Below are 57671 nucleotides of genomic sequence, written 5' to 3'. Positions count from 1 at the left end.
GAGGGCCCGGACTGGACGTGGGTCATGTCCAGGACGCGGATGCCTTCGAGGGCCTTGGTGGACGGAGCAGTCATCGGGGGCACCTCACTTGTACATGGTCTGGTTCATGGTTCCGGGGGCGTACGCGTCGGGGTCGACCCAGACGTTGATCAGGGACGGCTTGCCGGACTCGCGGGCGCGCCGCAGGGCCGGGCCGATGTCGGCGGGGTCGCGGACCTCCTCGCCGTAACCGCCCAGCATCTGGGCGAACTTGTCGTAGTGGACGTCGCCGAGGGTGTTGCCGATCCGCTCGCGGTCCTTGCCGTACTTGGCGGCCTGGCCGTAGCGGATCTGGTTCATGGAGGAGTTGTTGCCGACGATGCCGACGAAGGGGAGGTCGTAGCGGACGAGAGTCTCGAAGTCCCAGCCGGTGAGGGAGAACGCGCCGTCACCGAAGAGGGCCACCACTTCCTTGTCGGGCCGCGCCTGCTTGGCCGCGAGCACGAAGGGGACGCCGACGCCGAGCGTGCCCAGGGGGCCCGGGTCCATCCAGTGCCCGGGCGACTTGGGCTGCACGACCTGCCCGGAGAAGGTGACGATGTCGCCGCCGTCGCCGATGTAGACCGAGTCCTCGGTGAGGAAGTCGTTGATCTCGCTGACCAGCCGGTACGGGTGAATGGGCGAGGCGTCCGACTTCAGGCTGGGCAGCCGCTTCTCCAGTGCGGTCTGTTCCGCCGCCCGCAGTTCGTCCAGCCACTCCTTGCGCTTCGACGCCCCTCCGTTGCTGTATCCATTGAAAGCGTGCCCGGAGGCCGCCTCGGTCACCGACCTCAGCACCAGGCCCGCGTCGCCCACGATGCCGAGGTCGATGTCGCGGTTCTTGCCGACCGTGCGGTAGTCGAGGTCGATCTGCACGACGGTCGCGTCCGGCGACAGCCGTTTGCCGTAGCCCATGCGGAAGTCGAAGGGCGTACCGACGATCACGATGACGTCGGCGCCCGAGAAGGCGTACCGCCGCGACAGCTGGAAGTGGTGCGGGTCGCCGGGCGGGAGGGTGCCGCGGCCGGCGCCGTTCATGTACGCCGGGATGTTCAGCGTGCGCACCAGCTCGATGGCCGCCTCGGTGCCCCGGGTCGTCCACACCTGGCTGCCGAGCAGGATGGCCGGCTTCTCGGCGTGCACCAGCAGGTCGGCGAGCTTCTCGATCGACTCCGGGTCGCCGGCCGAGCGGGTCGACGCGCGGTAGGCACCGGCCTGGGGCACGCGTGCCTTGGCGGCCGGCACCTTGGCGTCCAGCACGTCGCGCGGGATCTCCAGGAAGGAGGGGCCCGGCGCGCCGTGGAAGCACTCGCGGAACGCCATGGAGACCATGTCGGCCGCGCGCGCCGTGTCCGGCACGGTCGCCGCGAACTTGGTGATGGGGCTCATCATGTCGACGTGCGGCAGGTCCTGGAGTGACCCCATCTTGTGCTGGGTGAGGGCCCCTTGGCCGCCGATCAGCAGCATGGGGGACTCCGCGCGGAAGGCGTTGGCGACACCGGTGACGGCGTCGGTCGTCCCCGGGCCGGCGGTGACCACGGCGCAGCCGGGCTTGCCGGTGATGCGCGCGTAACCGTCGGCGGCGTGGGCGGCGACCTGTTCGTGGCGTACGTCGACGACTTCGATGCCCTCGTCGACGCAGCCGTCGTATATGTCGATGATGTGGCCGCCGCACAGGGTGTAGATGCGCTCGACCCCCTCGGCCTTCAGTGCCTTGGCTACGAGATGACCACCGGAGATCACGTCCTGGGTGTCGTCGGGCATGGCGAAGTCCTGTCCCTTCGTAGGGGGTTGGAACGACTCACGGTACATTGCATACAGTCGACGAATACTGTATGAAGCTTGTTATCCCGCATCCGGTGGGTGGTGTCCAGGGGGCGTGCGGCATTTTCCGGGTCCGGGGGTCGCTCCCCGGAAGACACGGCAGTCAGGAGCCGAAGTGGACCTGTACGAACACCAGGCAAGGGAACTCTTCGAAGAACACGGCATCTTGGTGCCGCGGGCCGAGGTGACCGACTCACCCAAGGAGGCCCGTGAGATCGCACGCCGGCTCGGTGGCCGGGTCGTGGTGAAGGCCCAGGTGAAGACCGGTGGTCGCGGTAAGGCAGGCGGGGTGAAGCTCGCCGCCGACCCGGCCGCCGCCGAGCTCACCGCCCGTCAGATCCTCGGCATGGACATCAGGGGCCACCGGGTCGGCAAGGTGATGCTGGCCCAGCCCGTGGACATCGAGACCGAGTTCTACGTGTCCTACGTGCTCGACCGTGCGGCGGGCCGCTTCCTGGCGATCGCCTCGGCCGAAGGCGGCATGGAGATCGAGGAGGTCGCCGCCACCCGTCCCGACGCCGTGGCCCGCGTCCCCGTCGACCCGGCCGAGGGCGTCACCTCCGCGAAGGCGGGCGAGATCGCCGAGGCGGCCGGACTGCCGCCGCAGACCGTCGACGTCCTCGTACGGCTCTGGGAAGTCCTGGTCCGCGAGGACGCCCTCCTCGTCGAAGTGAACCCGCTCGTCCGCACCGCACAGGGGCAGGTCCTCGCCCTCGACGGCAAGATCACCCTCGACGACAACGCCCGCTTCCGGCAGGCACGCTGGGGCGCGGACGACACCGGGCACGACGACCCGCTGGAGGCGGCGGCCGCCGCCAAGGGCCTCAACTACGTCAAGCTCGACGGCGAGGTCGGCATCATCGGCAACGGCGCCGGCCTCGTCATGTCGACACTGGACGTGGTCGCGGGCTGCGGCGCGCGCCCCGCCAACTTCCTCGACATCGGCGGCGGAGCGAGCGCGCGGATCATGGCGGACGGACTGTCGGTCATCCTCTCCGACCCGGCCGTGAAGTCCGTCTTCGTCAACGTCTTCGGCGGGATCACCGCGTGCGACGCGGTCGCCGACGGCATCGTCCAGGCCCTGGACACCGTCCGCCTCACCAAACCGCTCGTCGTGCGCCTCGACGGCAACAACGCGCCCCGGGGCCGCGCCATCCTCGACGAGCACGCGCATCCGCTCGTCCAGCAGGTCACCACCATGGACGGCGCCGCCCGCCGTGCCGCCGAACTCGCCACCACAGCCTGAGGGGACGTCATGGCCATCTACCTCACCAAGGAGAGCAAGGTCCTCGTCCAGGGCATGACCGGAAGCGAGGGCATGAAGCACACCCGGCGCATGCTGGCCGCCGGCACGAACGTCGTCGGCGGCGTCAACCCGCGCAAGGCGGGCCGTACCGTCGACTTCGACGACCGGGCCGTACCCGTCTTCGGCACGGTCGCCGACGGGATGCGTGCGACCGGGGCGGACGTCACCGTCGTCTTCGTACCGCCGACCTTCGCCAAGGCAGCCGTCGTCGAAGCCGCCGACGCCGGCATCGGCCTCGCGGTCGTCATCACCGAGGGCATCCCCGTCCACGACTCCGTCGCCTTCACCATGTACGCCAGGGAGAAGGGCACCCGGGTCGTCGGACCCAACTGCCCGGGCCTCATCACCCCAGGCCAGTCCAACGCGGGCATCATCCCGGCCGACATCACCAAACCGGGCCGCATCGGCCTGGTCTCCAAATCGGGCACGCTGACGTACCAGCTCATGTACGAGCTCCGTGACATCGGCTTCTCGACGTGCGTCGGCATCGGCGGCGACCCGGTCGTCGGCACTACGCACATCGACTGCCTCGCCGCCTTCCAGGACGACCCCGACACCGAACTCATCGTCCTCATCGGCGAGATCGGCGGCGACGCGGAGGAACGGGCGGCGGCCTACGTCCGCGAGCACGTCACCAAGCCGGTCGTCGGCTACATCGCGGGGTTCACCGCACCCGAGGGCAAGACCATGGGGCACGCGGGCGCCATCGTCTCCGGCTCCTCCGGCACGGCACAGGCGAAGAAGGAGGCGCTGGAGTCGGCCGGGGTCAGCGTGGGCAGCACCCCGACCGAGACCGCGAAGCTCGTGCTCGCGCGCCTCGAAGGGCGCCCCGGAGAACAACGGCAGTGAGCCAGGTCCCGCCCCCGACCGTGCACCGAGAGCGGAGCAGCCCCATGCCACCCACCCTCATCCTCAAATCCGGCACGACCTGGACCGACGCGTGGCAGCGCTGCCTCACCGCCGCGCCCGAGGCCTTCCGCGACGACCGGATCCTCAACCTCTGGAACGCCGCCTGGCAGGCGGACGGCCGGGTCCTGCCCGCCGTCAGCCCCGTAGACGGCAGCCCCATCGCCGGCCCGCCGCGGCTGGACGAAGCCACCGCCCGCCGGGCCGTGCGCGCCGCCCTCGACCAGCACCGCGCCTGGCGTCACCTCCCCCTGCCGGAGCGCCGGGCCCGCGTCGCGGCCACCCTCGACGCTCTCGCCGAGCACCGCCGGCTGCTCGCCCTCCTGCTGGTCTGGGAGATCGGCAAACCCTGGCGGCTCGCTTTGGCGGACGTCGACCGGGCCATCGACGGGGTCCGCTGGTACGTCGACGGCATCGAGGAGATGGTCGCCGGCCGGGCCCCGCTGGACGGCCCGGTGTCCAACATCGCCAGCTGGAACTACCCGATGAGCGTGCTCGTTCACGCAGTGCTGGTACAGGCACTGGCAGGCAACGCGGTCATCGCCAAGACCCCGACCGACGGCGGTGTCGCCTGCCTGACCATGGCCTGCGCCCTCGCCGCGCGTGAGGGGATCCCCGTGACCCTCGTCAGCGGCAGCGGAGGCGAGCTGTCCCAGGCGCTGGTGCGGGCGCCCGAGATCGGCTGCGTCTCCTTCGTCGGCGGCCGCGACACCGGCGCCGCGGTGGCCACGGCCGTCGCCGACCTCGGCAAACGACACATACTCGAACAGGAGGGACTCAACACCTGGGGCATCTGGAACTACTCGGACTGGGACGCGCTCACCGCGGTCGTCCCCAAGCTCTTCGACTACGGCAAGCAGCGCTGCACGGCGTATCCGCGCTTCGTCGTCCAGCGGCATCTGTTCGACGCGTTCCTGGCGGCGTACCTCCCAGCGGTCCGCAAGCTCAGGGTCGGCCACCCGCTCGCCGTCGAGCAGCCGGACGACCCGTACCCGGAGCTGGACTTCGGGCCGGTCATCAACGCGGCCAAGGCGAAGGAACTCCAGGACCAGGTCGCCGAGGCGATCGAGCGCGGCGCCGTACCGCTGCACCGCGGCAGCCCGTCCGACGCCCGTTTCCTGCCCGGCCAGGACACCTCGGCCTACGTCCAGCCGGTCACGCTCCTCAACCCGCCCCCGTCCTCTCCGCTGCACCACGCGGAGCCGTTCGGCCCGGTCGACACGATCGTCCTGGTCGACACGGAGGCGGAGCTGCTGGCCGCGATGAACGCCTCGAACGGCGCGCTGGTGGCCACGCTGTCCACGGACGACCGGGCCACCTACGACCGGCTCGCCCCGCAGATCCGCGCGTTCAAGACCGGCCACGGCCGGCCCCGTTCCCGCGGCGACCGCGAGGAGCTGTTCGGCGGGCTCGGCGCGTCCTGGCACGGCGCGTTCGTCGGCGGCGAGCTGCTGGTGCGCGCGGTGACACGGGGACCGGCGGGGGAGCGGCTGCCGGGGAACTTCCCGGAGTACCAGTTGCTGCCGTGAAGGCAGGCCACAGCGCGAGTATCGGAGACCGTATCGGCGACGGACGTCGCCGATACGCCGCTCAGCCGATGCCCTGCCGGTCCGGGTGCAGGGCGAACGCGCGGTCCGCGGGGGCCGGTTCGGAACGGTCGACCGCCTGGTGGAGCAGATCGCGATGGCGGAGCAGCGGCTCCCGCCGTTCCGGCGGCACGAGCAGGAGCAGGTCGTCCAGTCCGGCCAGCATGCGCCGGCAGACCTGCGGGCTCCCGATGGCACACATCCGCACCTCGGTGAACCCCAGATCCACCAGCTCGGTCCACCCCGGCACCGGCTGCACCAGCCGCACCGCACCGCCCCGGTCCCGGTGCAGGGCGGCGTCCAGCGGTCGCCGGCTCAGTGCGGCCAGGAACTGGACGATGCGGTCCAGCGCCTGGACGGCCGTCGTCGGATCGTTGATCGCGGACGACAGGGCGCGCAGCGCGATGTCGGACAACTGCCGCAGCCCGAAGCCGAGATCCTGGTGGTAGGTCCGCTCCACCCCCACCGAGACCGCATAACGCAGCGCCCTGCGTGGCGGGACCGGCCCGCCGTGGACCGCCAGCACGGGCATCCCGGGCACCACGAAGTCCCCGATCCGCGGGATCAGCCGCAGCACGACCCCGTGTTTGCGGGCCACCCGCACCAGCCGCGCGATGTGCACGTCGCGCAGTACGCCCGCCCGGCCCTCGTGCGGCACCCACGCGGTCGCGGAACCGAGGCGGGCGGCGTCGTCCTGCCCGCCCGTCGGCACGGGCATCGAGGCCGCCACCCGGAACGACTCGGTAGCGATCCGCGCGATCACATGGCTGATCCGCATCAGTCGCAGGGTGGTGTTCACGTACAGCACGAAGAGCAACAGACTCAGCGCGACCATGCAGAGCGTGAGGACCGACTGCACCAGGGGCACCGTGGTGACGGCACGCGGGTCGTCGACGCTGTCGAAGGAGGCCAGAACCAGCAGGGTCAGCACGAAGGTCGCCAGGAAGACCGCGAAGGTCGCCTTGGTGATCCGGCTTCGGACGAAGAGCCGCACCACGCGCGGGGTGAACTGCCCGCTCGCCATCTGCACGGCCACCAGCGAGATGCTGAAGACCACACCGATGAACGTCATCATCGCCGAGCCGACCGCGCTCACCACCGCCTTCGCGTCCTCCGCGAACCGCAGCAGCTCGTCGAGCGTGTCGTAGTCGCCCTCGTCCCGGAGCGCATCGACGATGGCCGTGTCCAGCGCCTGGGCCCCCGCCCAGACCACGAAGACGCTCACCATCGCCGCCATGGGGGCGAACCAGAACGTGTCCCGCAGATACTCCCTGAGCGGCGACAGCGGACGGGCGCGACGCCTCGCCATGGAGCCCTGCGTAACCATCCAGTCACTCATGGTGTGACCCTAGGGGTATCGGGCCGCGAGGTCCCGGACCCCCGCCCTGGGGAAGGAAACGCAGGTGAAAGGCACTGCGAAACCTTGGTATGGTTGTCCATGTCGCCGCCGGGCAGAGCCCCGGCAAGGCGGCAGACACCTGGTCCGGGTGGCGGAATGGCAGACGCGCTAGCTTGAGGTGCTAGTGCCCTTTATCGGGCGTGGGGGTTCAAGTCCCCCCTCGGACACTTGCTCCAGTAGCACGCGAGGTGCCGGCCAGTTCTGGTCGGCACCTTTTCTGTGTGCCACGTCCCTCCGATCGTGGTTCCACGTCCCCCGATCGTGCAGGGCGCTGCGTGGTGCGGCCCCTCAGACTCGGTAGCCCCGCAGTTTGCGGTACAGCGTCGCCCGGCCGATGCCCAGCGCCGTCGCCGCGCGCGCTTTGTTGCCGCCGTGGCGGCGCAGTGCCTCGAGTATCGCGGCGCGCTCGGCGTGCTCCATCGGGCTGAGGGGCCGCGCGGCCGGGCCTTCCCGCACGGCGTCCGGCAGTTCCGCCCGGCGGACCGGGCCCGACATCCGACGGTGCTCCGCGAGGGCCCGGACGACATGGGCCAGCTCGGTGACATTGCCGGGCCACGGGTACCGTTCGAGCGCGCGCAGGGCGTCCAGTGTCCAGGTCAGCGGTGGCTGCCCGGGGGCCGGTCGCGGCGCCAGGGCCGACAGCAGCTCCCGAATGTCCTCGGTACGTTCCCGCAGTGGGGGGAGGGGCACCGAGCGGGCGGACAGTTTGTCCAGCAGGCGCTGGAGGCAGGGGCCGACCGGCGCGCCGGGAGTGTAGGTGACCAGCAGCCGGGTGTCCCGGTGCGTTTCGAGCAGGGAGTTGAGGGCGGCCACGCCGGGCTGCGCCAGGCGCTCGGCGTGCCGGAGCAGGAGCGGGCGATCGGCCGGCCAGGTGGGCAGGGTCCTTTCGAGCCCGGGGTCCTGCGCCGCGTCGGCGATCTCGACGGCCTCCCGTGCCGCCGTGCCGAGCAGTTCCAGAGCCAGCGCGGACTTGCCGGTTCCGCGTTCACCGGCCAGCAGCAACGGCTCTGGCGAGCGGGCCAGTTCGACGGCACGCCCGACGGCACGGCGCCAGGAGACCGACGAGCCGGTCAGCGCAGAGGGCGGGCGCGGCACGGCCGGGACCGACGGCACGGGTCCGGCGAGCGGCTCCAGGACGGCGACGATCCCGATGACCGCACCGTCCAGCCGCACCGGATCGATCCGCGCGACCACCCCGGCGCCCTCCGGCAGCCCGGGCACCATGGACGGCTCGGGCACGCTCGTGCCCTCGGGCTGCCCCACCTCACCCACTTCACCCACGGCATCCGCGTGCCGCGCGCTCACCGCCGTACGCTCCAGCGCGCCGAGCACCTCGGACGTCAGCAACTGCTGCGCGGAGTCGCTGATCAGGCGATTACGACCGTCCAGCGCAACTACGGCCCGGTCGGCCGCGGCCCGGTCTGTGCCAGCGTCGTCAGCCACGGCCCGGGCCGATCCCCCCGCCGCCCGCTCATACGCGTCCAGCAGCACCCGCTCGGCCCGCCCCGCCCGCGCACGCAGCTCCGCCTCGATCGCCGCGGCGACGGCCTCGGCGAGCGCAGCCTGGGGATGCGGCGAACGCGCGGCGCCCAGCTGAGACGCGGAAGACCCGGGAGACCCGGGAGACATAAGAGACGTGGGGGACGCGACGGTCAGCGTGCCGGCGACCCGGCCGCCCTCCGGGGCGAGCACCGGGACGCTCACGGCGGACACGTCCTGCCACCGGTCGAGGAAGTGCTCGGGACCGTGCACCTCGGCCCGGCGCCGGGTGCGCAGGGCGAGGGCCGCGCTGTTGTTGCCGACCTCCTGCTCCGACAGGACGGGACACGGATCGAGCCCGGGCACGCTCCCCGCCGTCCACAGCACGCGCAGCCGCTCGTCGGTCAGGACGAGGAGCGACCGGTCCGCGTCCAGGGCCGGGACGATCCGGTCGAGCACCGGCCGGGCCGCACCGAGCAGCGCCGACTCCACCGGCCGCGGGGGAGCGACGGCCGGCTCCTTCAAGTCGTGCGGCACACCGAAGAACCGCGCCCGCCGCCACGCCGCGACGACCTCCTCCGGGACGCCGCCGGGCAGCGGACACCCTGACAGGAACCGCTCGCGGGCGAGACGCAGCGAGGGCAGGGCGGTGGTTGCGGAGGAGGAGTTGGTCGTGGTCACGGCACGCACCACCGTAACGGGTTCGGTTGAACGAGCAACAACGGGCCACAACGGACCACAACGGGCGGCAACTGCCGGTAACTGCCGCCCCCCGGCCGGCGCCCCGCCGACTGGCGCCCCCCGACCGGCGCCCCCCCGACCGGCGCCCCCTCACGAACCCGCCGGGTGTCTCGTAATGAGACACCCGCGACCGGTCGGACCGCTCCATGATCATGGACGCTCGATGTCCACCCCGTGTCCCCTCTCCCCCCGGTAGGAGCCCCGTGTCCACCGTCGTCGAGACCGACGTCCTGATCGTGGGCAGCGGCCCCGCCGGTGCCTCGGCCGCGCTCGCCCTGAGCACCTACGGCGTGCCCAACATCGTGGTGACCCGCTACGCGAGCCTCGCCGACACACCCCGCGCGCACATCACCAACCAGCGCACCATGGAGGTGCTGCGCGACCTCGGCGTGGAACAGGAGGTCGTCGCACAGGCCACCCCGCAGCACCTGATGGGCAACACGACGTTCTGCACCAGCCTGGCGGGCGAGGAACTGGGCCGGGTGCGCTCCTGGGGCAACGACCCGCTCGTGCAGGCGGCACACGAACTCGCCAGCCCCACCCGCATGTGCGACATGCCGCAGCACCTCATGGAGCCGGTCCTCGTGAACGCGGCCGTCGCCCGCGGCACCCGGTTGCGCTTCGAGACCGAGTACCTCTCCCACACCCAGGACGCCGACGGCGTCACGGCCACAGTCCGCGACCGGCTGCGCGGGGACACGTACGAGATCCGCGCCAAGTACCTGATCGGCGCCGACGGCGGACGGTCGAAGGTCGCCGCGGACGCCGGGCTGCCGATGGGCGGCCAGATGGGCGTGGCCGGCAGCATCAACATCGTCTTCGAGGCGGACCTGGCCAAGTACACCGCGCACCGCCCCTCCACGCTCTACTGGGTCCTCGCGCCCGGCGCCACGGTCGGCGGCATCGGCGCGGGCCTGGTGCGCTGCGTCCGCCCCTGGACCGAGTGGCTGATCGTGTGGGGCTACGACGTCACCGCGGGCGCCCCCGACCTGACCACCGAGTACGCCGAATCCGTCGTGCGCAAGCTCGTCGGCGACGACGACATCCCCGTGACCGTCAAGTCGTCCTCCGCGTGGACCGTCAACGAGATGTACGCGGAGCGCTACGCGAACGGCCGTGTCTTCTGCGCAGGCGACGCCGTGCACCGGCATCCCCCGTCCAACGGCCTCGGCTCCAACACCTCCGTCCAGGACGCCTACAACCTGGCCTGGAAGCTCAAACTCGTCCTCGACGGCACCGCGCACCCCAGACTGCTCGACAGCTACACCGCCGAACGCGCGCCCATCGGCCGGCAGGTCGTCACCCGCGCCAACCAGTCCATCCGCGAGACCGCCCCGGTCTTCGAGGCCCTCGACGGGCTCTCCCCGCAGACCCCCGAGCAGCTGTGGGCCAACATCGCCGCCCGCAAGGACACCACCGAGGCCGCCGCGAAGCAGCGCGCCCGGCTGCGCGAGGCGATCGCCTTCAAGGCGTACGAGTTCAACGCGCACGGAGTCGACCTCAACCAGCGCTACACCTCCGGCGCGATCGTCCCGGACGGCACGCCCGACCCCGGCTTCGACCGCGACCCCGAGCTGCACCACCAGCCGTCCTCCCGCCCCGGCGCCCGGCTCCCGCACGCCTGGATCACCTCGGGCTCCCGCACGCTCTCCACTCTCGACACGGTCGGCCGGGGCCGCTTCACCCTGCTCACCGGCATCGGGGGAGAGGACTGGGTGCGGGCCGCCTCGGCTCAGGCCCTCCCGGTCGCCACCGTGGTGATCGGCCCCGGGCAGGAGTACGAGGACCCGTACGGCGACTGGGCGCACCTGAGCGAGATCTCCGACGCGGGTGCCCTGCTCGTGCGCCCCGACGGTTTCGTCGCCTTCCGGCACGCGTCCGCCGCACCGGACGCCGGCGAACTGCTCGCCGACGCGTTGCGGACCGTCCTCGGACACGCCTGAGCGAGCAATCATGGAAGCAAGGGCAGCAGCGGACTTCCACCACGAGGAGCCGGGATGACCACCGACGCGACCGGAACCGGCGTCACCGAGCAGGCCCTCGCCAGCCTCCAGGGGGCCGCCGAGCCGCGCCTGCGCGAGCTGCTCACCGGCCTCGTCCGCCATCTGCACGACTTCGCGCGCGAGACCCGGCTGACCCAGGAGGAGTGGGAGCGGGCGATCGCCTTTCTCACGGCGACCGGGCAGGCCTGCACCGGCACCCGGCAGGAGTTCATCCTGCTGTCGGACGTGCTCGGGCTGTCCATGCTCGTGGAGACCGTCAACGGTCACCGCGCGCCCGGCGCCACCGAGTCGACCGTGCTCGGGCCCTTCCACATGACCGAGTCGCCGGTCCGCGCGCTCGGCGACGACATCGACCTGGTGGGCGGCGGCGAGCCGTGCGTGGTCAGCGGCCGGGTGCTGTCCGAGGACGGCACACCCCTTCCGGGCGCCGTCGTCGACGTCTGGCAGGCCGACGACAAGGGCTACTACGACGTCCAGCAGCCCGGGGTGCAGCCCGCGGGCAACGGACGCGGACTGTTCACCGCCGACTCCGAGGGCCGCTTCTGGTTCCGCACCTGCGTCCCGGCGCCGTACCCGATTCCCACCGACGGCCCGGTCGGCGGGCTGCTGCGCGCGACCGGGCGGCATCCCTACCGCCCCGCGCACATCCACTTCATCGCCACGGCCGAGGGGCACACGCCCGTCACCACGCACATCTTCGTGGCCGGCGGCGACTACCTCGACTCCGACGCGGTGTTCGCCGTGAAGGAAAGCCTGGTCCAGGACTTCGCGGAGACCGACGACCCGTCCCTGGCGCGGGAGTTCGGCGTGGCGAACCCGTTTCGGCACGCCCGCTTCGACCTCGTCCTGGAGCGTGCCGCATGACGTTCCAGAACGAGTTCTCGTACGAGACCCGGCCCGTGCGCGTCGTGTTCCGGCCCGGCGCGGCCGTCACCGCGACCCCGGGCGAGGCCGCGCATCTGGGCCTGCGGCGGCTGCTCGTGGTGTGCGGCAGCCGGGGCGAAGCCGTCGCCCGGGCGGTCGCGGACGCGCTCGGCGACACCTGTGTGGGAGTGCACGCCGAGGCCCGGATGCACGTACCCGTCGAGGACGCCGACCGGGCCGTGGCGGCCGCACGGGCGGCCGGGGCGGACGGCTGCGTCGCGGTCGGCGGCGGCTCCGCGATCGGGCTCGGCAAGGCGATCGCCCTGCGCACCGGACTGCCGCTGATCGCCGTGCCGTCGACCTACTCGGGTTCCGAGATGACCCCCGTGTGGGGCCTGACCGAGCACGGCACCAAGCGCACCGGCCGCGACCCGGTCGTCCAGCCCCGCGGCGTCGTCTACGACCCCACGCTCACCCTCACCCTGCCCGTGCCGCTGACCGTGACCAGCGGCGTCAACGCGCTCGCGCACGCCGTCGAGGCGCTGTACGCCCCGGACGCCTCGCCGCTGGTCTCGGTCATGGCAGAGGAGGGCGTGCGCGCCATGGCCGAGGCACTGCCGCGACTGGCCGCCGACCCGGAGGACCTCGACGCGCGCAGCCGGGCGCTGTACGCGGCATGGCTGTGCGGCACCTGCCTCGGCTCGACCACGATGGGGCTGCACCACAAGGTGTGCCACGTGCTGGGAGGCACCTTCCGGCTGCCGCACGCCGAGACCCACACCGTCGTCCTGCCGTACGTCCTCGCCCACAACGCCCCCGCCGCCCCGCACGCGCTGGCCGTACTGCGACGGGCCCTCGGCGCCGACGACCCGCCCCGCGCCCTGTGGGAGCTGGCCGGGGGCCTCGGCGCACCGCGGTCCCTCGCCGAACTCGGCCTAGCGGAAAGCGACGTGACACCGGCGGCGGACCGGGTCGCGGGCGAGCCGTACGCCAACCCGCGCCCGGTGACGGCGGAGGAGGTCCGGGCCGTGCTGCGAGCGGCCTACGAGGGCAGCCCACCGGAGTCGGCCGAGACAACCGCCCTCTGACGGACGCGCACTTGACGCGGACTTGCGGACAGTAGCTGACCGCAAGGCTTTCTACGGTCGTGCCATGACACAGACGCAGAAGATCCTTGTCACCGGCGCCACCGGAACCGTCGGCCGCCAGGTCGTCGCCGAACTGCTCGCCCGGGGCCACGAGGTCCGCGCCCTCACCCGGGACGCCGCGAAGGCCGCTTTCCCGGCCGGTGTGGAGGTGGTCGAGGGCGACCTGACGCAACCCGACGGCCTGGCCCCGGCGCTGGAGGGGATCACCGGGCTCCACCTGATCACCTTCGGCGGCGCCGCCCTCTCCCCGCTGGAGACCGGCCCGCGCATCCTGGAGCTGGCCCGCTCGGCCGGCGTCCGCCGGATCACCGTGCTGCACGGCGGCGGAGCCACCCCGCTGGAGGACGCGGTGCGCACCGACGACGGGGTGGAGTGGACCGTACTGATGCCGGTCGAGTTCATGGCCAACGCCCTGGAGTGGGCGGACGGGATCGTGGCCTCGGGTGAGGTGCGGGAGCCGTTCGTCTCCCGGCTGAGTGCCATGGTCCACGAGGGCGACATCGGCGCCGTCGCCGCGGTCGCGCTCATGGAGGAGGGGCACGCGGGCCAGGAGTACGTCATCACCGGCCCCGAGCTGCTCACCGTCGGCGACAAGGTGGCGACGATCGCCGCCGCCGCCGGCCGGGAGATCGCGCTGGTCGAGCTGACCGAGGAACAGGCCGTCGAGCAGTGGCGGGCGGCGGGCCTCCCGGAGAACGTCGTCGGCTTCCTGCTCGAGGCGTACGGCAACACTCCCGAGGTGGGCCGCACGGTCGCGAGCACCGTCGAGAAGGTCACCGGCCGCCCGGCCCGGACCTTCGCCCAGTGGGCGGGGGAACACGCGGACGCGTTCAAGGCGTAGACGCCGGGCGGCCGGCTCCGGCCGTCGCAGGCTGTCTCCAGCTGTTTCCGGCCATCTCCGGGTGTCTCGTAATGAGACACCCGTCCCGGAGACCGGTCCCGCAGAATCGGCAAGGGGGTGTGACCGCAGCATGGTGCGGCCGTCGGCGTGCGCTGAAACCGCCGCTCGTACGGCCGCGCCACCCCGAAGAAAGGTGAACCACATGGCCCTCGCACTGCTCCGGCGCCGGTGGCTCAAGAACACCTCCGCCGCAGCGGCGGGCCTCGCCCTCCCCCTCCCCGCAGGCGCGGGCGCCGTGGCCCGCGAGGTCGTCGACCCGATGGGTACGCCCCTGGCGGCCGCGGACGTCACCGTCACCGCGCTGGACACCCACCGGGTGGCGGCCCGCGGCACGACCGACCCGTACGGCTACTTCCTCGCGGCGCTGCCGCCCGGCCGGTACAGCCTGCTGATCTCGGCGCAGGGCCTGCGTCCGCACCGCGAGACGATCGAGACGGGCCCGGGCGCCCCGACGGCCACCGAGCGCGTCTGGCTGCAGCCCGCCGAGGCGCTCCAGCTGCCGACGCCCGGCACCTGGCTCTTCGACCCGCCGCACACCGCGATCCGGTTCATCGCCAAGCACGTAGGCATGGCCCATGTCCACGGCCGTTTCGAACGCTTCGAGGGCGGCATCCGGATCGCCCAGGACATGACCGACTCCCAGGTGCACGTCCGCATCGACGCCTCCAGCATCACCACCGGCAACACCACCCGCGACAACCACCTGCGGTCCGCCGACTTCCTGGACGTCGAACGCTTCCCGCACATCGACTTCACGAGCGCCCGCTTCGCCTACCGGGGCGGCAGCAAGTGGACGCTGCAGGGTTCCCTCACGATGCACGGCGTCAGCCGCTCGGTGGCCTTGGACACGACATACCTCGGCACCGTGAACGGCGGCTACGGCCAGGAGTTGCGCTGCGCGGCCCTGGCCACGGCGGAGCTGCACCGCGAGGACTTCACGCTCAACTGGCGTTCCATGCTGGCCCGGGGCATCGCGGTGGTCGGTCCGACGGTGCAACTGGAGCTGGACGTCCAGGCGATGTACCGGACCCACGACACCCCGACCCCGCCGGAATAATCCCTGGCCCGCTTCTCTCACCCCTCCCTACACTCACCGAGTACCCGGCGCCCGCCCACGACGTGAGCGGCGGCGCACCGACGTGACGAACGAAGGGAGACGGCCATGCGTGACCGCACCGCTGCCACCGTCCCCCTGCCGCGCTACGAGGTGATCCTCGTGTCCTCGTCGCTCCGGTGCCCGCTGCGCGGCGGCACCGGATGACCGGGACGAACGTCTGAGAAGGCCCGCGCACAGCTTGCCGACGCGAAGTCGGCAGGCTGTCCACGCTTGTCGCCACGCCCGCCTCGCCCGGTAATCGCGCTGCCCCTTTCCTGAACGCTTCGAAAGGCCCTGGGCCGTGCGCATCAACCACAACCCGCTCGCCGTCGTCCGCAACCTCGGCATCCTCGCCCACGTCGACGCCGGCAAAACCACCGTCACCGAACGGATCCTCTTCGCCACCGGAACCACGCACAAGCGCGGCGAGGTCCACGACGGCACGACCGTCACCGACTTCGACCCGCAGGAGCGGGACCGGGGCATCACCATCTTCGCCGCGGCGGTGAGCTGCGCCTGGGACGGTCACCGGATCAACCTGATCGACACCCCGGGGCACGTCGACTTCGCCGACGAGGTGGAGCGTGCGCTGCGCGTCCTCGACGGTGCGGTGGCCGTGTTCGACGCGGTGGCCGGGGTGGAGCCGCAGAGCGAGTCGGTGTGGCGGCAGGCCGACCGGCACGGCGTACCGAGGATCGCGTTCGTCAACAAGATGGACCGCGCAGGTGCCGACCTGGACGCGGCCGTCGCGTCGATCAGGGATCGGCTGCACCCGGCCCCGCTGGTCGTGCAGTTGCCGATCGGCTCGGAGGACACCTTCACCGGCGTCGTCGACCTCGTAGGCATGCGCGCCCTGGTGTGGACCGACGGCGGCGCCGTCGAGGACGCGCCGGTGCCGGACGACCTCCGGGACGAGGCCCGCGCACGCCGCCGAGCGCTGGAGGAGGCCGTGGCGGAACTCCATCCGGGCGCCCTGGAGGAGTTCTGCGACACGGGCACGCTCGGCGAGCGGACCCTCTCCTCGGCGCTGCGGGACCTGACCCGGGACGGTGACGGCGTGGTCGTGCTGTGCGGCTCCGCGTACCGCAACCGCGGTGTCGAGCCGCTGCTCGAGGCGGTCGTGGCCTATCTGCCGTCGCCGCTGGACGTGCCGCCGGTCAGGGGCACGTACAACGGCGACGACCAGGAGCGGCCCGCGGATCCGGCGGCCCCGCCGGCGGCCCTCGCCTTCAAGGTGCATGCCACCCCGACAGGACGGCTGACCTACCTGCGGATCTACTCCGGGACGATCGAGAAGGGAGACACCCTGTGGGACGCGAGCGCGCGCCGCACCGAGCGGATCGGCCGCATCCTGCGCGTCCAGGCCGACCGGCACGCACCGCTGGAGCGGGCGGTCGCCGGGGACATCGTCGCCGTCGTCGGGCTCAAGTCGGCCCGCGCCGGCTCGACCCTGTGCGCGCCGGACGCCCCGCTCGTCCTGGAACCGCCGGGCGTGCCCGAGCCGGTGGTCTCGGCCGCGGTCGAGTCCCGCAGGGCAGGCGACACCGACCGTCTGGCGTCCGGGCTGGCCCGGCTGACCGAGGAAGACCCCTCTCTGGTCGTGCGGACCGACCCGGAGACCGGGCAGACCGTACTGTCGGGCATGGGTGAACTGCACCTGGAGGTGGCCGTGGAGAAGCTCCGGCGCGAGCTCGGACTGGAGGTCAACGTCGGCCGCCCCCGGGTCAGTTACCGCGAGACGGTCGCCCGGGGCGTGTCCGGTCTCGTCTACCGGCACGTCAAACAGGACGGCGGAGCGGGGCAGTTCGCCCATGTCGTCCTCGACGTGGAGCCGTGCGAGGAGGGCGGGTTCGCCTTCCGGTCGGCCGTCGTCGGCGGGCGCGTGCCGCAGGAGTACGTCCGGGCCGTCGAGGCGGGCTGCCGCGACGCCCTCACCGAAGGGCCGCTCGGCGGGCACCCGGTGACCGGGCTGCGCGTCACGCTCACCGACGGGGCGACCCACGTGAAGGACTCCTCGGACACGGCGTTCCGCACGGCCGGCCGCCTCGGCCTCCGCGAAGCCCTGCGCGCCTGCGCGATGGTCCTGCTGGAGCCGGTCGTCGAGGTCACGGTCACCGTTCCCGAGGACGCGGTGGGCGGCGTGCTCGGCGACCTCGCCGCCCGGCGCGGCCGCGTCACCGCCTCGGCCACCCGCGCGGGCGCGGCGGTCGTCACGGCCACCGTGCCGCTGGCCGAACTCTTCGGCTACGCGACCCGCTTGCGCAGCCGCACCCAGGGCCGCGGCACCTTCACGACCCGGCCCACCGGCTACGCGCCGGCGCCGGTCACGACGCCGACGCGGTAGCGGGACGGCGGTCGGCCCCTCCCCGGAAGAGGGAGGGGCCGACCCGCTCACCGCTAGGACACCACCGTCGACGCCACGGTGGACGGCACTGACACCCCGGCGGATATCCGGTTGCCCCGGCCTCCGCCCCCTGCCACCCTCGCGCCCATGCCCACCTTCACCGCCCCCGACGGCACCACCCTCGCCTACCACGCGACGGGGGACGGCCCGCCTCTGGTCTGCCTCCCCGGCGGCCCGATGCAGGACTCGGTCTACCTGGGGGACCTGGGTGGCCTGACCGCCCACCGCACCCTGATCCGGCTGGACCTCAGGGGCACGGGCCGGTCGGCTGTGCCGACGGACACGGCGTCGTACCGCTGTGACCGGCAGGTCGCCGATGTCGAGGCGCTGCGTGAGGAACTGGGCCTGGAGCGGCTGGATCTCCTCGCGCACTCCGCCGGTGCCAATCTGGCCGCGCTGTACACCGCCCGCCATCCGGACCGCGTGGGCCGGCTCGTCCTGATCACGCCCAGCGTCTTCGCCGTCGGCCTCGACATCGCCGCCGAGGACCGCCTGGAGACGGCACGCCTGCGCCGGGACGAACCGTGGTTCGCCCCGGCGTACGCGTCCCTGGAGGCCATCACGGCCGGCCGGGCCACGGCCGCCGACTGGGACGCCGTCGCCCCCTTCTGGTTCGCCCGCTGGGACGACGAGGCCCGGGCCTTCCATGCGGCGGAGCAGCGACAGCGCAACGACGAAGCCGCCGCGCGCTACGCCTCCGACGGTGCCTTCGAGCCCCACCTCACCCGGAGCTGCCTTGCCGCGTTTCCCTCACCGGTCCTCGTCCTCGCCGGGGAGTACGACGTGGCGGGGCCCCCGCGCGTGATGAAGGAGTACGCGGGGCTGTTCCCGCGCGCCGAACTGGTCGTGCAGAACGTGGCCGGGCACTTTCCGTGGAGGGACGACCCGGAGCGGTTCGTGACCGCACTGGTGGCCTTCCTGGACGAGGCCGGCGGTGTCAGTGGTCCCTGAACCCGGGCGTCGGGACGTGTTCTGGGTCCGTCTGTGCGGCCAGGCCCTCACCCGTGCGGGCGTCCGCCCAGGCCTGCAAGGGGTTTGCCGCGTTCGCCGACACGGGCGTCGACCGGGCGAGAGGCTGCGACGGGTCGGCCGGGGCACCCTTCGGGCGGCTCGCTCCAGCCGGCGCCGTGAGTCACCTACGGACCAGCCACCCGCTGGATGCTGCCGCCGCACTGAACCGGCCGGTTGAGGTCCGGGTCGCCGAACTCCGCACGCAGGTTCTGGAAGGCGGTCACCTTGTCCTCGCCGAAGCGGCGGACGTGGGTGGCGTATTCATCGGGGGAGAGGAACGCCGACGGCCTGGACTTGGTGTGGAACTTGTCCGCGTACATCACCAGCCTCTCCTCCTCCGTCTCCGCCAGGTAGTCGGCGGGTGGGAGGGGCAGCCCCTGGCTCACGACGTCGTGCCGTGTGAGTCCCACTCCGGTGTGGTGGGAGCAGAAGCGGCGGAGGGTTTCGGGGAAGCCCTCCGCTTCGAGGATCTCGTGGCCGAGCAGTCCGTGCCGGATGTAATTCTCGTGGTCCAGCCGCCCGTCGTCCCCGTAGAGGCGGTAGACGCCGATGTCGTGAAGGAGGCAGCCGGCCCGGACCAGTTCGGCATCGAGGTGAGCGAGGTGGGGAGAGGAGAGGAGCTGTTCGGCGATTCCCCAGACGATCTCGCAGTGCGTGTGGACGAGCGTGAACGCTTCGGCGGTGGGCGCGTGCTTCTCGTGCAGCGCTTGGATCTCTGCGGGGCTCGGAATCCTCACCGGAGGAGCGTAACAACCGCCGATCCCGGGTGGTCGGCCAGTTCCCACGCCGCCTGTTTCCACGCGATCGGGTGATGCTGCGGATGAGCGGGCACGGGCTGGCTTCGCGGGCCGTTCGAGCTGGTGACGGGGACTTCTCGTCCATTGTCATTCACGGCAAGGGGAGCACACCATGGGCCTGCACTTCCACCGCAACCCCGACGGCACGACGACCGGGCGCAACGAGGCCAACGGCTTCACCGTGACGCATGCCGAAGAAGAAGAGGTGAAGCGGCAGTTGTATGAGGACGCCGGGTGGGAGTACACGCCTCCACCACCTCCGGTTCCGCCCGGGTTCCACCGGTTCTCTTTGGTGCACGACGAGTTCCGGGCCTCCGGGTTCGAGGACGAGAGGTATGCGGGGCTGCGGGCGCGTCCCCCGGAGGGGTGCGTGCCGGCCGACTGGGGTTGCTTCGCCCTGGAGTGCGAGCGGCCGGGGAAGACGCTCATGGACGCGGTCGCCGGTACCGTCGCGGAGGTCCGCCGACAGCACGGGCTGGTGATGAACAGCCTGGGTGTCGAGAAGCCCCAGGAATGGTTCGACGCGGACAGCAAGAACGGATACGCGGCGAAGATCGTCGCGCACTTGGTGCTGATGGCCGCTGACCGCGCCCGACTGCTCGGATACGGGCGCAAGGACGTCGTCCGGCTACTCGATGCCACGGGGATCGAGTAGCCGGTGCGGTGGGTCAGCAGTCCCTGAACTCCGGTGACTGGTTCAGGATCTGGGACCGGACGGACGTGAAGCGCGCGTACGTCTCCCCGTCCCGCGACTCCGGGCGGAACGCCGCCACCCGGTGGCAGTTCTGGAAGGCCAGCGTGATGCCGAAGTGGCGTTCCAGGCTGGTGCGGATCGCGTCGCTGGCGAGAGCGCGCAGGAGCTGGCCGCGCTCCTGTTCCGACGGGGGAGGGGTCTGGTTGTCGGTGAAGTAGACCTGGCTGTCGCGGAGTTCGGTGGCGAGGGAGGCGATCAGGTCGTAGGCGTAGGGGAGGGAGGTGCGGACCGTGTCCACGAAGTCCTCCTCGCGGATGTCGCCCTGCTCGGCTTCGGCGAGGAGCTTCGGGGAGACGTCGAGAGACATGGGGGAGTGTCGTCCTGTCTGGTCGGCAGTAGGGCGGTGGGGCAGTAGGGCGATGGAGCGGTAGGGGTCGGGAGGAGGTCAGGGGTTCGGACGGGTGCCCGGGACGTAGTCCGGGTCGATCTGGGCGGCCAGGTCCTCGCCCGTACGCGCGTCCGCCCATGCGCGGGCGTTGCGCAGGTGGAACTCGACGGCGTGGCGGTGGAGCCGGTCCCAGTCGCGGGGGTGGGAGTCGACGGCCTCGCGGAGGATCGTGAGGGCGTGGCGGTTGTGCGGCTCCAGGGACTCCAGGGCGTCCAGGCCGCCCTCGGTGCGGCCCTGTTCGGCCGCGCGGACCCAGGGGGACTGGACCAGGTAGGTCAGGAGGTCGTCCCCCACCTGTTCCTTGAGGAAGAGGAGGTCGTCCTCGCCGGTCACCTTGTTGCCGATGACCGCGATGCGGATGCCGAACTGTTCCGCGTGGTCGCGGTACTGGCGGTAGACCGACACGCCCTTGCGGGTGGGTTCCGCCACCAGGAAGGTGATGTCGAAACGGGTGAACAGGCCGGAGGCGAAGGCGTCCGCGCCCGCCGTCATGTCGACCACGACGTATTCGCCGGGGCCGTCCGCCAGGTGGCCGAGGTACAGCTCGACCGCGCCCAGCTTGGAGTGGTAGCAGGCCACGCCCAGGTCGGACTCGTCGAACTCGCCGGTGACCATCAGCGGGACGCCGCCCGCCCGGCCGACGTGCCGGGCGTGCAGTTCGTCGTCGCCGAGTGGGCGCAGGAGGCGGGAGCCGCGTCCCGGGGGAGTTGTCTTGATCATCGCCTCGCGGGAGGTGATGCGGGGGTTCGTGCCGCGCAGGAAGTCCTTGATCTCCCCCAGGCGCTCACCCAGGGGAGGGGCGGACCTCTCCTCCTCGCCGAGCGCCTCGGCCAGGTGCTGGTTGATGTCGCCGTCGATGGCGAGGACCGGGGCGCCGGAGCGCGCCAGGTGGCGGGAGAAGAGCGCCGACAGCGTGGTCTTGCCGCTGCCGCCCTTGCCGACGAACGCGACCCTCACGACCGCTCCACCGTGTTGAAAATGAATGTCATGTGGTTAGGTTTAGGGAGTGATCGTCGCCGCTGTCAAATTGCTTGCTCCGTATGGGACTTGCGGAGCGTCCGAGTGGCGGACCCCCGGTCGGCCGGTACTCCGACCTTGATGCATATGCTGTGCAAGTGCGTGTTCTCAGCATCAAGTGTTCGTTCCGGTTCCTCGCCGCCCTCGTCCTCGTCCCGGGGCTGGCGGGCTGCTTCGCCTCTCCCGGCGGGGAGTCGTCGTCGGACGGCGGGTCATCGGGCTCACGTTTGCGCGTCGCCCTCGCCTTCCCGCCCGCCGAGAACCTCTCGCCGTACGGCGCCGACGCCACGCTCCTCAGCCGGCTCGGCGTCACCGAGGGGCTGACCGCCCTGGACGCCAACGGTGCCGCGGCCCCCGCGCTCGCCGAGTCCTGGCGCCGCGAGAGCGACCGCACCTGGCGGTTCACCCTGCGCGAGGCAACCTTCCAGGACGGCACGGACGTCACCCCGTCCGCCGTGTCCGACGCGCTCACCCGCGCCACGAAGGCCAAGCCCGTGCCCGCAGCCCTCGCCGGTGTCAGCCTCGACGCCGAGGCCGACGGCAGCCGCGGCATCCGTGTCACCACCGCCGCGGCCGATCCCGTCCTGCCCATGCGCCTGTCCAGCCCGAGCCTGGCGATCCTCTCCCCGAAGGCGTACGAGGAGAAGGGCGCCCCCACGCCGGTCGGCACCGCCACCGGGCCCTTCGAGATCACCGCGGTCGACAGCGGCGGCTCCGCCACCCTCGACCGCTTCGACGACTACTGGGGCGGACGCGCCCACGCCTCCGGCATCGACGCGCGCTTCGTCAAGGACGGAACCGCGCGCGCCAACGCGGTGCGCACCGGCGACGTCGACATCGCCGAGGCGCTCCCCGTCGCCCAGGCCGCCACCCTCGACAAGGCGACCCTCGAGGAAGCCGGCACCACCCGGACGACCAGCCTTCAACTCAACACCAGGAGCGGTCCGTTCAAGGACCCGAAGCTGCGCGCCGCCGCGCGTACGGCGGTCGACTCCTCCGTCATCGTCAAGGGCGTCTTCGAGGGGTACGCCGACCCGGGCGCGGGCATCTACGGCCCCGCCGTCACCTGGGCCGACAGCAAGCGCGTGAAGCCGACGGGACGCGCCGCCGCCGCCCGGCCCGACGGCACGCGGATCACCCTCGCCACCTACGACAACCGGCCCGAACTGCCCGAGGTCGCCCAGGTCGTGCAACAGCAGCTCCAAAAGGCCGGTTTCACGGTGAAGCTGGAAGTGCGCGAGTACTCCCGGCTGGAGAGCGACGCGCTGGCCGGGAAGTTCGACGCGTTCATCGGCGCCCGCAACAGCCTGCTGGACACCGGCGACCCCGTCGGCGTCCTCGCCAGTGACTACACCTGCGACGGCGGCTACAACCTGGCCCTGCTGTGCGACAAGGGCGTCGACCGGGCCGTCGAGAAGGCCGACGGAACCGACGGCACGGGCGAGCGGCAGGACGCGGCCATGGCCGCCGAGGCGGCGATCCTCGGTACGGACGCGGTCGTGCCGCTGGCCCATCAGCAGATCATCGCGGGCGTCTCCAGCAAGGTCAGGGGAGTGGTCCTCGACCCGTACGAGAGGGCCCTGGTGGGCACCGGGACGCGTCGCTGATCATCTCCCGCCAGGAGGCCGTCACCCCGACTCACGCCGGCAGCTTCGTGTCGATCACACAGCTGATCTCGACCGTCTGTCCGGGGAAGGTGAGTTCGGTGACGCCCAAGGCCGTGCTGACCGGGCGGTGGGTACCGAAGTACGCGCGGTTGCCCTCCGCGATCACGTCGGCGTTCTTCACCAGGTCCACCACGTACAGCGTCTGCGAGACGATCTGGTTGCGCGTGACGCCGTAGTGGGCCAGCACCTTGTCGATGTTGGCGTAGGTCCCCTCCAGCTGAGCGGCGACGTCCTCCTCCGGGCGGAAGCCGCCCGCCTCGTCGAACGAGAGCTGTCCGGAGACGTGGATCAGATCGCCGGACCTGATCGCCTGCGCGTAGCCGAAGTAGTTCTCGGCCGGTATGGCGTGGTCGTAGACGTCGATCGTGGTCATGGTTCCCGTCCTTCCGTCGAGCGCTCACCGCGCTCTCTTGTGGTTACTCGGAAACCGTAGGAGAGTGAGGGCCGACCTGGAAGAACGCACTTTTCAGTGACTGGGGAACCAGATGGTGACCAAGCAGTTGAGGGACCTGCCGGAGAACGCGGACCTGCGGCGGGCCGACTCCCTGGCCCGCGAGATCTTCTCCGACGTGGCCAACAAGTGGGCGCTGCTCATCATCGAGGCCCTCGGTGAACGCACCCTGCGCTTCAGTGAGTTGCGTGACGAGGTCGAGGGCGTCAGCCACAAGATGCTCACGCAGAACCTGCGGATGCTGGAGCGAAACGGCCTGGTCGACCGGAAGGTGCATCCCACCGTGCCGCCGAAGGTCGAGTACACACTCACCGAACCGGGCCGGGCCCTGCGCGCCACGGTCGACCTGATCTGCGGCTGGACCCATGAGTACCTCGGGCACATCGAGTCGGCGCGCGGCCGGTTCGACGCCTGACCGGCCGGGGCGTCAGCTCGCGACCAGTTCCCGCACCTGCCGCCGGGCCGGGGCCTTCTCGATCCGCGAGGTGCGGTACAGCCACAGCACATCACGGCCGAACGACCACACCAGCAGGCCCAGGGCCAGGGCCGCGACCCCGAAGTTGGCCGCGTACGGCAGCAGATCGGCGCCCGCCAGCAGCAGGAGTACGCCCTGGAGCGCCGCGACCGTCTTGCGGGCCGTGCTCGGCGGGAGTGCCGCGGTCAGCCAGGGCCAGACGCGGGCGGCACCGACGAAGACGTACCGCATGCCGCCGATCAGCAGCACCCACAGGCCCAGTTGCATCGACACGTACACGCTCAGCACCAGGATCAGGAACGCGTCGACCTCCATGTCGAAGCGCGCGCCCAGCGGGGTCGAGGTGCCGGTGCGGCGGGCCACCTTGCCGTCGACACCGTCGAGGATCAGGGCCACCGCCGTCAGACCGACCAGCAGCGACACGGGCGGCGAGCTCTGGAAGGAGTCCGCGACCAGCGCGGTGACCCCGCCGACGAGGGTGGCCCGGCCGAGGGTGACCCGGTTCGCCGCGCCGAACGAGCGCAGCCGGGAACGGTGCAGGGCCCGGGAGAGCACCGCCCAGGTGGCGATCGCGAACGCGAGGCCCGTCAGCCAGCCCGCCGGCCCCATCCCGATCGCCGTTCCGATCAGGGCCAGCAGCAGGATCTGCACTCCCGCCCCCAGGGCGGTCTCCTGCTGGAGCCTCGCGTCGTAAGTGTTGTTCAGGGCCACCGAACACCCTCCGGCCGTGTGACAGAGTCGATCAACGCCGCTACCTTGTGCGCGGCCTGTGCACCCCTCGGTACGCAAGCAGCTTCCCGATCGTTCAGGAGGACTTCGATGAAGCACACCGGACGCGCGTTCTGGATCGACTCGCCTGGGCGAGGCGTAATCCGGGACGTCGCCCTGCCGGAGCCCGGCGAAGGCGAGGTGCTGGTCCGCGCCCTGTACTCCGGCGTCAGCCGGGGCACGGAGACGCTGGTCTTCCGCGGCGGCGTGCCGGTCAGCCAGCACACGGCCATGCGGGCGCCGTTCCAGGAGGGCGACTTCCCGGGCCCGGTGAAGTACGGCTACCTCAGCGTCGGCGTGGTGGAGGAGGGGCCCGCAGCGCTCGCCGGACGTACGGTGTTCTGCCTCTACCCGCACCAGACCCGGTACGTCGTCCCGGTGAGCGCCGTCACACCCGTACCCGACACCGTGCCGGCCGAGCGGGCCGTGCTCGCGGGCACCGTGGAGACCGCCGTCAACGCCCTGTGGGACGCCGCGCCCCTGGTCGGAGACCGGATCGCCGTGGTCGGCGGGGGCATGGTCGGCTGCTCGGTGGCCGCGCTGCTCGCCCGGTTCCCCGGTGTCCGCGTCCAGTTGGTCGACGCCGATCCGGGCCGGGCAGGCATCGCCAAGGCCCTGGGTGTCGGCTTCGCCTCCCCCGAGGACGCCCTCGGCGAGTGCGACCTGGTCGTCCACGCCAGCGCCACCGAGCAGGGCCTCGCCCGGTCCCTGGAACTCCTCACCGCCGAAGGGACCGTGCTCGAACTGAGCTGGTACGGCGACCGGCAGGTGAGCGTGCCGCTCGGCGAGGCCTTCCACTCCCGGCGGCTCGTCATCCGCTCCAGCCAGGTCGGCACCGTCTCCCCGGCCCGCCCGAACCGCACCTACGCCGACCGGCTCGCGCTCGCCCTCGACCTGCTCGCCGACCCGGCCCTCGACGCCCTCGTCACCGGCGAATCCGCCTTCGAGGACCTGCCGGACGTGCTGCCGAAGCTCGCCTCCGGCGAGATCCCCGCGCTGTGCCACCGGGTCCGCTACGACGAGAGCGAATGACGCATCGGCTGACGAATCGACTGACGCATCGACTGACGAATCGTTCCATCCGGTACGGGTTCCGTACGACTTCAGTGCCGGGTGGATACGGCGAAAGCGCCTGACCTCAGAAAAGACGTACCGGAGACTGAACAGGGGAAGGCAAGGAGCCGTAATACACGGCATCCCCGGCACCATGGCGGGGGAGCAGACGCGCCGCACCTGGAGGGTCGTCCGTTGTTCAGCATCACCGTCCGCGATCACATCATGATCGCCCACAGCTTCCGTGGCGAGGTCTTCGGACCGGCGCAGCGCCTGCACGGGGCCACGTTCCTCGTGGACGCCACGTTCCGGCGCGAGCAGCTGGACGAGGACAACATCGTCGTCGACATCGGGCTGGCGACCCAGGAACTCGGGGCGGTGGTCAGTGAGCTGAACTACCGCAACCTCGACAACGAGCCCGACTTCGCCGGTGTCAACACCTCCACGGAGTTCCTCGCCAAGGTCATCGCCGACCGGCTCGCCGAGCGCATCCACAAGGGCGCGCTGGGCGAGGGCGCCAAGGGCATCGCGGGCCTGACCGTCACCCTGCACGAGTCACACATCGCGTGGGCGAGTTACGAGCGTGCGCTGTGACCGACACGACGGTCGAACGGCCCGGGCAGAGCGGACCGGCACCGGCACGGCTGAATTATGTTCCCGTGCAGCACGCCACCCTGAAGAACGCCGAGATCATCCCCATGTCCCTGCGCACCGTGCACTTCGTGCTGCCGGGCGGCGTCGACGACCCGGCCATGCCCAGCGGCGGCAACGCCTACGACCGGCGCGTGTGCCTGGACCTGCCCGGCTTCGGCTGGCAGGTGACCAAGCACGCCGTGGCCGGTGACTGGCCCCGGCCGGGTGCGGCGGCCCGTACGGAACTCGCCCGCGCCCTGAGCGGCTTGCCCGACGGTGCCGTCGTCCTGCTCGACGGGCTGGTCGCCTGCGGCGTCCCGGAGATCGTCGTGCCGGAGGCGGAACGGTTGCGCATGGCCGTCCTCGTCCACCTCCCGCTCGGCGACGAGACCGGGCTCGACCCGGCCGTGGCCGCCGAACTCGACGCCAAGGAGCGGGCGGTGCTGCGGGCGGTGCCGGCGGTGATCGCCACCAGCGACTGGGCGGTCCGCAGGCTGGTCGCCCACCACGGCCTTCCCCCGGAGCGGGTGCACGTCGCGGCGCCCGGTGCCGACATCGCGCCGCTCGCGCCCGGCACCGACGGCGTCTCACGACTCCTGTGTGTGGCCGCCGTGACCCCGCGCAAGGGACAGCACCGGCTGGTGGAGGCGCTGGCCACGGTGACCGAGCTGCCGTGGAGCTGCGTCTTCGTCGGCAGTCTCACCCAGGACCCGGAGTACGTCGCCCATCTGCGGTCCCTCATCGCCGAGCACGGCCTTCAGGACCGGGTGGAACTGGCGGGACCGCAGTCCGGCGCCGCGCTCGACGCCAGTTACGCCACAGCCGACCTGATGGTCCTCACCTCCTACGCCGAGACGTACGGCATGGCCGTGACCGAGGCCCTGGCGCGCGGCATCCCGGTCATGGCCACGGACGTCGGCGGGCTCCCCGAGGCGGTCGGCCGCGCTCCCGACGGCGGTGTGCCCGGCATCCTCGTCCCGCCGGAGAACTCCGCCGCCATCGCCGCCGAACTGCGCTGCTGGTTCGGTGAAGCGGACGTACGCCGTCGCCTCAAGGCCGCCGCCCGCAGCCGCCGCGCCGCCCTCGGCGGCTGGGCGGCGACCGCACAGAGTCTGGCGGCGGTACTGCGCCGGCTCCCGAACGACCCCCGGAGGGCCGCATGACGAACCCGGCGACGACCCAGCAGAGCGGGACGATTCCGGCCCAGCCCGGGCCGAGGGAGGCTGCCGAGTCGATGGACGGATTGATTCCGGGCGGGAATCCCGGGGCGTGGCGGGCCGCTCAGTCCCCGGATGCCGTCATCCCGGGCGCGGGCCCCTCCGGCACACCCGGCGCGCGGCCCACCGTGAAGCTGCGCGAGGCCGACCCCGAGGACCCGCCCCGTTACGCGCCCGAGTGGCTGGAGCTGCGGGAGCCGGCCGACGCCGCCGCGCGGGCGCACGATCTGCTCGACCCGTTGCGTATCCGGCTCGCCAACCTGCCGGGCAAGTCCGGCGGTGTCGTCATCCACGACCTCGGGTGCGGTACCGGCTCGATGGGCCGCTGGCTCGCCCCCTGCCTGGACGGCGCGCAGCACTGGATCCTGCACGACCGCGACCCCTATCTGCTGCACTTCGCCGCCGTCGCCTCCCCGCGCACCGCCGCCGACGGCAGCCGGGTCACCGTGGAGACGCGGCGCGGTGACGTCGCCCGGCTCACCGCGGACGCCCTGCGCGGCGCGTCTCTGGTGACGGCGTCCGCCCTGCTGGACGTCCTCACCCGCGAGGAGATCGACGCCCTCGCCGCCGCCTGCGCCGGAGCCGGCTGCCCCGCCCTGCTGACGCTGTCCGTCGCCGGCCGCGTGGAGATGACGCCGTCACATCCGCTGGACTCGGAGATCGCCCAGGCGTTCAACGACCACCAGCGGCGCGACGGTCTGCTCGGTCCCGACGCGGTGACGGCGGCGGCCGAGGCGTTCTCCGAGCACGGCGCGACGGTACGGCTGCATCCGAGCCCGTGGCGGCTCGGCCCCGAGCAGGCCGCGCTCACCGAGCAGTGGCTGCGCGGCTGGGTCGGCGCCGCCGTCGAGCAGCGCCCCGACCTGCGCGCCCGCGCCGACGCCTATCTGGCCGAACGCCTGGCCGACTGCGCCGCCGGCCGGTTGCGCGTCACCGTCCACCACACCGACCTACTGGCCCTGTGCCGCCCGGAGGGCGGAGCGTCATGAGTTCGCGGGCGGGGACGGACGTCGCGCCTCGGGGCGCGGTGGCGGGAACGCGTGTGCGGCTGAAATCCGCTGACGCCGCCCCGCTGCCGGAGAGCGCCGAGACCACCGGCGGTCCGGGCCGGCTCGATGGAACCGGAGTTCCGGCGCCGTCCTCGGCAGCCGCCGAGCCGTCGCGCGGGCTCGGCGCCACGGCCCCGGACGGGCCGTCGGCGGTGGGCGGCGTCCGGCCTTCGCCCGCCGGGACCGGGGTCGCGGTCGCGCCCCTGGCCGATCCGGAGGTGCCGTGCCCGGTCGCCGGCGACACGGGCGTGCGCCGGCTCGGCGAACCGGCCCTCTGCGCACGCCCCGTCGCCGACGCCGGGACCCCGGCGCCCATGACCGGCCCGGAGCCCGCCCGGCCCGGCCCCGTCCGCTCCGCCCTCGCCCGGCTCGGCTCCCGCAAGCTCCGTACCCACCTCGGCACCTTCGCCGGAGTCGTCATCCTCGGGGTGCTGCTGTGGCGGCTGGGTACCGGGGTCTTCCTGGACGGGCTGCGCCGCATCGACGCGGTGACCCTGGTGCTGGCGCTCGGGATCGGGCTCGTCACCACCGTGTTCAGCGCGTGGCGATGGGCGCTCGTGGCCCGGAGCCTCAGGATCCGGCTGCCGTTCGGGCCGGCCGTTGCCGACTACTACCGGGCGCTGTTCCTGAACGCGGCGCTGCCCGGCGGTGTGCTCGGCGACGTGCACCGGGCGGTGCGGCACGGGCAGAGCGAGGGGGACGTGCGGCGGGGCGTGAAGGCCGTCGTCCTCGAACGGGCCGCCGGGCAGATCGCGTTGTTCGCCCTGGGGGCCGTGGTCCTGCTGACCATGCCGTCCCCGGTGCTGACCCAGGCCCGGCACATCGCCCCGCTCGCGGTCCTGGCCGCGCTCGGGGCACTCGCCGTCGTCCTCGCCCTGCGCATGAACCGCCCGGCGCCCTCCCGCCGGGGCCGGGCGGTGCGCGCCATGCTCGCCGAGGCACGCGAGGGGCTGCTGTCCCGCCGCAACGGGCCCGGAGTCGTCGTCTCCTCGGTGGTCGTCCTGGCGGGTTACGTCGCCATGTTCGTCCTCGCCGCCCGCGTCGCCGGAGCAGCCGCCTCCGTAGCCGTACTGGTGCCGCTCGCCGTACTCGCGCTGCTGGCCATGGGCCTGCCGCTGAACGTCGGCGGCTGGGGACCGAGGGAAGGCGTCACCGCCTGGGCGTTCGGCGCCGCGGGGCTGGGCGCCGGCCGGGGACTCGCCGTCGCGGTCGTCTACGGGGTGCTGAGCCTCGTGGCGAGCCTGCCCGGCCTGATCGTGCTCGTCGCCCGCTGGTACGCGGGCCTGCGCGCCGGGTCCGAGTCCGCCGCACCGAACCCTGGACCCGGCCCCGCGACCGTGCCTGACTACTCGTCGGAGGTCAGCAGCGAGAAATACGCCCCGAAGGAATCCGCCAGGCTCGCCAGGAGTTCCTTCCCCTTTTCCGCCGAACCCAGCGAAGGACGGCCGATGACACCGGAATCGGTATAACCGGACATGCCGAGGGTGAGCAGATGACGCCGGTCGTCAGCGACGAAATCGGAAGTCTCATAACCGGGTCGGAGCATTTCGGGATGAGCGTGCAGAAGGATGGAGGTCTCAATTTCCCCCGCGTGCATGTCGGTGAGCAGCGAGGCGACCACACCCGCCCGCTCCCGCGCCGCCTCCCAGTCCTCCGGGGCCGGGAACAGCGCCATCCGCTCGCCGCGGGCGGAGGATTCCTGAACGACGTTGCCCAGCACGTAGTTTCCGCCGTGCCCGTTGACCACCACCAGGGCGTCGACGCCCGAACGGCGGAGCGAAGCCGCTATGTCCCGTACCACCGCATGAAGGGTCACCGAGGAGATGCTCACGGTCCCCGGCCAGGCCGCGTGCTCGTGCGAGCACGAGATCGTCACCGGAGGAAGGAGGTGCACCGGGTACGCGCCGGCTATCTCCCGCGCGACGGCACAGGCGACGAGCGTGTCGGTCGCCAGCGGGAGATACGGACCGTGCTGCTCGAAGCTCCCCACGGGAAGCACCGCGACCTGCCGTGAGACACCGGCGCCCCGCGTCCGTACGTCTTCCGTGGTGTCCGCCGGCACCAAGTCACTCATAACGTCACGGCCTTTCGTCTCTGCTTAGGAACTCGAGAATCATGACAGAAAAAATTGGCGTACTCGGCAAGAAGTCACCGCAGCGGACCGGCGTGGAACGCGTCGTGAATGCGCCCTTGCCCACCGTGTACGGGAAATTCCAGGCGGTCGGCTACCTGGACCACGACCGCGGTGACGAACAGGTGGCGCTGGTCTACGGCGACCTCGGCACCGACGACGTGCTCATCCGGCTGCATTCGGAGTGCCTGACCGGCGACGCCTTCGGCTCCCAGCACTGCGAGTGCGGCGACCAGCTCGACGCCGCCCTGCGCGCGGTCGTCGCCGAGGGCGCCGGTGTCGTCGTCTACCTCAGAGGGCATGAAGGCCGCGGCATCGGCCTGCTCGCCAAGCTGCGCGCGATGGCCCTCCAGGCGGAGGGCCTGGACACCGTCGAGGCCAACCTCGCCCTCGGCCTGCCGGTGGACGCCCGGGACTACGGCGTGGCCGCCCGGATCCTGGAGGACTTGGGCGTCAGGTCGGTCCGCCTGATGTCCAACAACCCGCGCAAGCGCGAGGCGCTGGTGAACCACGGCATCGTGGTCGCCGAGCAGGTGCCGCTGCTGATCCCGCCGTGCGAGAACAACATCACCTATCTGCGGACCAAGCGGGAGCGCCTCGACCACCACCTGCCCCACCTCGACGCGGTGGTCAGCTCCTCCTGAGACACCGGGGCGGGTTCCGCTGCCCCTCGACGTGACCTGGGCGCATTCGCGCGCGACCCCCGGGCGGGCCGCGTACGCTTCGTGGACGTCCGACCCTTGAGCGCCGGCCCTTCGCGGCCGGCGCCTCACGTCCGGAGGCCCACCGGGTATGACCGAGCTCCATCTGTGGCTGCGCCACGAGGCCCGAACGACCGAGCGACGCACACCGGTCGTGCCCGACGACGCCAGGCGGCTCGTCGACCACGGAGTGGCACTGACCGTCGAGGACTCCCCGCAGCGGGTCTTCCCGACCGAGGAGTACGAGGCGGCCGGCTGCCGTGTCGCGCCCGCGGGCTCGTGGGTGTCGGCCCCGCGGGACGCCGTCGTGCTCGGCCTGAAGGAACTGCCCGACGAACCGGCCGAACTGACACACCGGCACGTCTTCTTCGGCCACGCCTACAAGGGCCAGCCGGGAGCGGCCGGCCTGCTGCGCCGGTTCGCCGCCGGGGGCGGGGCGCTGTTCGACCTGGAGTACCTGGTGGACGACACCGGGCGGCGCCTCGCCGCCTTCGGGTTCTGGGCCGGCTACCTGGGCGCGGCCCTCGCCGTGCTCCAGCACCGCGGCCGGCTGCGGGCGCCGCTGACGCCCACGACGAAGGAGGCCCTGGACGAGACGCTGAAGCCCGACCCGGACGACGCCGAGTTCACCGGCCTGGTCATCGGTGCCCTCGGGCGCAGCGGCCGCGGTGCCCGCACGGCCTTCGCCACCGCCGGTGCGGACCCGACCTGCTGGGATCTCGCCGAGACCCGCGACCTGGACCGCCGTGCCCTGCTGGAGCACGACGTGATGGTGAACGCCGTGCTCGCCACCAGCCCGGTCCCGCCCTTCCTCCGCGAGCAGGACCTCGACACCCCGGAGCGTCGCCTGCGCACCCTGTGCGACGTGACGTGCGACGTGGGCTCCCCGCTCAACGTCCTCCCGGTGTACGACGAGACCACCGACTGGGAAGAGCCGGTCCGCCGGCTGCGCGAAGACCCCCCGCTCGACCTGATCGCCATCGACAACCTGCCCTCCCTGCTGCCGCTGGAGTCCAGCGCCGACTTCTCCGCCGCCCTCCTGCCCCACCTGCTCGACTTCGGTATCACCGGGCCCTGGGGACGCTGTCTGGACCGGTTCCGTCAGGCATGCCGCGAACACGGCCTCGACCAAGGGGAGACCCTTGACCACTGACCCGGTCCCCGAACCGTGCCGCCGAGACGGCGGCACGGTCCGAGCGGTGGCTGAGCGAACTCGCCCGGGCGGCATCGGGGTCACACCCCGCGTCGACCGGTAGCGCAGGTCAGCCCGACACGGCCTCGTGGACGAACTTCTTGAGATCCCGGAAGACCGTGTGGGAGGTCCTGGGCCGCACCTGCGTCATGAACTGCACCGTCAGGTCGCGTCCCGGGTCGACCCAGAACGTCGTCGTGGCCACGCCGCTCCAGCCGTAGGCGCCGAGCCCGGACGGCGCCTGGGTGCGGGACGGGTCGATCACCACGGAGACGTTGAGCCCGAAGCCGACCCCGTCGTTGCCGGGCTCGTCGTGGGCCGGGCGGCTGCCGAAGGCCCGCAGATCGGCGCCGCCGGGCAGGTGGTTGCGGGTCATCAGGTCCACCGTCCGAGGAGCGAGCAGCCGGACGCCGTCGAGCTCGCCCCGGCGGCGCAGGAACTCCATGAAGCGGTGGTAGTCGTGGGCGGAGGCCACCATGCCGCCACTGCCGGACAGGAACCGCGGCCGGCCGCCGCGCAGCGGCAGTCCGGGGATCCGCTCGATGCCGCCGCCCTCCTTCTCCCCGTACATCTCGGACAGCCGGGGTGCCTGGTCGTCCGTGACGTGGAACCCCGCGTCCGTCATGCCGAGCGGCGCGAAGATCCGCTCGGCGCAGAACACGTCGAGGGGCTGCCCCGACACGACCTCGACGACCCGGCCCAGGACGTTGCTCGCCACCGAGTAGTTCCACTGCGTGCCCGGCTCGAACTGCAACGGCAGACTCGCGTACAGCTCGATCGTCTCGGCCAGGTCCGAGCCCGGCCGCACCGACGACTCCAGCCCGGCCTCGCGGTACAGGGCGTCCACCGGGTGGGTGTGGTAGAAGCCGAAGGTCAGGCCCGAGGTGTGGGTCATCAGGTGCCGGACGAGTATCGGGCCGGTGGCCGGGCGGGTCCTGACGTCGGCCCCGGAGCCCTCGACGTAGACGCGCGGTTCGGCGAAGGCCGGCAGGTGGTCGGCGACCGGGTCGTCCAGCGACAGCCGGCCCTCCTCCACCAGCAGCAGCGCGGCGACCGCGGTGACCGGTTTCGTCATGGAGTAGACCCGCCACAGCGTGTCCGGCTCGACGGGCTGCCCGGCCGCGACGTCGCGCAGGCCGTGCGTCGTGAGGTGGGCGACGCGTCCGGCGCGGGCGACGGACACGAGGAAGCCCGGCAGCCGGCCCTCGTCGACGAGACCGGCGAAGTGCCGGTCCAGGCGGCTCAGCGCCTCTGGATCCAGCCCCGCCTCACCCGGGTCGACCTCTTGCCGCAGCTGTGCCATCGCTCATCCTCCGTCGCGCTCGTCGAGGTGAGATCCGGCATACCCCGCCCGGACCGCCTCAGACCTCATCCTCGTGCAGGAACCCTTCATGATCACGTAGGAACGGGCAACCCGACCCGGCTCGTGCACGCCAAGTCCTAGGTTCCTGGGCGCAGGACCGACGGCCGATGTCAGGCGGCGGCCGGCCTCCTAGGCTGCGAGGCGGATCGCCGCCGCAGATCAGGACGCCACGAGAAGAGGTCGCCATGCCCGTGAACGGTCGCAGCCACATCCGGATCGCCCGTCCCTCCCGTGACCTCGCGGCGGCCGAGCGGTTCTGGCGCGAGGGGCTCGGGCTGAGTGTCGTGTGGCGGTCCGAGGGCGGGTCCGAACCGGGCCACCACGACCTGCTGATGCTCGGCTGGCCCGACGCCGACTGGCATCTGGAGCTCGTGTACGAGGCGGCCCGGCCGGTGGAGCCCCGCCCCACCGAGGAGGATCTGCTGGTCGTGTACGCCGACGACCCGGTCCCGGACGAGCTGATCGCCCGCTTGGAGCGGCACGGCGGCAAGCGGGTCGAATCCCCCAACCCCTACTGGAACGCATGGGGCGTCACCATCGAGGATCCCGACGGCTATCGCCTGGTGCTGTGCCGCCGGGCCTGGTCCAACAGCTGAACGGACCGACCACCCGCCGGGCCCGGGAGGGCCCGGCGGGTGGTCGGTCCGGGCTCAGGCCGTCACCTTCTCCGGCTCCGTGGCCGCCCGGGCCGGGTGCACGCCCAGCGCCTCCGTCGGAACCCGGTGCGTCTCGCGTGCCGTCAGCGCGGCGATGACCGGCGGCACGCACAGGGCCGCCGTGAACAGGGCCACCGCCGACCAGTCGTCGCCGCCCGGTCCCGCGATCCGCGCGGCGAACGTCACCGCGAAGCCGGCCGCCGCGAAGCCGATCTGCGTGCCGATGGCCACCCCGGACAGCCGGACCCGGGTCGTGAACATCTCGCCGTAGAAGGCGGGCCACACACCGTTCGCGGCGCTGTAGACCACGCCGAAGCAGAGGATGCCCAGCAGGAACGTCAGCGGGTACGAGCCCGTGGAGACGGCCCACAGGTACAGGAACATCGTCACCGCGCTGCCGGCCGCACCGATCAGGTACACCGGACGGCGGCCGATCCGGTCGGACAGGGTGGCCCACAGCGGGATCGCGGCGAGTGCGACGAGGTTGGCCAGGGCGCCCACCCACAGCATGGCGGTGCGCGACATGCCGACCGCGTCGCTCGTGGCGTACGCCAGCGCCCAGACCGTGAAGATGGTGCTGACCGAGGCGATGAGCGCGCCCGCGATCACCCGCAGCACATCCGCCCAGTGCTCGCGCAGCAGCACCACCAGCGGCATTTTGACGACGCCCTGCTCGGCGGCCTGCTGGGCGAAGGCCGGGGTCTCGTCCAGCTTGCGGCGGATGACCCAGCCGACGACGGCGACCGCGACGCTCAGCCAGAACGGCACCCGCCAGCCCCAGGACAGCAACTGGTCCTCGGGCATCGCGGCGACCGGGATGAAGACCAGCGTGGCCAGCAGCTGGCCGCCCTGCGTGCCGCTGAGAGTGAAGCTGGTGAAGAAGCCGCGTCGGCCCGGCGGCGCGTGTTCCAGCGTCATGGAGTTGGCGCTGGCTTGCTCACCCGCCGCCGAGATGCCCTGGAGCACCCGGCACAGCACGAGCAGGACCGGGGCGAGCGTGCCGACCTGGTCCCGGGTCGGCAGACAGCCGATCAGGAACGTCGACAGGCCCATCAGCATCAGCGTGAAGACCATGATCTTCTTGCGGCCGAGTTTGTCGCCGAAGTGGCCGAGGACCAGCGCGCCGACCGGGCGGGCGGCGTACGCGACGCCGAACGTGGCCAGCGACAGCAGGGTGGCGGTGGCCGGGTCGGACTCGTCGAAGAACACCTCGGGGAAGATCAGCGCGGCGGCGCTGCCGTAGATGAAGAAGTCGTAGTACTCCAGTGCGCTGCCGATCCAGGCGGCGGTGGCGGCTTTCCTGGGCTGACCGGGTGGGGCGGCGGCCCCTCGGGGCGTGGCGGGGACGGACACGGCGGCTCCTTTGGCGGCTCCACCATAGGCGGAGTGAACAGAAGGGAGAGCGAAGGGGGGAAGTGCCGGATCGCGGCTAATTAACCCACTGGGTAGTTAGTAGGGGATGGCTAGGGATGCTGCGCCCGAGTGCCGCCGGTGTCAAGGGGTCGTGCGCCGGTGTTCGGCGCCGGACGGTCAGTCCGCCGCGCGCTCCGCCGTGAGGTACGCGATCACCATGTCGCCCAGCATGGTGCGGTAGTGCGCACGCTGCGCCGGGTCGACCAGGTCGCGGCCGAACAGCGCGCCGAAGGTGTGCCGGTTGGAGACCCGGAAGAAGCAGAAGGAGGAGATCATCGCGTGCAGGTCGACGGCGTCGACCTCCGCCGTGAACAGCCCTGACCTGCGGCCTTCCTCCAGGATGCGGCGGATCACGTCCAGGGCGGGGGAGCCGATCCTCCCCAGCTTCTCGGAGGCGGCGATGTGCTGGGCCTCGTGGATGTTCTCGATGCTGACCAGGCGGATGAAGTCCGGGTGCTGCTCATGGTGGTCGAAGGTCACCTCGGCCAGGCGCCGGATGGCCGCCACCGGGTCCAGGTGCTCGACGTCGAGCTGCTGCTCGGCCTCCCGGATCACGCCGTAGGCCCGTTCCAGGACGGCCGTGAACAGCTGTTCCTTGCCGCCGAAGTAGTAGTAGATCATCCGCTTCGTGGTGCGGGTGCGGGCGGCGATCTCGTCCACCCGGGCCCCGTCGTAGCCGGCCCGGGCGAACTCCTGCGTGGCGACGTCGAGGATCTCGGCCTGGGTGCGGGCGGCGTCACGGACGCGCTCGCGCTCGCCAGGACGGGCCGGTTCTTCGACGCTGGTCATCAGGTTCCTTCGGGCGGAGGGGCCGGTGCCGGTGATTCTAGGAGCAGGGGCCGGATCCCACCGGGGCCTTCCCGTGGTCGAGCTCGGCTGATATAGCTAACGTACTAGTTCGTACATTAGTGAGCGGCTCGGGAGGCCCGTGTGCCCAAGGACTCGTATCTCGTCGGACTGATCGGTTCCGGTATCGGCCCGTCGCTCAGCCCGGCACTCCACGAGCGGGAGGGCGACCGGCAGGGCCTGCGCCTGCTGTACCGGCTGATCGACATCGACCCGCTCGGGATGCCGCCCGAGGCGGTGGGCGATCTCGTGCGAGCCGCCCGCGACGTCGGGTTCGACGGGCTCAACATCACGCACCCCTGCAAGCAGCTCGTCATCGAGCACCTGGACGCGCTCGCGCCGCAGGCCGAGGCGCTGGGCGCGGTGAACACCGTCGTCTTCGAGGACGGCCGGGCCGTCGGCCACAACACGGACGTCACCGGCTTCGCCGCGTCCTTCGCGCGCGGGCTGCCCGACGCGCCGCTGGAGCGCATCGTGCAGCTGGGCGCCGGCGGCGCGGGCGCGGCCGTCGCGCACGCCCTGCTCACCCTCGGCGCCGAGCGGGTCACCGTCGTCGACGCCCTGCCCGAACGGGCCGCCGCCCTGGCCGGCTCCCTGAACCGCGCCTTCGGCCAGGACCGTGCCGCCGCCGCGCCCCCGGACCGGCAGGCGCGGCTGCTCGCACTGGCCGACGGCATCGTCCACGCCACGCCCACCGGCATGGCGGCCCACCCCGGCCTGCCGCTGCGCGCCGAGCTGCTCCACCCCGGGCTGTGGGTCGCGGAGGTGGTCTACCGCCCGCTGGAGACCGAACTGCTGCGCACCGCCCGCGCGCTGGGCTGCGCCACCCTCGACGGCGGCGGCATGGCCGCCTTCCAGGCCGCCGACGCGTTCCGGCTGTTCACCGGGCGGGAACCCGACGCCGCGCGGATGCTGGCGGACCTGACCGAACTGGCCGGAGCCGTCGGAGCATCGAACTGAAGAGAGGTACCGCCGTGCGTACGTCCATCGCCACCGTCTCCCTCAGCGGATCCCTCACCGAGAAGCTCACGGCCGCCGCCCGGGCCGGCTTCGACGGGGTGGAGATCTTCGAGAACGACCTGCTGGCCAGCCCCCTCACCCCCGAGGAGATCCGCGCCCGCTGCGCCGACCTCGGCCTCTCCATCGACCTGTACCAGCCGATGCGGGACATCGAGGCAGTCCCCGAGGACGAGTTCGCCCGCAACCTGCGGCGGGCCCGCCACAAGTTCGAGCTGATGCGCAGGCTCGGCGCCGACACGGTCCTCGTCTGCTCCAGCGTCTCCCCGCGGGCGGTGGACGACGACGCCCTCGCCGCCGAACAGCTGAGCCGGCTCGCCGGCCTGGCCCGGGAGTTCGGAATCCGGGTGGCCTACGAGGCCCTGGCCTGGGGGCGGCACGTCAGTACGTACGACCACGCCTGGCACATCGTCGAGGCGGCAGGGCACCCGGCGCTCGGGACCTGCCTGGACAGCTTCCACATCCTCTCGCGCGGCTCGGACCCCAAGGGCATCGAGGACATCCCCGGCGAGAAGATCTTCTTCCTCCAGCTCGCCGACGCCCCGCTGCTCGCCATGGACGTCCTCCAGTGGAGCCGCCACTACCGCTGCTTCCCCGGCCAGGGCGGCTTCGACGTCGCGGGCCTGGTGCGCCACGTGCTGCGCACCGGCTACGCAGGACCGCTCTCCCTGGAGGTCTTCAACGACGTCTTCCGCCAGGCCGAAGCCGGTCCGACCGCCGTCGACGCCCGGCGTTCCCTGCTGGTCCTTAAGGAGACGGTGGGCCGGGCCGCCCTGCCCGAGGCCGTCGTCCCCACCGGTGTCGCCTTCGCCGAGCTGGTCACGCCCGACGCCGAACCCCTCACCGCCCTGCTCGGCGCCCTCGGCTTCACCCGCACCGCCCGCCATCGCGGCAAGCCCGTCGCCCTGTGGGAGCAGGGGGAGGCCCGGATCCTCGTCAACACCGGGCCGGCCGTCCGCCGCGACGGCACCCAGCTCGCCGCCATCGGGCTGGAGTCACCGGACCCGGCCGCGGCGGCCCGACGCGCCGAGGCGCTGCTGGCGCCCGTCCTGCCGCGCCGCCGCGCACCCGAGGACGCCCCGCTCGACGCGGTCGCCGCCCCCGACGGCACGGAGCTCTTCTTCTGCGCCACCGGCCGTCCGGACCTGCCCGACTGGCGGGCCGACTTCGAGGACACGGACCCGGCCCCCGCGCCCGCGGCCGTCCGTCGCATCGACCATCTCGCCCTCACTCAGCCCTGGCACCACTTCGACGAGGCGGCCCTGTTCCACCACGGCGTGCTCGGCCTGCACGCCCAGGAGAGCGTGGACGTCGCCGATCCTTACGGCCTGCTGCGCAGCCGTGCCGTGACCAACGCCGACGGCAGTGTCCGGATCGCCCTCACCGTCGGCCCCGCGCCCACGGACGACACCGTCCACGCGCAGCACCTCGCCCTGGCCACCGACGACGTGGTCGCCTCGGCCCGCCGCTTCCGGGACGCCGGCGGCGCTCTGCTGCCCGTCCCGGCGAACTACTACGACGATCTCGCCGCCCGTTTCGAGTTCGCCGACGGCGAGCTGGAGACCTACCGCGACCTCGGCATCCTCTACGACCGCGACGCCCACGGCGTCTTCCGCCACTGCTACACCCGCACCGTCGGCCGCGTCTTCTTCGAACTGGTCCAGCGCGACGACGGCTACCGGGGCTACGGCGCTGCGAACGCCCCGGTACGGCTGGCGGCGCAGCACGCGGCACGGGCGCTCACTGGCGGCTGACCGACCGGGTGATGCCGGTGACGACCGTCGTGGCCAGGATCCAGCCCGTGAGCACCAGGGTGTAGGAGAGCCACTGGTATCCGCCGGTGGGGGCGAACGCGCCCTCCTGCCCGAAGGAGATCACCGGCAGCAGCAGGTCGAGCGTGTAGAAGACCGGGTTGAACTGCGGGGCCTCGTCCGCCTTCAGCGGCTGGGGGTGGTGCAGCGCGTAGGTCAGGGAGCCGATCACCAGCAGCGACACCAGCCAGCAGGCGGCGCGCAGGGGCCGGAAGCCGTAGCCGACGGCCGCGTCCTGGACGTAGCCCCACAGCCGGCCGTACCACGGCAGGGTGGCGCGGCGGCGGCGCTGCTTGGCGAGCTGGACGACGCGGGCGGCGTCGTCGTCGCCGATCCGGCGGTAGGCCGCGGTCAACTGCTCGTAGGCGTGCGGGACATAGCCCTCGCGGTCGCGCTCCAGCATCGCCAGGCGCCGCTCGGCGGGTTCGTGCGGGGTGAGGGAGGTGTAGACGAGGCTGTTGAGCAGGACCTCCCCGGGGACCACGTCCGGTTCGAGGAACAGGACGTCCAGCTGGGCGCGGCGCAGGTTGAGGGCGCCTGTCATGGGCGGGCTCCTGCGTAGCCAGAGTTCCCCGACGGTGCAGCTGCTGGCGCGCAGAGCCGTGTCACCGGGGTTCGCCAGGCGCGCGTGGGAGAGGTCGAGACGGCCCGCGATCCGGGCGCCGCGCAGACCGATCCAGCCGAGGACGTCCATGTCGCGCAGCAGGACGTCGCCCTCCACCGTGAGCGTCTCCGCGTCGAGGGCGGCCTGACCGGTGCCGGCCTCCAGCCGTGCCTGGTTGAGGTCGATCGTCCCGGCGACCGAGGCGCCCGTCAGGCGCACCTCGCCGCGGGTGCGCAGTTCTTGCGCCGACAGGCCGTCGCCGATGGTCACGTGGTTGAGCTGGAGCGCGGGCTGATCGGTGGGCCGTTCGTCGATCTCGGCCCTGTCCATGAAGAGCGCCCCGGAGATCTGCGCCCCGCCGAGCCGGACGGGCCCCTTGAACAGGCAGTCCGACATGCGCAGCACGCCGTCCACGCGGAGGGTGGCGGCGTCCAGCCCGGGCAGGGCGGATTCGCGCAGGTTCAGCTGCCGCAGCCGCGCCCCGTACAGGACGGGCGCCTCCTCGAAGCAGCAGCCGCTGAGGCGCACGGCGTGGTCGACCTCTCCGTACTTGAGGTCCAGCACGCCCGTGATCCGCGCGCCCGCCAGCCGGAGGGCGGCCGTCTCCCCGTCCTCCTGCGGTGCGCTCAGCAGCAGGGCCCGCACCACGGCCGCCCGTACGGTCCGTTCGGGTCCCCAGTCCGCGCCCCGTGCCGGGTCCTCGTCCGCCGGCCCGCGGAAGTCCACGTCATCCCCGCGCGGAAAGGCGCGCCACACCCGCTCCTCGGCGGGTGTCATGTCCTCGATCTCCATCAGCGGGGACTCTGACGGGCCCGGCCGGAGGCTGTCAACTCGCCTCCGGCCGGGGTCCGTTACGCGGTGGTGTTCACGCCCTGGTGTTCCACTCCGCGATCACGGGCCGCCCGTGCTCGGTCGAGAGCCGGCAGACCGTGCCCGTCTCCAGCCGGAACAGCCGCCCCTCCGACGGCGGCAGGCCCAGCCGGCGGGCCGTCAGGACGCGGAGGAAGTGGCCGTGCGCCACCAGCAGCACATCGCCCTCGGGCAGCGCGTCGGCCACCCGGGACAGCACCCGGTCGGCGCGCTCGCCGACCTCCTCGGGGGACTCGCCCGGCTCGCCGTCGGGGCCGGGCGGGCAGCCGTCGGTCCACAGATCCCAGTCGGGGCGGGTGCGGTGTGTCTCCTCGGTGGTGACGCCCTCGTAGGCGCCGTAGTACCACTCGTGCAGGTCCGCGTCCCGCACGGTCCCCGTCAGGCCCGCGAGTTCGGCGGTGCGCACCGCGCGGCCGAGCGGGCTGGTGAGGACCAGCGCGAAGGAACGGCCCGCCAGGAGCGGAGCGAGCGACTTGGCCTGCTCCTCGCCGTTCGGGGTGAGGGGCAGGTCGGTGAAGCTGGTGTGCTGTCCGCTCCGGCTCCACTCCGTCTCGCCGTGGCGGACCAGCAGCAGATCTCCCACGTCCTACGCCTTCTTCGCGGACTCGACGGCGTGGCCGCCGAACTGGTTGCGCAGCGCCGCGATCATCTTCATCTGCGGCGAGTCGTCCTGCCGGGAGGCGAAGCGGGAGAACAGGGAGGCGGTGATCGCGGGCAGCGGCACGGAGTTGTCGATCGCCGCCTCCACGGTCCAGCGTCCCTCGCCGGAGTCCTGGGCGTAGCCCCGCAGACCCTCCAGGTGCTCGTCCTGGTCGAGTGCGTTGACCGCGAGGTCCAGCAGCCAGGAGCGGATGACGGTGCCGTCCTGCCAGGAGCGGAACACCTCGCGGACGTTGTCCACGGAGTCCACGGCCTCCAGCAGCTCCCAGCCCTCGGCGTAGGCCTGCATCATCGCGTACTCGATGCCGTTGTGGACCATCTTCGCGAAGTGCCCGGCGCCCACGCTGCCCGCGTGGACGAAGCCGTACGGGCCCTCCGGCTTGAGCGCCTCGAAGATGGGCCGGAGCCGGTCGACGTACTCCTTCTCGCCGCCGACCATCAGGGCGTAGCCGTTCTTCAGGCCCCACACGCCGCCCGAGACGCCCGCGTCGACGAAGCCGATGCCGCGCTTGCTCAGCTCCTCGGCGTGCTTCTCGTCGTCCGTCCAGCGGGAGTTGCCGCCGTCGACCACCGTGTCGTACGGCTTCAGGAGGTCCGCCAGACGGTCGATGACGTGCTGGGTGGGGTCGCCGGCCGGGACCATGACCCAGACCGTGCGCGGCGCCTCCAGCTGGTTGACGAGGTCGGCCAGGCTGGCGACGTCGGACTTGTCCGGGTTGGTGTCGTAGCCGATGACGGTGTGGCCGGCGTTGCGCAGGCGCTCGCGCATGTTGCCGCCCATCTTGCCGAGACCCACAAGACCGATCTGCATGTCAGTTCACTTCCCGAAGATTGCGGTAGGCGGCCACCAGCGCGGCCGTGGACGGATCGAGACCGGGGACGTCAGCGCCCTCGGTCAGGGCGGGCTCGACGCGCTTGGCGAGCACCTTGCCGAGCTCGACGCCCCACTGGTCGAAGGAGTCGATGTTCCAGACCGCGCCCTGCACGAACACCTTGTGCTCGTAGAGGGCGACCAGCTGGCCGAGGACCGACGGGGTCAGGTCGGTGGCCAGGATCGTCGTGGTGGGGCGGTTGCCCTGGAACGTGCGGTGCGGCACCTGCTCCTCGGGCACGCCCTCGGCCCGCACCTCCTCGGCGGTCTTGCCGAAGGCGAGCGCCTGCCCCTGCGCGAACAGGTTGGCCATCAGCAGGTCGTGCTGCGCCTTCAGTTCGTCGCCCAGCTCGGCGACGGGCCGCGCGAAGCCGATGAAGTCCGCCGGGATGAGCTTGGTGCCCTGGTGGATCAACTGGTAGTAGGCGTGCTGCCCGTTGGTGCCGGGCGTGCCCCACACCACCGGACCCGTCTGCCACTGAACGGGACGGCCGTCGCGGTCCACCGACTTGCCGTTGGACTCCATGTCGAGCTGCTGGAGGTAGGCGGTGAACTTCGACAGGTAGTGGCTGTACGGCAGGACGGCGTGCGACTGGGCGCCGTGGAAGTTGCCGTACCAGATGCCGAGCAGGCCCATGAGGAGCGGGGCGTTGGCCTCGGCGGGGGCGTTGCGGAAGTGCTCGTCGACGATGCGGAAGCCGTCGAGCATCTCCCGGAAGCGGTCCGGGCCGATCGCGATCATCAGGGACAGGCCGATCGCGGAGTCGTACGAGTAGCGGCCGCCGACCCAGTCCCAGAACTCGAACATGTTGTCGACGTCGATACCGAAGTCGGCGACCTTCTCGGCGTTCGTGGACAGCGCCACGAAGTGCTTGGCCACCGCCTTCTCGTCGCCTCCGAGCCCCTTCAGGAGCCAGGAGCGCGCCGAGGTCGCGTTGGTGATCGTCTCGATCGTGGTGAAGGTCTTGGACGCGACGATGAACAGGGTCTCCGCCGGGTCCAGGTCCCGGATGGCCTCGTGGAGGTCGGAGCCGTCCACGTTCGACACGAAGCGGAACGTCAGCTCCCGGGCGGTGAACGGCCGCAGTGCGTCGTAGGCCATCGCCGGGCCCAGGTCCGAGCCGCCGATGCCGATGTTGACGACGTTCCGGATCCGCTTGCCGGTGTGCCCGGTCCACTCCCCGGAGCGCACCCGGTTCGCGAAGTCGGACATCTTGTCGAGCACGGCGTGGACACCGGGGACGACGTTCTCGCCGTCGACCTCGACCACCGCGTCCCGCGGGGCGCGCAGCGCGGTGTGCAGCACGGCCCGGTCCTCGGTGACGTTGATCCTCTCGCCGCGGAACATGGCGTCGCGCTGCCCGAACACGTCGGTGGCGGTGGCCAGCTCCTGGAGCAGGGCCAGCGTCTCGTCGGTGACCAGGTGCTTGGAGTAGTCGATGCGCAGGTCGCCGACGTGCACGACGTAGCGCTCGGCGCGTCCCGGGTCCGTCGCGAACAGCTCGCGCAGGTCCGGCTGCGGCAGGGCGTCCTTGCGGTGGTCCTCCAGGGCGGTCCACTCGGGCCGCCGCGTGAGGCCGGGGGAACCGGAGGGGGAGTCAGACATGAGCAGGGGTCTCCTCGGTTGCCTCGCCGTTCAGGGCGATGGCGTACATCTCGTCCGCGTCGAGGCGCCGCAGCTCCTCGGCGATGAGTTCGGAGGTGGCACGGACCTTCAGCGCGAGCGTGCGGGAGGGCTGGCCCGGCAGGGTCAGCGTGGCCAGCGGTCCCTCGGGGCGGTCGATGAGGATCTCGCCGTTCTCCGTGCCCAGGCGGACGGCCGTCACGACCGGCCCGGCGGTGACCACCCGGTCGACCTGGACGTGCAGCCGCGCCTCCAGCCAGCGGGCCAGCAGCTCGGCGGCCGGGTTCTCGGCCTCGGCCTCCACGGCCGCCGAGGTGACCCGGGCCCGGGCCTGGTCCAGCGCCGCCGCCAGCATCGAACGCCAGGGCGTCAGCCGGGTCCACGCGAGGTCGGTGTCGCCGGGCGCGTAGGAGCGGACCCGGGCCTCCAGGGTCGCGAGGGGGTCCTCGACGGCGTACAGGTCGGTGATCCGCCGCTGGGCCAGCGCCCCGAGCGGGTCCTTCGAGGGCACCTCGGGGGCGTCCACCGGCCACCACACCACCACCGGCGCGTCCGGCAGCAGCAGCGGCAGCACCACCGAGTCGGCGTGGTCGGACACCTCGCCGTAGGTCCGCAGGATCACCGTCTCACCGGTGCCCGCGTCCGCGCCGACCCGGACCTCGGCGTCCAGCCGGGACTGGGTGCGGTCGCGCGGGGTGCGGGCGTGCCGCTTGATGACGACCAGGGTGCGCGAGGGATGCTCGTGCGAGGCCTCCTCGGCCGCCCTGATCGCGTCGTAGGCGTTCTCCTCGTCCGTGACGATCACCATCGTCAGGACCATGCCCACGGCGGGCGTGCCGATGGCGCGGCGGCCCTGCACCAGCGCCTTGTTGATCTTGCTTGCCGTGGTGTCGGTCAGGTCGATCTTCATGGCCTGCGCCAGCTCCGTCCGTCTCGTGCGAGCATCTCGTCGGCTTCCGCGGGTCCCCAACTGCCCGAGACGTACTGCGCGGGCCGGCCGTGCGTGGCCCAGTACTGCTCGATCGGGTCGAGGATCTTCCAGGACTCTTCCACTTCCTGGTGACGGGGGAACAGGTTGGCGTCGCCCAGGAGGACGTCCAGGATGAGCCGTTCGTACGCCTCGGGGCTCGATTCGGTGAACGACTCGCCGTAGGCGAAGTCCATCGTCACGTCCCGGATCTCCATCGACGTACCCGGCACCTTGGAGCCGAACCGCACCGTCATGCCCTCGTCCGGCTGGACGCGGATGACGATCGCGTTGGAGCCCAGCTCCTCGGTGGCGGTGGAGTCGAACGGGGAGTGCGGAGCCCGCTGGAACACCACCGCGATCTCCGTCACCCGGCGGCCCAGCCGCTTGCCGGTGCGCAGGTAGAACGGCACACCCGCCCAGCGGCGGTTGTCCACCTGGAGCTTGATCGCGGCGTAGGTGTCGGTCGAGGAGGCCTGGTCGATGCCCTCCTCCTCCAGATAGCCGCGGACCTTCGTGCCGCCCTGCCAGGCCGCCGCGTACTGCCCGCGCACGGTGTGCCTGCCCAGGTCCTCCGGCAGCCGCACGGCCCGCAGCACCTTCAGCTTCTCGGTGAGCAGCGACGCCGCGTCGAACGCGGCGGGTTCCTCCATCGCGGTGAGCGCCATCAGCTGCAGGAGGTGGTTCTGGATGACGTCACGGGCGGCGCCGATGCCGTCGTAGTATCCGGCGCGGCCGCCGATGCCGATGTCCTCGGCCATGGTGATCTGCACGTGGTCGACGTACGACCGGTTCCAGATCGGCTCGAACATCTGGTTGGCGAAGCGCAGCGCCAGGATGTTCTGGACGGTCTCCTTGCCGAGGTAGTGGTCGATGCGGAAGACCTGCTCCGGGTCGAACACGTCGTGCACGATCGCGTTCAGCTCGCAGGCGCTGTCGAGGTCGTGTCCGAACGGCTTCTCGATGACCGCGCGGCGCCAGGAGCCCTCCTGGGCGTCGGCCAGCTTGTGCTTCTTCAGCTGCTGGACGACCTTGGGAAAGAACTTCGGCGGCACCGAGAGGTAGAAGGCGTAGTTGCCGCTGGTGCCCCGGGAGGCGTCCAGCTCCTCGACGGCGGAGCGCAGCTGTTTGAAGGCCGTGTCGTCGTCGAAGTCGCCCGGGATGAACCGCATGCCCTCGGCGAGCTGCTGCCAGACCTCCTCGCGGAACGGGGTGCGCGCGTGCTCGCGGACCGCGTCGTGCACGACCTGCGCGAAGTCCTGGTCCTCCCAGTCCCGGCGGGCGAAACCGACCAGCGAGAAGCCCGGCGGCAGCAGGCCGCGGTTGGCCAGGTCGTACACGGCCGGCATCAGCTTCTTGCGGGACAGGTCACCGGTCACACCGAAGATGACGAGCCCGGACGGCCCCGCGATCCTGGGCAGACGGCGGTCGCGCGGGTCGCGCAGCGGATTGGTGAAGTCGGTGCCGGCGTACTCCGGGCGCGGTGCGGCCCGGCCGCTCACCCCCGTCTGCTCGACCCCGGCGGCCTCCTGCGCCGCCCGGGCCTCCTTGTCCTCCTTGGTTCCGATGGTCTCCTGCTCGGCCGTCTGGGGGATGCCCTCAGTCATTCCGCGTCAACTCCCTTGCTGTTCAAGGACTTGGTGACCGCGTCCAGCAGGTCCTGCCAGGCCACCTCGAACTTGGCGACGCCTTCGTCCTCCAGTTGCCGCACCACCTCGTCGTACGAAATGCCGAGCCGCTCGACGGCCGCCAGGTCGGCGCGCGCCTGGGCGTAACCGCCGGTGACGGTGTCGCCCTGGACGTCACCGTGGTCGGCGACGGCGTTCAGCGTGGCCTCCGGCATGGTGTTGACCGTGCCGGGGGCGACCAGTTCGTCCACGTACAGGGTGTCCTTGTAAGCGGGGTCCTTCACACCGGTGGAGGCCCAAAGGGGGCGCTGCCGGTTCGCACGGGCACCGCCCAGGGCCTGCCAGCGCGGCCCGGCGAATACCTGTTCGTACGCCTCGTAGGCCAGCCGCGCGTTGGCCAGGGCCGCCCTGCCCTTCAGGGCGAGGGCCTCGTCCGTGCCCAGCAGCGTCAGCCGCTTGTCGATCTCGGAGTCGACACGGGAGACGAAGAAGGACGCGACCGAGTGGATGGCCGACAGGTCGAGACCGGCCGCCTGCGCCTTCTCCAGACCGGCGATGTAGGCGTCCATCACCTCGCGGTAGCGCTCCAGCGAGAAGATCAGCGTCACGTTCACGCTGATGCCCGCGCCGATCACCTCGGTGATCGCCGGCAGACCGGCCATCGTCGCCGGGATCTTGATCATCACGTTGGGGCGGTCCACCAGCCAGGCCAGCTGCCGGGCCTCGGCGACGGTCGCCGCCGTGTCGTGGGCCAGCCGCGGGTCGACCTCGATGGACACCCGGCCGTCCCGTCCGCCGGTGGCGTCGTACACCGGCCGCAGGATGTCGGCGGCGGCCCGAACGTCGGCCGTCGTCATCATCCGGACGGCCTCGTCGACGGTGACGCCCCGCACCGCCAGGTCGGCGAGCTGCTCCTCGTAGCCCTCGCCGGAGCCGATGGCGGCCTGGAAGATGGACGGGTTGGTGGTGACGCCGACGACGTTCCCCGCCGCCACGAGCCCGGCCAGACTGCCGGACTCGATCCGCCGGCGGGACAGGTCGTCCAGCCAGATCGACACGCCCTCGTCGGACAGGCGCTTGAGTGCTCCCGCGCTCGCGGTCGCTTCGGTCACAGTGATCATCTTCTTTCGGGCGGTCTCAGCCACGAGCCGCGGTCAGGGACTCGCGGGCGGCGGCGACGACGTTCTCGGGGGTGAAGCCGTACTCGGCGAACAGGGTCTTCGCGTCGGCGGAGGCGCCGAAGTGCTCCAGGGAGACGATGCGTCCCGCGTCCCCCACGAACCGGTGCCAGGTCAGGCCGATACCGGCCTCGACCGCGACCCGGGCCTTCACCGACGGCGGCAGGACGCTCTCGCGGTACGCGCGGGGCTGCTCCTCGAACCACTCCACGGACGGCATCGACACGACCCGCGTGGGCACGCCCGCCGCCTGGAGGTGCTCACGCGCCTCGACCGCGACGTGCACCTCGGAGCCGGTGGCGATCAGGATCACCTGCGGCTCGCCGCCTTCCGCCTCGGCCCGCACGTAACCGCCGCGGGCCACGTCCGCGTTCGGCTCGTACGTGGGCACGCCCTGGCGGGTGAGCGCGAGGCCGTGCGGGGCCGGGTCGGTGGTGTGCCGCCGGAGGATCTCGGCCCAGGCGAGCGCGGTCTCGTTGGCGTCGGCCGGGCGTACGACGTTCAGGCCCGGGATGGCGCGCAGCGCGGCCAGGTGCTCGACCGGCTGGTGGGTCGGACCGTCCTCGCCCAGGCCGATGGAGTCGTGCGTCCACACGTACGTCACCGGCAGCTGCATCAGGGCCGACATCCGGACGGCGTTGCGCATGTAGTCGGAGAACACCAGGAAGGTGCCGCCGTAGATGCGCGTGTTGCCGTGCAGCGCGATGCCGTTCATCTCCGCGGCCATGGAGAACTCGCGGATGCCGAAGTGGATCGTGCGGCCGTAGGGGTCGGCCTCCGGCAGCGGGTTGCCCTGCGGCAGGAAGGACGACGTCTTGTCGATGGTGGTGTTGTTCGAACCGGCCAGGTCGGCCGAGCCGCCCCACAGCTCGGGGACGACCGCGCCGAGGGCCTGGAGCACCTTGCCGGACGCGGCGCGGGTGGCGACCGCCTTGCCCGGCTCGAAGACCGGCAGGGCGTCCTCCCAGCCCGCGGGCAGCTCGCCCTTGCTGACCCGGTCGAAGGTGGCGGCGCGCTCCGGGTTCTCGCCGCGCCAGGCGGCGATCCGCTTGTCCCAGGCGGTGTGCGCCTCGGCGCCCCGGTCCAGGGCCTCGCGGGTGTGCGCCAGCACCTCGTCGGCGACCTCGAAGGTCTTGTCCGGGTCGAAGCCGAGGAGGCGCTTGGTGGCGGCGACCTCGTCCTCGCCGAGCGCCGAGCCGTGGGAGGCCTCGGTGTTCCGCGCGTTCGGGGCGGGCCAGGCGATGATGGTGCGCATCGCGATGATCGAGGGGCGCCCGGTCTCGGCCTGAGCCTCCTTCAGCGCCGCGTACAGCGCGTGCACGTCGACATCGCCGTCCTCCCGCGGCTCGATCCGCTGCACGTGCCAGCCGTACGCCTCGTACCGCTTCAGCACGTCCTCGGAGAACGCGGTCGCGGTGTCGCCCTCGATGGAGATGTGGTTGTCGTCGTAGAGGAAGACCAGGTTGCCGAGCTTCTGGTGGCCGGCCAGCGAGGAGGCCTCGGCGGAGACGCCCTCCTGGAGGTCGCCGTCGGAGACGATCGCCCAGACGGTGTGGTCGAAGGGCGACTCGCCCTCAGGCGCGTCCGGGTCGAACACGCCGCGCTCGTAGCGGGCCGCCATCGCCATGCCGACCGCGTTCGCGACGCCCTGGCCGAGCGGGCCGGTGGTGGTCTCCACGCCGGCGGTGTGCCCGTACTCGGGATGCCCGGGCGTCTTCGAGCCGTGCGTGCGGAGCGCCTTCAGGTCGTCCAGCTCCAGCTCGTAGCCCGCCAGGTACAGCTGCGTGTAGAGGGTCAGCGACGTGTGGCCGGGGGAGAGGACGAAGCGGTCACGGCCGGTCCACTCCGGATCGGCCGGGTCGTGCCGCATCACCTTCTGAAAGATCGTGTAGGCGGCCGGTGCCAGGCTCATCGCGGTGCCGGGATGGCCGTTTCCGACCCGCTGGACGGCATCGGCCGCCAGTAGACGGGCGGTGTCGACGGCACGCCGGTCGAGTTCGGTCCATTCGAAGCGGTCCGCTGTCTGCGTGCTCATCTTCAAGAAATCCTCGATAGGAACGAAGTGGCTGGTCTGACGTGTTCAAAACTAAAAGTCTGACTTTTTCGGCGGAAGGTCGCGGTGTGCCAGCCTGTGGTGAAAGTGGGACACCCAGAGGCAGCGCGGCACGCGAGCGGGGCGGTACGAGGCGGACATGGCGGACAGAAGCATCCAAGGCGGCGACGGGATCAGAACGTTCCCCTTCCCGGTCGAGCTGAGCGTCGGCGGCGTCGGCATGCAGGTCGGCCCGATGGGCACCGGCCGCACCTGGCACGCCGACGCGCCCCTGGAGCGCGTGCACCGCATCGACTTCCACGTCGTGCTGCTGTTCGGCGAGGGCCCGGTCCGGCACATGGTCGACTTCACCGAGTACGAGGCCGCGGCCGGGGACCTGCTGTGGATCCGCCCGGGGCAGGTCCACCGCTTCTCCCGCACGAGCGAGTACCGCGGAACCGTGCTGACCATGCAGCCCGGCTTCCTCCCCCGCGCGACCGTGGAGGCCACCGGCCTCTACCGCTACGACCTGCCGCCGCTGCTGCGCCCCGACGAGGCCCAACTCGCCGGTCTGCGCAACGCGCTCGGCCAGCTGCGACGCGAGTACGAGGACACGGCCACGCTGCCGCTGAGCTTGCACACCGCCGTCCTGCGCCACTCGCTGACGGCGTTCCTGCTGCGGCTCGCCCATCTCGCCGCCAGTACGGCGGAGTCCGTACGACAGCAGTCCGACTCCACCTTCACCCTCTTCCGGGAGGCCGTGGAGAAGGACTTCGCCACCAATCACAGCGTCAGCGCCTACGCCGACGCGCTCGGCTACTCCCGCCGCACCCTGGTCCGCGCGGTCCGCGCCGCGACCGGCGACACCCCCAAGGCCTTCATCGACAAGCGCGTGGTCCTGGAGGCCAAACGCCTCCTCGCCCACACCGATCTGCCGATCGGCCGGGTCGGCGCGGCGGTCGGCTTCCCCGACGCCGCGAACTTCTCCAAGTTCTTCCACCAGCACACGGACCAGACGCCGGCGGCGTTCCGGGCGGAACTGCGCTGACGTTACGGAGGCCGGGCAGCGAAAAGGGGCCCCACGCGCGCGTGGAGCCCCCTGCCGGGGATCGTCAGTGCCCGAACGTGAACCAGTTGACGTTCACGAAGTCCGCCGGCTGTCCGCTGGTGAAGGTCAGATACACGTCGTGCGTGCCCGTCACGGAGCTGATGTTCGCCGGAACGGTCCGCCACGACTGCCAGCCGCCGGTGCCGCCCACCGCGAAACTCCCGATGGGCGCGTTGCTCCGGCTGTCCAGCCGCACCTCGACCAGTCCGCTGACGCCGCCCGCCGCGCCGCTCGCGACCCGGGCGCTGAACTGCCGGGCCGCGCTGGAGCCGAAGTTCACGCCCTTGAAGTGCAGCCAGTCCCCGTTGGCCAGCGAGCCGACGTTCTGGCCGCCGCCGGAGTCCGACGTCGTCTCCGTCATCACGCCGGACTGGCCGTCGTAGGACTCGGCCTGAATGGTGGAATAGGCATCCCGGTTGCCGGTCGGGGGAGGTGTGGTGCCGCCCCCGGACGACAGCACCTGGACGTAGTCGACGACCATCGGGTGGCCGGGCTGCGTCCCCGCGTCCGGGCCGCCGCCGAACGCGTCCGGGAAGCCGCCGCCCATCGCGACGTTCAGGATGATGAAGAAGCCGTGGTCCGTGGCGTTGCGCCAGGTCGTCGCGTCCACCTGGTTGGCGCGCACTGTATGGAAGTTGACGCCGTCGAGGTAGAAGCGGATCTCCTCGACGCTCGTCGAGCGGTCCCACTCCATCCGGTAGGTGTGGAAGCCGGCCTGGCAGGTCGTGCCCTGGCAGGTGGTCGAACTGCCGATGCCGCTGTTCTCGTTGCAGGGGCCGCCCGGCGCAGTGCCGCAGTGCATCGTCGCGAACACCGTGTTCTGGCCCTGGGTGTTCTCCATGATGTCCAGCTCGCCGACCGCCGGCCAGTTCCAGTAGTTGCCGCGGTAGGGGGCGCCGAGCATCCAGAACGCGGGCCAGTAGCCCTTGGCCGCGGCTCCCGTGACGTTCGGCACCTGGATGCGCGACTCCACGCGGAGCTTGCCGCCGGCCGGGGGCTGGAAGTCGGCGCGGTTGGTCTCGATGCGGCCGGAGGTCCAGTTGCCGGCGCCGTCCCGACGGGGAGTGATGCGGAGGTTGCCGTTGCCGTCGAGCGAGACGTTGTCCGGGCTGCTCGTCATCGTCTCGATCTCGCCGGTGCCCCAGTTGGCGGGGCCGCCCGGGTAGCCCTTGCCGGTCGCGTACTGCCAGTTCGAGGTGTTGACGCCGCTGCCGGCCGGGCCGTTGAAGTCGTCGAGGAAGACCTGGTGCCAGCCCGACGGGGGCGGCGGCGCGGAGGCGCTCGCGGAGGGAGTCGCAGCGGTGGCGGCGACCGCGGCGAGGCCGAGTGCGCTGACGACGGCGACGAGTGCCCGCCGCAAGGGGCGCCGTGTGGGGGGTCTGCCGGAGGTGTCACTCATGTGGGGATGCCTCTCGGGTACGGGTGCGGGGAGGTTGAGAGCGCTCTCAGAGTGTCGTCAATGTGCTCCACGCCACGCGGGTCGTCAAGAGGTAAAGCCGGGAAAAGTGCGGAGCGGCTGATGAGTGCAGGTCCTGAACGGGCTCTGTCGGCCCCGGTGTTGGGGGCCTGCCGGAGACACCGGTCGTCAAGGGCTGCCGTCGTCCCCGGCCGGCCGCGCCTTCGGGCCGGTGCCCCACTTCTTGACGTACCAGTGCAGTACGTCGTCGACGATCAGAAGCAGGACGATGCCCACCGCCAAGGTCCATTCGGGAAGCCCGGCCCAGGCGAGGACGAGGCCGGTCAGCCCCGCGAGGACGAGCAGGAGAAGCAGCCGCAGTGCGTGCTGCCACCCGGTGTGACGCGCCAGCCACCTTGCCCACCGTTGGGACCTTCCCGGCCGCTGAGAGTTTCCCGGCCGTTGAGGCCTTCCCGACCGCACCATCGCCGATTCCCCCGTCTCAGGCGTCGTGGAGCTCCGCGGGGTTCGACTTCCGGCGGGCCGCGACGGTTGCCCCAGGGGCCGTTGTCAGACCCTGCTGCGATGCTCACGGCATGGACGTCACCTTGCAGCTGACCATCGACTGCGCCGACCCGGCGAAGCTCGTGACCTTCTGGACCGAGGCCCTCGGCTACGTGCCCGAACCGCCCCCCGGCGGGCACCCCACATGGCGGGCCTACTGGGCGGACATGGGGGTGCCTGAGGAGGAACTGACCGAGGGAGTGGGGGAGACCCCCGAGTCGATCGTCGACCCGGAGGGGCAGGGACCCCGCGTCTGGTTCCAGCAGGTGCCGGAGGGCAAGACCGTCAAGAACCGGGTGCATCTCGACCTGAAGGTCGGCGGTGGGAGAGGTGTTCCCCTGCCGGAGCGCACGGGGAGAGTCAGGGGCAAGGTGGACCGGCTGACCGCGGCCGGCGCGACGGTGCTGCGCGTCATGGACGAGCCGGACATGGACTACTACGGCGTCGTCCTGCGGGACCCGGAGGGCAACGAGTTCTGCGTGGCCTGAGTGTCACCGGCCGCTTCGCCCGGGAAACGGATGCCGGGCACCTGCTGAACCCGCCGCTTCAGGTCCGTACCGGCTGCCACCCCAGGGCCCGTGAGATGCCGCGCGCCGCCACCCGTACCGCCGGGACCAGCACCGGCACCTGGGCGTCGGCGTGCGGCACCACGATGGACACGGCGGCGGACACCGAGCCGTCCGCCGTGCGCACCGGCGCGGCGACCGACAGGGCGTCCTCGGTGATCTGCCGGTCGCTCACCGCGACGCCGGTCCGGCGCACCTCGGCGAGTTCCCGCCGCAGCCGCGCCGGGTCGGTGATCGTGTGCGGTGTGAAGGAGGCGAGTTCGCCCGCGCAGTACGCCTCCCGGAACTCCGGGTCCCCGTGGGCCAGCAGGGCGAGCCCCACCCCGGTGGCGTGCAGCGGCCAGCGCGCGCCGACGCGGATGTGCACGCCGACCGCCGAACGCCCCGAGAGCCACTCGATGTAGACGACGTCCGAGCCGTCCCGCACGGCCAGCTGTACGTTCTCGTGCGTCGCCTCGTACAGGTCCTCCAGGTACGGCAGTGCGATCTGCCGCAGGGCGAGGCCGCGCGGCGCCAGTGCGGCGATCTCCCACAGCCGGAGCCCGACGTGGTAGACACCGGACTCGTCCCGTTCCAGGGCTCCCCACCCGGTGAGCGCGCTCACCAGCCGGTGCGCGGTGGTCAGGCTCAGCCCGGCCCGCCGGCTGATGTCCGTCAGGCACAGGGCCGGGTGCTCGTGGTCGAAGGCCGCGAGGACGGACAGCAACCGGTCGGTCGCGGTGGGGGCGCCCCCGGTGCCGGTGGAACCGAGGGCTCGGGGCAGAGCGGTCATGGCCGGGTGTCTCCCGGATGGGCGAGGTCGTAGGGGCGGGGGTAGGCGGCCGGCCGGTACCGGACGTAGCGGGGCTCGGCCGTCGGTTCGGCCGCTGTCGCACGGGTGTTGAGGGCGGCCGGCGAGGTGTCCCAGCGGCCCGTGTCCAGGCGGTGTTCCAGGGTGCGCAGGGCGGCCAGCGTCTCGCCGGGGGTGAACGTGCAGTGGCCGGGGGCGTCGACGTAGGCCTGGCGGAACAGCGGTGCGGAGCCGGCCGCGGTCGCCGCCCGCCGGTAGGCGCTCTGCGCCTGCACCGGTATCAGCGCGTCACCGGTCGTGTGGATGTTGAGCTGGGGGTCGGCGAGCCGGCCGGAGAGCACGCTGGTGTTCCGCATCCACCGTACGGCCGGCGGATCGGCGGACACCCGGGGCGCTCGGCCCAGGGCCGAGAGGTCGGTACGCAAGGACAATCCCGCCTCCTTGTAGAGCTCCTTCACCTCTTTGTACAGCGGGGAGCGGGCGAGCATGGCCGTGTAGTCGACACCGGTGTTCCACGACGGGTTGCCGCCCGCCCGGCTCTCGGCCTCCTGCCGCCAGCTGAACGCGGGCATCTGGAGCAGGCCCCGGACGGCGGTGTACTGGTTGGCCTGCTGGGTTTCCCAGTCCGTGGGGCCCGGCTCGGTCTGCGAGGCGTCGTTGTAGCCGGGGATGCCGTGCAGGGCGGCGGCGAGGGCGATCCGGGCCCGGCCCTCCGGGGTCCGCTGCGCGGCGTCGACCTTCGTGGTGAGCGCCTTCCCGGCCGCCACCGCCTCCGTCTGGCCGGCGAAGCCCGCGAGCCGGATTCCGGAGTCCGGCGCGAGGAGCGTGCGCAGCGCGAACACCGGGTCCAGGGTGCTGTTCCAGTTGGCGACGCCGCCCTGCACCAGCCCGCACATCGACAGCGAGCCGTCGAACCGGCCGGCGTGCCGTTCGGCGAGCATCGTGGTGACGAAGCCGCCGTACGAGGTGCCCCAGGCGAGCGTCCGCCGCGCCGCCCCGAACCTCTCGGTGAACAGGTCCAGCGTGGCGAGCTGGTCGGGCACCGCCTCGGTGACGGCCCAGCCGTTCGTCGCGTAGGAGGAGCCGATCAGGGCGTAGCCCTCGGCCAGCAGCTTGTCCCGGGCGGCCGCACCCGGGGTGTTCTGGGCCGGATTGGGGGCTCCGGCCGGGGCGTAGCCGTGGCTGTACAGCAGCACCGTGCCGTTCCAGGACGCGGGGACGTCCATCACGTACGCGGCGCCGGAGGGGAGCCGGCCCTCCAGGTGCGTGTCCGTGGCGGCGGCCTGCGCCGGCAGTGCCGTCGCCACGGACAGGCAGGCGGTCAGTAAGGCGAGGCGGATCCTCAACGCGGGGTCCCTTCCAGGGTGGGGGCGGCGGTGGCGGGGGAGTCCAGGGCGTCGGTGTGCGTCTCGCGCAGTCGCCACACGGTGACGGCGGTGATCGCCGCGCCCGCGCACAGCAGCAGCGAGACGGGCGTGCTCCCGCCGCCGTACGAGGCGAGGAGGCTGCCGGCGATGAGCGGGGAGAACCCGGCGCCGACCAGGGTGGCCGCCTGGTAGCCGAGGGATGCGCCGGTGTAGCGGACGCGGGTGCCGAACATCTCGGTGAGCAGGGCGCCGAGCGGCCCGTACATCGTGGACTGGGCGACACCGTGACCGAGGGCGAGGGCGAGGATCAGCAGTCCGGGCGAGCCGGAGTCGACCAGGGCCAGGACGGGAAAGGCGAGCGCGGCCGAGGCGACCGCTCCGGCGAGCACGACGGGCCGGCGGCCGACCCGGTCCGACAGTGCGGACGCGAGGGGCAGGACGACGAGGGCCACGCAGGAAGCGAGGGTCACGGCGGTCAGCACCTGCGGGCGGGTGTACCCCTCGTCGACGGCGTAGGAGATCATGAAGCTCGTCAGCAGCGACTGGGCGGTGAACGCGCCGATGCCGACGCACGCGGCCAGCAGCACGGGCTTCGGGCGGCGCAGCACCTCGACGATCGGCGGCTTGTCCACCGGCTGCCGCTTGACCTGGGTGAACAGCGGGCTCTCGGCGACCTTGAGGCGCACGAACAGCCCGACGGCCAGCAGCACGATGCTCAGCAGGAACGGCACCCGCCAGCCCCAGGAGCGGAACTCGTCGTCGGGCAGGCCGGCGACGAGGGTGACCACACCGGCCGACAGCACGGAACCGAGCGGGGCGCCGAGCTGGGTGAAGCTGGACCACAGGCCGCGCCGGGAACCCTGCGTGTGCTCGGCGTGCTCGACGACCATGAGCATCGCGCCGCCCCACTCGCCGCCGATCGCGATGCCCTGCACCACGCGCAGGGCGACCAGCAGGATCGGGGCCCAGACGCCGATCGCGTCGTACGTCGGCAGCAGGCCGATGAGGAAGCTGCCGCAGCCCATCAGGACCATGGTCAGCAGCATCATCGACTTGCGGCCGATCCGGTCGCCGAAGTGGCCGAAGAGGATGCCGCCGAGCGGGCGGGCGAGATAGCCGGCGGCGAAGGTGCCGAGCGCCGCGATGGTGCCGACCGCCGGGTCGGCCCGGGGGAAGAACAGCTCGCCGAAGACGAGCGCGGCGACCGTGCCGTAGACGAGGAAGTCGTAGAACTCGACGGCCGTTCCGAGCAGGCCGGAGACGGCCACGCGGCGCAACTGCCGCGAATCGGGGGATGGATGAGCGGCAGACGGGGATGGCTGCACGGGAGCTCCCTGGGGACGGGTCTCGGTTGGCCGATG

Annotated in this window: 49 protein-coding genes, 1 tRNA gene and 1 pseudogene (1 of these 51 only partly in view); 26 read left to right on the top strand and 25 right to left on the bottom strand. The window is 71.9% G+C overall.

Annotated elements, in window-relative coordinates; translation table 11 throughout:
• Together frc and QC385_RS11535 are read right to left on the bottom strand one after the other, a co-directional pair.
• A protein-coding gene (frc, locus tag QC385_RS11540) for a formyl-CoA transferase (protein WP_279541168.1) crosses the window boundary here: on the bottom strand, positions 1-74 show its 5' end (the start). 1168 nt of this gene lie to the left of the window's left edge; the window shows 74 of its 1242 coding nt (coding positions 1-74); its start codon is at positions 72-74; its stop codon lies off the left edge, out of view.
• Between the two features lie 10 nt (positions 75-84).
• Positions 85-1782, bottom strand: a complete 1698-nt coding sequence (locus QC385_RS11535; RefSeq protein WP_279541167.1) for a thiamine pyrophosphate-binding protein — start codon at positions 1780-1782, stop codon at positions 85-87.
• Between the two features lie 175 nt (positions 1783-1957).
• Here QC385_RS11535 and sucC point away from each other — a divergent pair, with 175 nt between their 5' ends.
• Genes sucC through QC385_RS11520 form a run of 3 tightly spaced genes read left to right on the top strand, consistent with a single transcriptional unit; the run spans position 1958 to position 5583 of the window.
• On the top strand, positions 1958-3088 hold the full coding sequence (sucC, locus tag QC385_RS11530; protein ID WP_279541166.1) for an ADP-forming succinate--CoA ligase subunit beta: 1131 nt from the start codon (positions 1958-1960) through the stop codon (positions 3086-3088).
• 9 nt (positions 3089-3097) lie between these two features.
• Positions 3098-3997, top strand: a complete 900-nt coding sequence (gene sucD / locus QC385_RS11525) for a succinate--CoA ligase subunit alpha (protein ID WP_279541165.1) — start codon at positions 3098-3100, stop codon at positions 3995-3997.
• A 44-nt stretch (positions 3998-4041) separates the two neighbouring features.
• Positions 4042-5583, top strand: a complete 1542-nt coding sequence (locus QC385_RS11520) for an aldehyde dehydrogenase family protein (RefSeq protein WP_279541164.1) — start codon at positions 4042-4044, stop codon at positions 5581-5583.
• Between the two features lie 61 nt (positions 5584-5644).
• On the opposite strand, the gene QC385_RS11515 is transcribed toward QC385_RS11520, so the two are convergent.
• The gene (locus tag QC385_RS11515) at positions 5645-6979 is read right to left on the bottom strand and encodes a DUF2254 domain-containing protein (RefSeq protein ID WP_279541163.1); all 1335 of its coding nucleotides are present in this window, start codon (positions 6977-6979) and stop codon (positions 5645-5647) included.
• Between the two features lie 142 nt (positions 6980-7121).
• Between QC385_RS11515 and QC385_RS11510 the strand changes: the two genes are divergently transcribed.
• Positions 7122-7206, top strand: a tRNA-Leu gene (locus tag QC385_RS11510).
• 121 nt (positions 7207-7327) lie between these two features.
• Here QC385_RS11510 and QC385_RS11505 read toward each other — a convergent pair.
• A complete protein-coding gene (locus QC385_RS11505; protein WP_279541162.1) occupies positions 7328-9199 on the bottom strand; it encodes a helix-turn-helix domain-containing protein in 1872 nt (623 codons plus the stop codon).
• Positions 9200-9462: 263 nt separating this feature from the next.
• Between QC385_RS11505 and QC385_RS11500 the strand changes: the two genes are divergently transcribed.
• The 7 genes from QC385_RS11500 to QC385_RS11470 all read left to right on the top strand — a co-directional run bounded on the left by QC385_RS11500 (position 9463) and on the right by QC385_RS11470 (position 18626).
• Positions 9463-11202 (top strand): FAD-dependent oxidoreductase, encoded by a 1740-nt coding sequence (locus tag QC385_RS11500; protein ID WP_279541161.1) that lies wholly within the window; start codon positions 9463-9465, stop codon positions 11200-11202.
• A 54-nt stretch (positions 11203-11256) separates the two neighbouring features.
• Positions 11257-12126, top strand: a complete 870-nt coding sequence (locus QC385_RS11495) for an intradiol ring-cleavage dioxygenase (protein WP_279541160.1) — start codon at positions 11257-11259, stop codon at positions 12124-12126.
• Entirely contained in the window at positions 12123-13214 is a 1092-nt protein-coding gene (locus QC385_RS11490; protein ID WP_279541159.1) for a maleylacetate reductase, read from the top strand. Before QC385_RS11495 ends, QC385_RS11490 begins: the two co-directional genes overlap by 4 nt.
• A 64-nt stretch (positions 13215-13278) precedes the next feature.
• A complete protein-coding gene (locus QC385_RS11485; RefSeq protein ID WP_279541158.1) occupies positions 13279-14115 on the top strand; it encodes an NmrA family NAD(P)-binding protein in 837 nt (278 codons plus the stop codon).
• A gap of 202 nt (positions 14116-14317) precedes the next feature.
• A complete protein-coding gene (locus QC385_RS11480) occupies positions 14318-15232 on the top strand; it encodes a YceI family protein (RefSeq protein ID WP_279541157.1) in 915 nt (304 codons plus the stop codon).
• 340 nt (positions 15233-15572) lie between these two features.
• Positions 15573-17615: an elongation factor G gene (fusA, locus tag QC385_RS11475; RefSeq protein WP_279541156.1), complete on the top strand. Its 2043-nt coding sequence runs from the start codon at positions 15573-15575 to the stop codon at positions 17613-17615.
• Positions 17616-17762: 147 nt separating this feature from the next.
• Positions 17763-18626, top strand: a complete 864-nt coding sequence (locus QC385_RS11470) for an alpha/beta fold hydrolase (protein ID WP_279541155.1) — start codon at positions 17763-17765, stop codon at positions 18624-18626.
• A 185-nt stretch (positions 18627-18811) separates the two neighbouring features.
• Here the strand turns inward: QC385_RS11470 and QC385_RS11465 are convergent, their stop codons facing one another.
• Positions 18812-19423: an HD domain-containing protein gene (locus QC385_RS11465; RefSeq protein WP_279541154.1), complete on the bottom strand. Its 612-nt coding sequence runs from the start codon at positions 19421-19423 to the stop codon at positions 18812-18814.
• Between the two features lie 172 nt (positions 19424-19595).
• Between QC385_RS11465 and QC385_RS11460 the strand changes: the two genes are divergently transcribed.
• The gene (locus QC385_RS11460; protein ID WP_279541153.1) at positions 19596-20138 is read left to right on the top strand and encodes a hypothetical protein; all 543 of its coding nucleotides are present in this window, start codon (positions 19596-19598) and stop codon (positions 20136-20138) included.
• Positions 20139-20151: 13 nt separating this feature from the next.
• Here QC385_RS11460 and QC385_RS11455 read toward each other — a convergent pair whose 3' ends face one another.
• Together QC385_RS11455 and QC385_RS11450 are read right to left on the bottom strand one after the other, a co-directional pair.
• A complete protein-coding gene (locus QC385_RS11455; protein WP_279541152.1) occupies positions 20152-20544 on the bottom strand; it encodes an SCO5389 family protein in 393 nt (130 codons plus the stop codon).
• Positions 20545-20622: 78 nt separating this feature from the next.
• Positions 20623-21582 (bottom strand): ATP-binding protein, encoded by a 960-nt coding sequence (locus QC385_RS11450; protein WP_279541151.1) that lies wholly within the window; start codon positions 21580-21582, stop codon positions 20623-20625.
• 152 nt (positions 21583-21734) lie between these two features.
• On the opposite strand from QC385_RS11450, the gene QC385_RS11445 reads away from it, so the two are divergent.
• Positions 21735-23249 carry an ABC transporter substrate-binding protein gene (locus QC385_RS11445; protein WP_279541150.1) on the top strand — a complete coding sequence of 505 codons (1515 nt, stop codon included), beginning with the start codon at positions 21735-21737 and terminating at the stop codon, positions 23247-23249.
• A 31-nt stretch (positions 23250-23280) separates the two neighbouring features.
• On the opposite strand, the gene QC385_RS11440 is transcribed toward QC385_RS11445, so the two are convergent.
• The gene (locus QC385_RS11440; RefSeq protein ID WP_279541149.1) at positions 23281-23682 is read right to left on the bottom strand and encodes a RidA family protein; all 402 of its coding nucleotides are present in this window, start codon (positions 23680-23682) and stop codon (positions 23281-23283) included.
• 112 nt (positions 23683-23794) lie between these two features.
• Between QC385_RS11440 and QC385_RS11435 the strand changes: the two genes are divergently transcribed.
• A complete protein-coding gene (locus QC385_RS11435; RefSeq protein ID WP_086605030.1) occupies positions 23795-24175 on the top strand; it encodes a winged helix-turn-helix transcriptional regulator in 381 nt (126 codons plus the stop codon).
• 12 nt (positions 24176-24187) lie between these two features.
• Here QC385_RS11435 and QC385_RS11430 read toward each other — a convergent pair whose 3' ends face one another.
• Positions 24188-24946 carry a CDP-alcohol phosphatidyltransferase family protein gene (locus QC385_RS11430; RefSeq protein WP_279541148.1) on the bottom strand — a complete coding sequence of 253 codons (759 nt, stop codon included), beginning with the start codon at positions 24944-24946 and terminating at the stop codon, positions 24188-24190.
• A gap of 108 nt (positions 24947-25054) precedes the next feature.
• Between QC385_RS11430 and QC385_RS11425 the strand changes: the two genes are divergently transcribed.
• From QC385_RS11425 to QC385_RS11405, 5 genes and pseudogenes are all read left to right on the top strand, one after another.
• Positions 25055-26035 carry a zinc-dependent alcohol dehydrogenase gene (locus QC385_RS11425; protein WP_279541147.1) on the top strand — a complete coding sequence of 327 codons (981 nt, stop codon included), beginning with the start codon at positions 25055-25057 and terminating at the stop codon, positions 26033-26035.
• A gap of 216 nt (positions 26036-26251) precedes the next feature.
• Positions 26252-26650: a 6-pyruvoyl trahydropterin synthase family protein gene (locus tag QC385_RS11420; protein WP_010043117.1), complete on the top strand. Its 399-nt coding sequence runs from the start codon at positions 26252-26254 to the stop codon at positions 26648-26650.
• Positions 26647-27852 (top strand): glycosyltransferase family 4 protein, encoded by a 1206-nt coding sequence (locus QC385_RS11415; RefSeq protein WP_279541146.1) that lies wholly within the window; start codon positions 26647-26649, stop codon positions 27850-27852. The genes QC385_RS11420 and QC385_RS11415 overlap by 4 nt, the downstream gene beginning before the upstream one ends.
• Positions 27853-27923: 71 nt before the next feature.
• Positions 27924-28895 (top strand): class I SAM-dependent methyltransferase, encoded by a 972-nt coding sequence (locus QC385_RS11410; protein WP_443032885.1) that lies wholly within the window; start codon positions 27924-27926, stop codon positions 28893-28895.
• Positions 28892-30145: pseudogene (locus QC385_RS11405) on the top strand (lysylphosphatidylglycerol synthase domain-containing protein); the annotation flags it as partial. The gene QC385_RS11410 and the pseudogene QC385_RS11405, both read left to right, overlap by 4 nt.
• A 155-nt stretch (positions 30146-30300) precedes the next feature.
• Here the strand turns inward: QC385_RS11405 and QC385_RS11400 are convergent.
• Positions 30301-31029, bottom strand: a complete 729-nt coding sequence (locus tag QC385_RS11400) for a creatininase family protein (protein WP_184990913.1) — start codon at positions 31027-31029, stop codon at positions 30301-30303.
• 41 nt (positions 31030-31070) lie between these two features.
• Here QC385_RS11400 and ribA point away from each other — a divergent pair, with 41 nt between their 5' ends.
• Positions 31071-31730 (top strand): GTP cyclohydrolase II, encoded by a 660-nt coding sequence (ribA, locus tag QC385_RS11395; RefSeq protein WP_279541144.1) that lies wholly within the window; start codon positions 31071-31073, stop codon positions 31728-31730.
• 148 nt (positions 31731-31878) lie between these two features.
• Complete coding sequence (locus tag QC385_RS11390) at positions 31879-32940, top strand: saccharopine dehydrogenase (RefSeq protein WP_279541143.1); 1062 nt, start codon at positions 31879-31881, stop codon at positions 32938-32940.
• Positions 32941-33049: 109 nt separating this feature from the next.
• Here the strand turns inward: QC385_RS11390 and QC385_RS11385 are convergent, their stop codons facing one another.
• Positions 33050-34282: a serine hydrolase domain-containing protein gene (locus QC385_RS11385; RefSeq protein WP_279541142.1), complete on the bottom strand. Its 1233-nt coding sequence runs from the start codon at positions 34280-34282 to the stop codon at positions 33050-33052.
• A gap of 245 nt (positions 34283-34527) precedes the next feature.
• On the opposite strand from QC385_RS11385, the gene QC385_RS11380 reads away from it, so the two are divergent.
• Positions 34528-34938 carry a VOC family protein gene (locus tag QC385_RS11380; RefSeq protein WP_279541141.1) on the top strand — a complete coding sequence of 137 codons (411 nt, stop codon included), beginning with the start codon at positions 34528-34530 and terminating at the stop codon, positions 34936-34938.
• Positions 34939-34992: 54 nt separating this feature from the next.
• On the opposite strand, the gene QC385_RS11375 is transcribed toward QC385_RS11380, so the two are convergent.
• Positions 34993-36351 carry an MFS transporter gene (locus QC385_RS11375; RefSeq protein ID WP_279541140.1) on the bottom strand — a complete coding sequence of 453 codons (1359 nt, stop codon included), beginning with the start codon at positions 36349-36351 and terminating at the stop codon, positions 34993-34995.
• 177 nt (positions 36352-36528) lie between these two features.
• Positions 36529-37200, bottom strand: a complete 672-nt coding sequence (locus tag QC385_RS11370; RefSeq protein WP_279541139.1) for a TetR/AcrR family transcriptional regulator — start codon at positions 37198-37200, stop codon at positions 36529-36531.
• 141 nt (positions 37201-37341) lie between these two features.
• Between QC385_RS11370 and QC385_RS11365 the strand changes: the two genes are divergently transcribed.
• A complete protein-coding gene (locus tag QC385_RS11365) occupies positions 37342-38217 on the top strand; it encodes a shikimate dehydrogenase (protein ID WP_279541138.1) in 876 nt (291 codons plus the stop codon).
• 14 nt (positions 38218-38231) lie between these two features.
• Positions 38232-40028 (top strand): bifunctional sugar phosphate isomerase/epimerase/4-hydroxyphenylpyruvate dioxygenase family protein, encoded by a 1797-nt coding sequence (locus tag QC385_RS11360; RefSeq protein ID WP_279541137.1) that lies wholly within the window; start codon positions 38232-38234, stop codon positions 40026-40028.
• On the opposite strand, the gene QC385_RS11355 is transcribed toward QC385_RS11360, so the two are convergent.
• From QC385_RS11355 to tkt, 8 genes are all read right to left on the bottom strand, one after another.
• Positions 40015-41481 carry a membrane-associated oxidoreductase gene (locus QC385_RS11355; RefSeq protein WP_279541136.1) on the bottom strand — a complete coding sequence of 489 codons (1467 nt, stop codon included), beginning with the start codon at positions 41479-41481 and terminating at the stop codon, positions 40015-40017. The genes QC385_RS11360 and QC385_RS11355 overlap by 14 nt on opposite strands.
• Before the next feature lie 73 nt (positions 41482-41554).
• Positions 41555-42142 (bottom strand): histidine phosphatase family protein, encoded by a 588-nt coding sequence (locus QC385_RS11350; protein ID WP_279541135.1) that lies wholly within the window; start codon positions 42140-42142, stop codon positions 41555-41557.
• A 3-nt stretch (positions 42143-42145) separates the two neighbouring features.
• Entirely contained in the window at positions 42146-43030 is an 885-nt protein-coding gene (gene gnd, locus QC385_RS11345; RefSeq protein ID WP_279541134.1) for a phosphogluconate dehydrogenase (NAD(+)-dependent, decarboxylating), read from the bottom strand.
• 1 nt (position 43031) lies between these two features.
• The gene (gene pgi, locus QC385_RS11340) at positions 43032-44696 is read right to left on the bottom strand and encodes a glucose-6-phosphate isomerase (protein ID WP_279541133.1); all 1665 of its coding nucleotides are present in this window, start codon (positions 44694-44696) and stop codon (positions 43032-43034) included.
• Positions 44689-45624 (bottom strand): glucose-6-phosphate dehydrogenase assembly protein OpcA, encoded by a 936-nt coding sequence (gene opcA, locus QC385_RS11335; protein ID WP_279541132.1) that lies wholly within the window; start codon positions 45622-45624, stop codon positions 44689-44691. Before opcA ends, pgi begins: the two co-directional genes overlap by 8 nt.
• The gene (gene zwf / locus QC385_RS11330; RefSeq protein ID WP_279541131.1) at positions 45621-47288 is read right to left on the bottom strand and encodes a glucose-6-phosphate dehydrogenase; all 1668 of its coding nucleotides are present in this window, start codon (positions 47286-47288) and stop codon (positions 45621-45623) included. Before zwf ends, opcA begins: the two co-directional genes overlap by 4 nt.
• The gene (gene tal / locus QC385_RS11325) at positions 47285-48430 is read right to left on the bottom strand and encodes a transaldolase (RefSeq protein WP_279541130.1); all 1146 of its coding nucleotides are present in this window, start codon (positions 48428-48430) and stop codon (positions 47285-47287) included. The genes zwf and tal overlap by 4 nt, the downstream gene beginning before the upstream one ends.
• A gap of 16 nt (positions 48431-48446) precedes the next feature.
• Positions 48447-50522, bottom strand: coding sequence for a transketolase (gene tkt, locus QC385_RS11320; RefSeq protein WP_279541129.1), 2076 nt, complete (start codon positions 50520-50522; stop codon positions 48447-48449).
• 157 nt (positions 50523-50679) lie between these two features.
• Here tkt and QC385_RS11315 point away from each other — a divergent pair, with 157 nt between their 5' ends.
• Positions 50680-51567, top strand: coding sequence for a helix-turn-helix domain-containing protein (locus tag QC385_RS11315; protein WP_279541128.1), 888 nt, complete (start codon positions 50680-50682; stop codon positions 51565-51567).
• Positions 51568-51631: 64 nt separating this feature from the next.
• Here QC385_RS11315 and QC385_RS11310 read toward each other — a convergent pair whose 3' ends face one another.
• A complete protein-coding gene (locus QC385_RS11310; RefSeq protein WP_279541127.1) occupies positions 51632-53026 on the bottom strand; it encodes a glycoside hydrolase family 16 protein in 1395 nt (464 codons plus the stop codon).
• Positions 53027-53619: 593 nt separating this feature from the next.
• Between QC385_RS11310 and QC385_RS11305 the strand changes: the two genes are divergently transcribed.
• On the top strand, positions 53620-54075 hold the full coding sequence (locus tag QC385_RS11305) for a VOC family protein (protein WP_279541126.1): 456 nt from the start codon (positions 53620-53622) through the stop codon (positions 54073-54075).
• Between the two features lie 58 nt (positions 54076-54133).
• On the opposite strand, the gene QC385_RS11300 is transcribed toward QC385_RS11305, so the two are convergent.
• The 3 genes from QC385_RS11300 to QC385_RS11290 are packed head-to-tail and all read right to left on the bottom strand — an operon-like array spanning position 54134 to position 57578.
• Complete coding sequence (locus QC385_RS11300) at positions 54134-54925, bottom strand: IclR family transcriptional regulator (protein ID WP_279541125.1); 792 nt, start codon at positions 54923-54925, stop codon at positions 54134-54136.
• Entirely contained in the window at positions 54922-56289 is a 1368-nt protein-coding gene (locus QC385_RS11295; protein ID WP_279541124.1) for an alpha/beta hydrolase family protein, read from the bottom strand. Before QC385_RS11295 ends, QC385_RS11300 begins: the two co-directional genes overlap by 4 nt.
• Positions 56286-57578 (bottom strand): MFS transporter, encoded by a 1293-nt coding sequence (locus QC385_RS11290; RefSeq protein ID WP_279541123.1) that lies wholly within the window; start codon positions 57576-57578, stop codon positions 56286-56288. Before QC385_RS11290 ends, QC385_RS11295 begins: the two co-directional genes overlap by 4 nt.
• Positions 57579-57671 lie beyond the last annotated feature (93 nt).

The organism is Streptomyces sp. DH10 (assembly GCF_029813805.1).
In the GTDB taxonomy this organism is placed as follows: domain Bacteria; phylum Actinomycetota; class Actinomycetes; order Streptomycetales; family Streptomycetaceae; genus Streptomyces; species Streptomyces coeruleofuscus.
Note: the sequence above shows the minus strand (reverse complement) of the source record. Positions and strands in the feature narration are given on the sequence as shown.

Bases quoted from the DNA above. Each gene is read 5' to 3' on its own strand.
- QC385_RS11535 (WP_279541167.1), bottom strand. From the start codon at position 1,782: ATGCCCGACGACACCCAGGACGTGATCTCCGGTGGTCATCTCGTAGCC.
- sucD (WP_279541165.1), top strand. From the start codon at position 3,098: ATGGCCATCTACCTCACCAAGGAGAGCAAGGTCCTCGTCCAGGGCATG.
- QC385_RS11520 (WP_279541164.1), top strand. From the start codon at position 4,042: ATGCCACCCACCCTCATCCTCAAATCCGGCACGACCTGGACCGACGCG.
- QC385_RS11515 (WP_279541163.1), bottom strand. From the start codon at position 6,979: ATGAGTGACTGGATGGTTACGCAGGGCTCCATGGCGAGGCGTCGCGCC.
- QC385_RS11495 (WP_279541160.1), top strand. From the start codon at position 11,257: ATGACCACCGACGCGACCGGAACCGGCGTCACCGAGCAGGCCCTCGCC.
- QC385_RS11490 (WP_279541159.1), top strand. From the start codon at position 12,123: ATGACGTTCCAGAACGAGTTCTCGTACGAGACCCGGCCCGTGCGCGTC.
- QC385_RS11485 (WP_279541158.1), top strand. From the start codon at position 13,279: ATGACACAGACGCAGAAGATCCTTGTCACCGGCGCCACCGGAACCGTC.
- QC385_RS11480 (WP_279541157.1), top strand. From the start codon at position 14,318: ATGGCCCTCGCACTGCTCCGGCGCCGGTGGCTCAAGAACACCTCCGCC.
- QC385_RS11470 (WP_279541155.1), top strand. From the start codon at position 17,763: ATGCCCACCTTCACCGCCCCCGACGGCACCACCCTCGCCTACCACGCG.
- QC385_RS11460 (WP_279541153.1), top strand. From the start codon at position 19,596: ATGGGCCTGCACTTCCACCGCAACCCCGACGGCACGACGACCGGGCGC.
- QC385_RS11455 (WP_279541152.1), bottom strand. From the start codon at position 20,544: ATGTCTCTCGACGTCTCCCCGAAGCTCCTCGCCGAAGCCGAGCAGGGC.
- QC385_RS11440 (WP_279541149.1), bottom strand. From the start codon at position 23,682: ATGACCACGATCGACGTCTACGACCACGCCATACCGGCCGAGAACTAC.
- QC385_RS11435 (WP_086605030.1), top strand. From the start codon at position 23,795: ATGGTGACCAAGCAGTTGAGGGACCTGCCGGAGAACGCGGACCTGCGG.
- QC385_RS11425 (WP_279541147.1), top strand. From the start codon at position 25,055: ATGAAGCACACCGGACGCGCGTTCTGGATCGACTCGCCTGGGCGAGGC.
- QC385_RS11410 (WP_443032885.1), top strand. From the start codon at position 27,924: ATGGACGGATTGATTCCGGGCGGGAATCCCGGGGCGTGGCGGGCCGCT.
- QC385_RS11400 (WP_184990913.1), bottom strand. From the start codon at position 31,029: ATGAGTGACTTGGTGCCGGCGGACACCACGGAAGACGTACGGACGCGG.
- ribA (WP_279541144.1), top strand. From the start codon at position 31,071: ATGACAGAAAAAATTGGCGTACTCGGCAAGAAGTCACCGCAGCGGACC.
- QC385_RS11390 (WP_279541143.1), top strand. From the start codon at position 31,879: ATGACCGAGCTCCATCTGTGGCTGCGCCACGAGGCCCGAACGACCGAG.
- QC385_RS11385 (WP_279541142.1), bottom strand. From the start codon at position 34,282: ATGGCACAGCTGCGGCAAGAGGTCGACCCGGGTGAGGCGGGGCTGGAT.
- QC385_RS11380 (WP_279541141.1), top strand. From the start codon at position 34,528: ATGCCCGTGAACGGTCGCAGCCACATCCGGATCGCCCGTCCCTCCCGT.
- QC385_RS11370 (WP_279541139.1), bottom strand. From the start codon at position 37,200: ATGACCAGCGTCGAAGAACCGGCCCGTCCTGGCGAGCGCGAGCGCGTC.
- QC385_RS11355 (WP_279541136.1), bottom strand. From the start codon at position 41,481: ATGGAGATCGAGGACATGACACCCGCCGAGGAGCGGGTGTGGCGCGCC.
- gnd (WP_279541134.1), bottom strand. From the start codon at position 43,030: ATGCAGATCGGTCTTGTGGGTCTCGGCAAGATGGGCGGCAACATGCGC.
- pgi (WP_279541133.1), bottom strand. From the start codon at position 44,696: ATGTCTGACTCCCCCTCCGGTTCCCCCGGCCTCACGCGGCGGCCCGAG.
- opcA (WP_279541132.1), bottom strand. From the start codon at position 45,624: ATGAAGATCGACCTGACCGACACCACGGCAAGCAAGATCAACAAGGCG.
- zwf (WP_279541131.1), bottom strand. From the start codon at position 47,288: ATGACTGAGGGCATCCCCCAGACGGCCGAGCAGGAGACCATCGGAACC.
- tal (WP_279541130.1), bottom strand. From the start codon at position 48,430: ATGATCACTGTGACCGAAGCGACCGCGAGCGCGGGAGCACTCAAGCGC.
- tkt (WP_279541129.1), bottom strand. From the start codon at position 50,522: ATGAGCACGCAGACAGCGGACCGCTTCGAATGGACCGAACTCGACCGG.
- QC385_RS11315 (WP_279541128.1), top strand. From the start codon at position 50,680: ATGGCGGACAGAAGCATCCAAGGCGGCGACGGGATCAGAACGTTCCCC.
- QC385_RS11310 (WP_279541127.1), bottom strand. From the start codon at position 53,026: ATGAGTGACACCTCCGGCAGACCCCCCACACGGCGCCCCTTGCGGCGG.
- QC385_RS11305 (WP_279541126.1), top strand. From the start codon at position 53,620: ATGGACGTCACCTTGCAGCTGACCATCGACTGCGCCGACCCGGCGAAG.
- QC385_RS11300 (WP_279541125.1), bottom strand. From the start codon at position 54,925: ATGACCGCTCTGCCCCGAGCCCTCGGTTCCACCGGCACCGGGGGCGCC.